Source organism: Schleiferilactobacillus perolens DSM 12744, assembly GCF_001435585.1.
GTDB classification, from domain to species: domain Bacteria; phylum Bacillota; class Bacilli; order Lactobacillales; family Lactobacillaceae; genus Schleiferilactobacillus; species Schleiferilactobacillus perolens.
The window spans coordinates 1-57,671 of record NZ_AZEC01000015.1 but is presented as its reverse complement, the minus strand read 5'-3'; the positions used below and the strand labels follow the sequence as shown (position 1 = coordinate 57,671).

Below are 57,671 nucleotides of genomic sequence, written 5' to 3'. Positions count from 1 at the left end.
TCCAATACCGCCAATAATCCATGGATAAACTGACGACCGTTGACGGAGGAAATAGCCTAAATAATTACTGACGACCCAATCGCTATTTAAATACGTAAATGGGTTATAAATACTAGCTGGCAAAACAAGCCCTATCACAGGCAATACCACCATGATTAAAAGTGCCAGTAATCGAATCTTAACTAGCCGATTAATCAGCAGCGTCAAGGTACTGTTCAAGAAAAGAATAGCGAATCCAAAAAAGCCGAAAAGGCCTAAGTACCGCGCCAAAGGAATGAAAGTAATCTGTAATGGCGCAAAATAATTGGCCTCTTCCGTCGCTGTCGGCCACGAGTATGGTGAAATGACCTTCTTGCCTAATGCCCAGGCTTGAACAGGATAACGCAAATCACCCAATCCATTACGCAGCCAAGCATAAACTAAAAAGATACCCAGTGCCGTGAAAAGCATAAGACATGATAAAACAAAATGCACGCCCAACTTGGTTAACACCATCTTCGCTTGACCATAATTGTGCAGCCGTAACCAAGCCGTATGATCACTTTGAGAGTCATATTCATTGGCCAAAATATCCCCCAAAAACATATTGATTACCGCCAGTGCAACTAATAGGCCGCCAACCGTGCTCCACAACCAGATCTGTTCCCACCCCCTCACATAAAAACGTTGCGTAAGTTCTTGAAACACATTTCTCTGATCCACAGAAACAGTGTTGGTTAGGGCTGTCTGGGGATTTGTCCGGATGGTGAGCGGCAACATGGTCGCCAGATTATGTCGCTGTAAATACAATAACTCTTTTCGTGTGGCTTCCACTTCTCCAGAGTGCAGATTGGAATCCACAATTACGTTGCCTGAATAAGATATCATGGGACTAATTTGAGTGAACTGTTCGACAGCATCTTTACGCAAAGCCATGCCATCACGACGCTTAAGATCGACTAATTGTTTTTCTAGTAGTTGCATCGCAGACTTATCCTTAGGTAACCATTGTTTGGGATCTTTTGGCTGGATTGTCTTTTTTAATAATTTAATCCATTGTTCACTAGTCTCCTCAGCAGTATTAAGCCGTTGACCTTGCATGAATGTTGAGGCCTCTAGGGAACCGACCATGAGAATGAGCAAAAGCACGATGCAGGGTATGAGTTTGTTTTGCCGCCACAGTTTTGTTAGCTCTAAGCGAACCATACAAGGCTCCCTTCCCTCAAAAAGATCTCTATAGTCCCTTGCTCATTGGAAAGATAGAGAGCGTGACCTTGAATGTACCTGCGGACCTGCTCACATGCTCAGTATGTTACATAGTGCCGTGGGAATCAACAGATGTGCCTCTTGAAATCAAATTGGCCGTTGACAGCCGCAATCCCGTCCGCTATGCTATGGGTAATCAATTTGAAAGGGAGTGGCGATCATGGCAAAAACAACGAAGAAGAGCATTGTTATGGACGCTGCTTATCCCGCCGCTGATTAATCTCATTTTTTGATGTTAACACCTGTGGAATAATGCAGCCCAACTATTAGGCACAACGTGATAGTGGACAGTTATTCTGACAGGTGTATTTTTGTGCCCTTTTTTAGGACAATTGCCTGCTATTTGACTCAACAGATAAAGATAGTGAGGTTTTTTATTGATCAATTATTTAGAAATGTACGGTCTCACAGATCGCATTCGCAACACCGCCCTGCTCTCGGCCAACACTCAATTGGCCCGGGTCATTGGCGAACAAAAAGAGTTGTATCGGGTGGTCACTGAGGACGGATTGCATTCGGCTGAAGTCACTGGGAAGTTACGGTTCAATGCCGTCTCTCGGGCAGATTTCCCGGCTGTGGGCGACTGGATCGTCTGTCGCGCAGTGGCCAATGGGCCGGTTCTCATCGAAAGCATTCTTCCTCGGTTTTCCCAATTCACCCGGAAGATGGCCGGAGTGACCACGGATGCCCAGGTGGTGGCAGCCAACATGGACACAGTCTTCATCGTCATGGCGCTGAACCACGATTTTAACCTGCGCCGCCTAGAACGGTATGTGACTTTGGCCTATGACAGTAATGCGGCCCCCGTGGTCGTGTTAACCAAAGCAGACTTAACCGATCATGTCTCGGAACAAATTGCCGCTGTACAAGAAACGGCCCCTGGGATGCCAGTACAGGCGGTCAGTGCCGTTGCGGGCCAAGGCAAAGACGCGCTTTTGCCGTATTTCCAGACCGGCCAAACCGTGGTGCTGTTAGGCTCTTCTGGTGCTGGCAAATCCACCTTGGCCAATTGGCTGCTGGGCGCTCAAGTCCAGGCCACGAAGGATGTCCGGTCTGGTGATGACCACGGGAAACACACCACCACAAGCAAGGAAATTTTCCGGTTGCCCACTGGCGGCTTATTGATGGACACACCGGGAATGCGGGAACTGCAACTTTGGGATACAGACGAGACCTCTTTTGCCCAATCTTTCCAGGATATTGAAGCATTGGCACAAAATTGCCGTTTCCGCGATTGTACCCACGAACACGAACCCGGGTGTGCTGTGCAAGCGGCCATCCAGGCTGGCACGTTAGATCCGCACCGACTGGCGAGTTATCGCAAGTTGCAGCGAGAGAGTGCTTTTATTGCTCGGCAAACGGCGCAGCGCAGTAAGGTGCTGGAACATCGGGCAAACAAACGACGATACGCCAATTAACTCATTAAAATAATCGTGCCCCACAATGGCAACTAGTCGCCATTGTGGGGCACGATTTGATTTTAGACGGATTTTAGCAAGTTCTTCTCGTACCATTTCTTCCCCCGGAATCGAAGAAGGAAAATGGTGCCGCGCACGCCCCACTCTAGGGACATCACCAGGTAGATACCCACCAAGCCATACCCCCAAACAATCCCGACTAGGTAACCAATACCGAGCCGAAATAGCCACATCGACAGCAATGATACGGTGGTGGTGAATTTGCCGTCCCCGGCGGCCCGCAAAGCATTGGGCAGTACGAAACTGATCGGCCAGGTTAAGCAGTGCATCACTAAACAGATAAGGTACATGCGGAAAATGACCGGTACAATGGCAGCTGGCGGATTAAAGATTTGGATCCCCACTGGAAAGATCGGCAGCAAGATTAAGTCCACGGTGAGGAAAAGAATCATGCCCAAAATGACAAAGGACTTGGTGAGTTTGCGGGCATCGTGGGTGTTGCGCCGGCCCATGGATTGCCCAACAATGGGAACCAGCGCCGTCCCCAGCGCACTGGGAATGATTTCGGACAACTGAATCCAGGAACCGCCGATGGCATTGGCCGCAATCATGTCGGTACCCAAGCTGACAATCATAATTTGCATGATGATTTTGCCACCATTAAAGAAGATCGACTCGGCGGCAAACGGAATCGCCACGAGGATCACTTGGCGCACGGTCGCAAAATTGATGCGCTTCAGAATTTGCAGCCGCATGTTGAAGATGGCCCGATTGCGGTACAACATCCAGATGGCTAAACCAGCCGCCAAGACCCGCGAAATGTTCAGCGAAATGGCGAGACCGATCACACCCATTTTCAACCAGCTGACGAATACAATATTGAAGCCTAAATAAATGGCATTCATGGTCAGCGATAATTGCAGCGAGGTCTTTGTTCGACCGACTCCGCGCAGACTACCGTTAGTGCCTTCCACCACAGCTTGGAATGGGTAACTGATCAAGATTCCCATTAAATACGTGGCGGCATCGTCTAAGACACCCGGATCGGCGCGCCCAAATAAAGCCGTTAGGATCTGCTCGTGCAATACCATGAACACAATCGCCAACAAAGTGGCTACCAGAATCGCGCCATACACGGTACCGTTCACCAACTTACCGAGGATGGCGTAGTCTTTGTGCCCATAATGCTGAGCAATCAACACGGTCCCGCCTAAGCCAATGGCGACGAAGAACTGCACCAAGAAGATGTTCAAACTCCCGACCATGTTGACCGCACTGATGGCGGCAGTCCCGGAGGAAGAAATCATGCTCGTATTAATAAAGTTGAAACTGACCAGGAAGAACTGGTCAATCACAACGGGGATTAACAGGGCAAAGACAAACCGATAGCTGATGTCGCGCCCCGAGAAGAAGCGTGTCAGAAACTGGTTGCCGCGTTCGCGGATAGTGGCCATAACGATATTCCTTTCGTGGATTGGGTTTAACTCCATTGTATCGAATTATCCCAGGGAATGGGCAACCGGTTTCTAAATGTTCAGTGGCCGAGTTTACTCGAAGCATGGCGCCATTCAATTGGCGTGAGAAACGAATAATTTAGGCCGTTCGCGTATTTTGATAATCAATGCCACAGCAATCCAGACAAGAACGATCCAAGCCGCGAAAATGGCAATCCATTTGCTGGGCGGTAATGTATCGAACAAGTCGAGCCGGTAAAACATGTCTGAAAAGGCATCATAGTTCGCTGGCAAAAAGGGCTGCACTTCTTTTGGAAACAAAGCTAACAAATTCAACGGTTTGGCAAAAGCAATCACGCCGAGACAAAAGATGTTGGTGACGGAACCTTTAATCCAAAAACTGAATAGCAGCGACAAACCGGCCAAGAAAAAGGCCCAGAGATTGATCAACAAAAACCATAACCCATAGAATTGCCACAAAACCACAAAGATGGTGTCACCTTTGTTCATAAAAACAATGGGATACAGCAGACTACCGAGATCGTGGTCAGGTGTCAGAGTAAAGATCACGATATTCAGAATCACGACACTGAGCACCACCAAGTCAAAAACAAGAATGGTGAGGAAAGCACGGGCCGCCTGATACCGGAACATGGAAATGGGTAGCGTTCGCGTGAAATCATCTGATTGATGTGAGTACTCTCTCGTAAAAACCAGACCGAACAGAATACACATGAGTGCGAGAAAGACCCGTACCAACAAAGTGTTATTACTTTGCAGCCAATCATTCCAGCGGTGAATACCAAGTACGTTAGCGACTACATTGAGTGCATCGCTTCTGTCACTGACCAAGGGTGTCACATTCAACCGCTGTGTCACAAGATATTCATATGGAATGTTTAAATCAACATGTTCCTTTTCTTGGACGGTCGTACTTGATTCCCAGGTATTGATCCACATATCGTTAAAGCCCGCAGACAAGATTATTCCGGGATAATAATCCCGAGGTGCTTTTTGCAGTTGATACAAAATAAGCAAGTTAACCAGTCGATATTTCTTTTGGTGTAGTGCATTCTTGATTTTCCGATAGTTCATTTCAGAAAAGTCCCGCTGGTCTTTTGGAACATTCGATGACTCCGTTTTGTCAGTATTGGGAGAATACTCTCTGATAGGCAGGTCAAGTTGTTTGTCCATATATCGGATGGACCGGGAAATCGAAGTGGGTTGATTTGGGAAAGTAGTAATGTCGAACCGACCCGAGAAGTATATCAAGACAAAAAGCAGGCCAAAAGCAAGAGCAATTAGCCGCCAAGGCAGTCGTTTGAGTTGAAAGCGCAAAAAACTTCTCATTTTTGACCCTCCTCATACGTTTTCGGCAAGTAGTGGTTACCGATTTTGACTTGCTAAACTGGCTCGACGTGAAGATAGCGGCCGTTCCTGAATTTTGATTATCACCGCTAATGCCGCCCAAACCAATATATCCCAGACGATAAAAATCAATATCCATTTGGCGGGTGGCAACATATCAAACTCTCCCATCAGGTAAACCATGTCAGACATTGCCGTGTAGCTTAACGGTAGAAACAGCTGAATCTTTTGAGGCAGCATTGCTAATAAACTCAACGGTTTGGCAAAGGCAATAACGGCAAGACAAAATATGTTAGCAATTGGATTCCTAATCCAGTGACTAATGAGCAAAGATATGCCGCATAGTAGGAATGCCCACAGGTTTAGTAACAGTAGCCAAATTGCATAAAACTGCCATAATATAACCAGGGCGGTGTCTCCATTGTGGACGTAAACGAGCGGATAAAGAAAACTGCCAAAATTATGATCAGGGGTCAACGCAATGATGATGATGTTCAACCCGATTGCAATTACCAATGCGCAGTCGAATGCGACTATCGTTAAAAAGGAGCGAGTGCTCTGATAACGAAGAACGGATACAGGCAAAGTATGGACGAAGTTATCAGTTTTGTTTTGGAAATTCTTCGTGGAAACAAAACCAAATAGCACGCACATGAGTCCAAGAAGGATGTACAGAATCAAACCACTGTCCCCATTTTCCAGGTCAATTGGCTGATAAGTACCAAGTACTCTACTGATAGCGTTGACGGCATCACTCCGATCACTGACCATCGGAGTGACGTTCAACCGGTGAGAAACAAGGTAACTATAAGGCAATGCAAGATTAATCCTTCCTCTTGTGTTCCCAGTAAACCAATATCCTGCGGTTAATATATATTGAAAGCCGTCTTGGGGGACGTCACGTGACTGTGCCAGAATAAGTTTATTGACTTGGCGATAGTCCCTCTGGCTCAACGCACTGCGGATTCCTTTATAATTTGATTCAGAAATAAGTCTCTGTTCTTCCGACAAATGCGGTATGGATTTATCGGCAGGCGGTTGAGAATATTCCTTAATCGGCGGATCAAGCCACCCAATCATATTGCGAATTGATTGGGATGTGGAGGTCGACTGGTCTCTGTAAGTTGTAATGTCGTGCTGAACTGGCACACAAATCAAAATAAACAGCACACTGGCAGTGATGACCAATAGCGACAACGGCAACTGCTTGAACTGAAATCGAAAAACATCCTTCATCTTCCACCCCTCCTTACAATAATTGCCGGTGATGCACCACCCCAAAGGTGCCGATCAGAAGAAAAATAGCCCAGCTTAGCAGGACAGCAATACCACCAAAATATCCCAGTGTGGGCCAGCTTGTTTGATGCAGAATCAATGCCGCGTAATTAAAATACGCAGAAGGTAGAAACTTTGCGATTGAACCAACAGCTGATTGCGCAATCACTGCGGGCAAACCAGTTAATAATACAGCACCCGCAATGATGAAGTTCGTTCCGATTGTCGGCCAAAAAAGACTGGTAGCCGTATTTAAGACAATAAAAAATAGCAGAATCGTGAAAATCAGGCCAATGAATCGGAGCATAAATTGGGCAAGCGTCATAATCAGTGCGTGCTTCCCATCAAGAGAATAGACTAATGGATAATCCCAAGCGCCCCAGCCGTTGTGCAGCCCGGTCACTACAAAGACACTGAGGACTGCAGCCAGGAATATTGGGATATAAAGCGTCAAGGATACCAGTACACGGGTCAACAGTACTTTGAATTTACTGATGGGTAAGATATTGGTGAAATTAATGTTCTCCTCGCGTTTATCCAAAGTAAAAAGTTCAGCCATTGCCACTAAGAAGACAGCGATAATCAGAAATGGCGATATATGATACAAAAAGGCATATGTGAGGTAGTTCGTTGCTGGTGCGTGGATCGCGCCGACGGGGATCTCACGAATATGATGTTTCAGCAAGTAGTTGTAAAAAGTCACTTCTTTGGTACGTCCCAGCAATGAACGGTCTAGCGATTCCCCCGTATACTTAATTAATTGCAGGCGAATATGGGGATCTGCAGCAGTGACACGCTGGGTGTATTTTGCGTAGTTAAGCAGTACCGTATTGAGCTGATCGACATCCGTGGCCGGACCGGCACTCGCAGTCATGATGATTTGGTCGAAGTAAGAACGCTCCTTCACTTTTTGGGCAAGCCGCTCATTTTCACTAGCGGTCCGGTATTTCTGCTTGCGCAACGCAATGATTTCATTGGATAAGGCATCACCAGAAGCCGCATAGTCACTATACAATCCGGCTTGAGTCGTATTGGGCTTCCCTGTTTGCGCAAAGAAAGTGCCCAGCATAAGAATGACTAATGCGGCATAAACGACAATATTGGTGGCCGACAAAAAATGGCGTTTGAGATCGATTTGATATTGGGCCAGCATCTCAATCGCCTGCCTTCAAGAATGTTTGATTGTAAATAGTCAGCATGTCTTGGCCGGTATTTTTAACGTCAATAATCTGTTGATCTTTCAGGAAAAAAACACGATCGCTGACACGACCAACGCTGTCCATTTGATGAGAGGAAATGACCATGCTTTTACCGGCGTTCTTCAACTGCAGAAAAATATGTTCAAATTGTTGAATGCTGGTGGGGTCCAGACCGTTTAACGGTTCATCGATAAACAGGGTTTGCGCGTCACTAATAATGTACATGGCTAATAAGACATGCTGCTTCATGCCGAGTGATAGTGTCTTGATCTTCTTCTTGTAATAGTCGCGCATTTCCAGTTCGTCAATGACACTAGCAATGTCGATCTGGGAACGCCACATTGCTTTGACGTAGGTTAAGTGGTCCGCAACGGTGAGTTCAGAATAAAGTTGATTGGAGTTTTCCAGGAAGAACAACTGTTTCAGGTACTTGGTGCGGTGCTGGTATAATTTAATATCGTTTAACACCAAGGTGTCTGCCGCAGTAAGCAAGAGGCCGCACAGCAGCCGTAGCAAAGTAGTTTTTCCTGTCCCATTAGGTGCAACCAGACCCACTAATTCGCCATCATGAATTGAAAAATTCAGGTGGTCAAAAATTGGGTGGTGTTTAAATGAGAAAGACAGATCTGTGACTGTGAGCATGTGAATCACCTCGCTGGATTGGACAATCGAACATAAATTGACGGTTATCGTGTATGCAGAAATACCTCACACCACGTTAATCAAAATGTAATGCTTAGTTTCTTATCTGTCAATAATTTAATGGGCCAACTTTAACTACGTGCTTATTTGGCGGTGGCGCTGATGATCAAAATGCGCGGGCTGTCTCAATCAGAATGCTAAAAAAAATAAATGAAGTAACCGTCATATTAAAAAGAGACCCAGGCAAAAGTCCAAGTCTCATCCGTATTGAATCCTGCAATTAATGATACATATACGATAAATCACTGGCCACGCTGGGATAAACCGGAATCCATTGCTGCAAGACACTGGCCGGGGCCTGCTGGTGAATCAGGATGCTGAGATAGTTCAGCAGCTCTTCCCCCGCCACGGCCAGCACCACTGCGCCCACCAGCCGCTTTGTCGTCTTATCCGTCACCGTCGTCACGCGGGCTGTTTTGTCCTGAATCCGATTATACGTGTACCAGTGACTAAGATCCTGTTCCTCAACCGTATACCGATCGGGAGCCTGTTTAGCTGCTGCCACGGTGACCCCGACCTGGCCCAGTTCCGGGCTGGCAAACACCACATGGGGGACAACGGGATACTGAATCGGCGCAGTGGTCGTCTGCAGGATGTTTCCAGCGACGTAACGCCCTTCGAAGCTGGCCACGGGTGTCAATTTCGGCTGCTTTTTAGCCACTGCATCACCGATTGCCCAGATGTGAGATTGCGCGGTTTGCAAGTGGTCGTTCACCACGATACCGCCCTTAGTCGTCTCGACCCCAATTTCTGCCAGATTCATGTCGGTTGTATTAGCCGGCCGACCCATGGCACTGAAGGCTTTGGTCACTGTGAGCGACTGGCCGTCGGTAAAGTGCAATGTGATGCCCGCCGGTGCGGTACTCACTTGGGCCACGCTAGTATCCCAATGGAAGATAATCCCGCGATCGGCCATAATTTGCGCCAAACGCTGGGTGTACGCTTCTGGGAACGCCCGTAATAAGTGCTGGTTGTGCTGGATAAGATGCACTGTGGCACCCGCATTGGCGGCAATGTTGGCTAATTCCACGGCCACATAGCCGCCGCCAATGAAGGCCATGGTCTGCGGGAGCGTGTCCATATCCAGGAAGTCGGTACTGGTGCCCAGTAATTCGGCCCCCGGAATATCAGGCTTGGCGGCATGGGCGCCCGTAGCCAAAATGATATTAGCGGCTGTATAATGCACCGCACCCACAGTGATCGTGTGGGCATCCTGGAATTGGGCCGCGCCGTGGACCGTGGTCACCCCGCTACTCTGCAAACCTTTCTCAGTACCGGCGGGCACGCTATCTGTGTAGCGCCGTTTAAATGCCATGAGGGCTGGCCAATCAATCTGGGCGGCGCCTTGCAGGCCGTGTTTGGCGTATCGTTGGTCTTGGACACGGCTCTCCACGACACCGTAGAGCATCTTCTTCGGGTCACAGCCGCGGTTAGGACAGGTCCCGCCCCAGAGATCTTTTTCCACGACCAATACCCGTTGGTGGGCAGCCAATGAACTCGTAGCGGCTAAACCTCCCGGACCACCGCCAATGATGATCGTATCAAATTGCTTATCTGCCATAACTAATGCACTCCTTCCGAATCACTTGATGTATGCACCGCCACAATATATTTCAACAGACCCGCCGCATCTAACTGATAGGTATGACCGTCCAACGAATTTTTCACCGCCAGTGTTTCTCCATTGCCCAGGCGGGGGGAAATGGCGGCCACGGAGGTATGGGCAGTGATTTGGGTGGTGGGTGCCTGGGTCGTCTGCGGCAAAACACCACTGGCCAGCACCTGAGTCAGCGTATCCGCCCAAACCACATGGCCCACTTCAGCGCCGGCAAAGAAGTCGGCAATGAAACTGGTGGCCGGGTGCTGCTGAATGTCGGCCGGCGTGCCCACCTGGTGAATCACCCCATTGTGCATCACGGCAATGCGGTCCCCCACTTTCAATGCCTCGTGCATATCGTGAGTCACAAACACGATCGTCTTATGTAACTTGGCCTGTAACCGCAGGATCAATTCCTGCAACTGTTTACGAGATAACGGGTCCAGCGCGCTGAATGGTTCATCCATCAGAATCATTCCGGGATCGGCCGCCAATGCCCGGACAATACCGACCCGCTGAGCCTCCCCGCCGGAGAGTTCATGGGGATAGCGCTGGGCATACTCGGCAGCGGGCAAGTCGACAGCCGCCAGCAGTTCCGTCGTCCGGGATTGGATCTTAGTCTTCGTCATCTTCTTCATCTCTGGAATGACCGCAATATTTTCGGCCACTGTCATATTCGGAAAAAGGGCAATATGCTGAAGCACGTAGCCAATGGACCAGCGCAGCTCTTGCAGCGGATAATCCGCCACCGGTCGGCCAAAATAGGTAATTTCTCCGGCGGAAGGATCTTCCAAGCGGTTGATCATCTTTAAAGTGGTGGTTTTACCCGAACCGGAAGGCCCAACCAAGACGAAGATTTCATCGGCAGGAATGGTGAGATTCAGATCCGTGAGCACCATTTGGTCGGCAAACTCTTTTTGCACATGATTGAACTGAACTGCAATTCTTTCGTTCTCCACCATGTCAGTCCGCCTCCTTCAATAAATCATGGGTCTGCAAATACTGGCGGGCCACCTTGGCGGGCGACTGTTTGCGTACATTCACTGCATAATTCATTTGCTGCATTTGTGCATCCGTAATTTTCCCCGCCAGTTTGTTTAAGCTGCGCACAATGTCTGGATGATCCTTGGCAAAAGCCGTCCGCATCAACGGCGCCCCTTGATAAGGCGGGAATAAATGTTTGTCGTCGCGCAAGACCTGCAATTTATTTTGAACAATTTCACTGTCCGTGGAATAGACATCCACAATATTTACTTTGTTGTTCCGAATCGCGGTATATCGCAGCGACGGCTCAAAGGAATGGGTCGGAAAATTCAGCCCATACAACTTCTTGATCCCCCGGAAACCATCATCTCGATCAATGAACTCCAGCGTAAAGCCGCCGGATAATTGATCTTGAACACTGCTGAGATCACTGATCGTGGTCAGCTGATGCTGTTTGGCAAACGTACGTTTAACCGCTAATCCGTATGTATTCTGATACTGCATGGGGGCCAGGTAGGTCATTTGATCTTGTTTGGCCAGAGCCCGACGCGCCGCTTCGTATGTCTGACGAGCAGACAATTTATCCGCCGACTCATCTTTTTTGACCAGAGTCTCCAGTACGGTGCCGGTAAATTCTGGATAGATATCGATATCGCGGCTCTTCAAAGCGTTAAAGAGAAAAGACGTTTTCCCAAAATTCGACTTGAGCTGGACGCGGATATGGGGATCATCTTGTTCGATCAATTGTTTATACATATTGATCAGGATGTCCGGTTCGCTGCCCAATTTACCGGCAATGGTCACGGTCTCGGGCTGGTTCACCTGAGCCAACACTTGGTTGCCGCCCACTCCAATGATAAGCAGTGCCAGCAAGCCAGCGGTCCACTGCCAGCGCTGCTTGGCTAACCAGGAGATGAGCGCAGACAGGATGATCGCCAATAACGCCGAGAAGACCGCACCAATGACAATTAAGTTCATATCATTGCGGTCGATCCCCAGCAAAATGAATGACCCCAACCCGCCTGCGCCAATCAACGCAGCCAGGGTCGCGGTGCCAATGATCAGCACGAGGGCCGTGCGGATACCGCCGATGATCGTGGGTGCAGCAATGGGCAGCTCCACTTTCCACAGCTTTCGCCAGCGGCCCATGCCAAACGCATCCGCCGCCTCTTCCAGCGCCGGGTCAATGCCCGTGATGCCGATATACGTATTTTGAAAAATTGGCAACAGCGCGTAAATCACTAAAGCGATGACTGCCGGGGTAGTACCGATTCCCACCAGGGGGATCAATAGGCCCAGTAGCGCGAGTGAAGGGATGGTTTGGAGAATACCGGCGATTTGGAGCATGACGGCCGCCACCCGTTTGCGCCGCACCGCCCAGAAGGCCAATGGCATGGCGATGAGCATCGCAATGAGTAAGGCCACGACAGAGATGCCGAGGTGTTGGCCGATGGCGCTGAGGAGCTGGCTTTTGCGGTTCATTAGGGTCGAGATGATGTCCATATTGTAATCCTCCTAATTCCCATTTTAGCGAACCGGTCAAACGTTGCGCTAGATATACGGCCGTGCCAAAGTTCCGCAATCTCCGGCTGAAATGGGTGGCGACGCGCAGCTAGTGCGTAGCCGCAGGCGAAGCTAGCTGTGACGGCGGTTTGAGCCCGCAAAGACCGCGGTCTCAAACACGCCTAACCACATCCGCGCGCAAAAACCGCGCGCGGTGTGGTTTCCACAGCTGAGCCCATTTCAGCCTACGATTGCTCCACATTGGCACTACATCCATCACTTTGTCCCAGCCCCTATTAGTCTTGGTTAGCCAATAGTAAAGCCGTCAAGTCATTGATCTCTGCCAACTGATAAGTCGGCTTGATGTGGCTGCGGTTGGGAGTGAAGTGGGGGTTGTACCAGACGGTGTCGATTTTGGCGTTGATGCCGCCTTGGATGTCTGAAGTCAGTGAATCGCCGATGATCATGGCTTGGTGACGATCAAAGTGGGGAATGTGCTGGGCCACATAGGTGAAGAAGGCCTTGGTGGGTTTGGGCGTACCGACAGTATCGGAGACGAAAATATCCCGGAAATATTGGAACAACCCGCTCTTGCGCAGCCGGCTTAATTGGGCAGCTTCGACACCGTTGGAGACGATGTACAGTTCATAATCCTGCAATGCCGCCAATGTTTCGGTGACCCGGGGAATCACCACGGCCTGCTGGTCTAATTTTTGGTGATAAACCCGTTCTGCCAACAAACCATCTGCATCAATGTCCATGCGCTTAAAGGTTTTAACAAACCGGCGGTGAAAAATGTCCTCGCGACTGATCTCGCCTTTTTCATATTGCTGCCACAGGGATTGATTGATGCGCAGATAGGTTTCCTCTAATACTGGCGAAGTGGGAATGTGCAGTTCGGTGAACATTTCCCCAAGACTCTTCATTTCACCCGCCTTGAAGTCCAGCAACGTATCGTCGATGTCGAATAGTAAAAAGCGATATGTCAAATTTGTTCCTACTTTCTATTAGCTCATTGTGATGTGGAGGCTGCCAAGACCGGTAATGGCACTGACAATTTTATCCCCGGCTTGGAGGAAAATCTGGGGATCATGGCCGACACCGGTGCCGCTGGGCGTGCCAGTGAAAATCAGGTCACCTGGATATAATGCCACAATACTGGATAAATATGCCACTAATGCCGCCGGCGAGAAAATCAAATGGCCTAACGTTGATTCCTGCATTAACTGACCATTTACCATGGTAGTGACTGTCTGCTTGTCTAAATTAGGCATTTCATCAGCCGTGGTCAGCCACGGACCGATAGGACCATATCCCGCAAAGGATTTAGCCAAGGAGAATTGAGCGGGATCATTGAGAAATTGGACCGTACGATCAGACAAGTCTTGCCCCACCATGTAACCAGCAATGTGATTAGCCGCATCGCTCTCGGTGATGTCCCGACCGCCCTGACCGATCACGACGACCAATTCGGATTCCCAGTCTGTCTTTTCCCCATGGTGGGCCACCGTCACGTTCGGCCCCGTGAGTGAGGATGGAAACTTGGTGAAGACACTGGGTGCTTTAGGCGCTGTCACATGCAGTTCCTTGGTGTGATCCGCATAATTCATGCCAATCGCAAAAACCTGCCGGGCTTCCGGGATGGGACACACTAATTCTTGCGGTACCAACGGCCGCGGATTACCAAAATCGAGGCGCTGTTCGCCGGCGGCCCAAGCCTGCATCACCGTGTCAGCCCCTTCAATGGGGACGACTTGAAACTGCCCATCCTTTTCTGTGACCGCCACAGGCCCGTTTTCAATCATACCGATTTTCATTCTATTGAAACTTCCTTTCTGCATTCCGCGCCAATTGCGCCGTACCGTACATACCGGTAGTATCGCCCAGCGCAACGGTGACGACCTGGCACTGAGCACTGCCCCAATCAACACCAATTCGATATGGCATGTGCTACCTCCATTGACCAATCATGTCAATTGTAATACATTCCAGGTAGGAAATTCAGAGGAGGAGTTTTGGGGATGGTGTACTACGAGCAGATGACCCAGCATGGTTTTGATGCGCTGGGTGATGAGATTGAAGCCTTGAAGAAAAAACGGCCGGGATTGATCAAAGCTTTGCAGGAAGCCCGGGCACTGGGGGATCTGTCCGAAAATGCGGAGTACTCCGCCGCCAAACGGGACTTGCGCCATTTGGAATCCCGTCTGCGTTATCTGGGTAAACAGCGGCGTTACGCCGATATTGTGACCCCCAGTGATACGCCGGTGGTGGAAATCGGTAAGACCGTGGAGATTCGATTTACAGATGACGATGATGTGGATACCTACCATATTGTCGGTAAACCGGAAGCGGATTTAGACGCGCAAAAGATTTCTCAAGCATCCCCGCTAGGTGCCGCCTTGCTCGATCACAAACCTGGTGACACAGTGACTGTGGATGCACCAAACGGTCCTTATGCCGTCACCATTTTACACGTCGCCCTCACTTATTCTGGTAACCAGCGGGCAGATTAACGGAAATTTAGAGCGTTCCCAGAGTGCAAAAGTGTATACTTTAATTAGCAGCTTTGTATTGGCATCACCTGTATTCAATGGATCGTGATTTTTGAGTTGCTTTCGGCAAAAATTATCGAGACCAGCTCGCTCATTATTATTTAGGAGGTTTATTCCATGGAAGTTGAAAACCTGTTCCGTTTGCAGAATAATCGGTTGGCCGCTGTGTCTGAGGGCCATCCTGAACCATTTAGTGATGATGATTTCAAGACCATCATCAGTAATTCGATCGGTTCGATTGCGCGTATCTTTAATTTGAACCCGACCAACCACCATGTGCAAATTCCAGATAGTCCGCAAGTCATTGATTTCATCATGCAGGACGAAGAAGATCCCAGCATTTACTACCCCACCGTAATCGTGCATAACACGGATTTGCTGCCGACCATTATCTATCGGTTAAATGCTGTGGCCAAACAGATTCCGGATGAAATCCTCAACCCCAGCGGTGTGAACGGCACGACGCAGCAAGCTGCTCCGGCCCCTGATGACGACGATCAGTTGGACAGCGATGATGTGCAATATCAAGACGACCCAGAAGCTGCAGCCCAATCGGCTTCTGCTGCTCCGGCCATCAGTGATGTCATTCCGTTGCTGGTCATTGACCACATGGATGAAACGACGATGGCATTCTTGAAGGCGACTGAGGGCTTAGTCGCTCACTTCATTTTAGTGAAGCGGATTGACGAAGATCTTGTCGACATCCGTCCGCTGCCTAGCATCGACAACCGCAGCGGGATCGAACAGGATGATGAACCGAAGCAGAAGCGGAGCTGGCTGGATACTTTCCGTAACTAACCTTCACTATGTATGGTAATTGGGACTGGAACAAAATTCGTCTTTTACGAGCCGTGCCAAAGCTGCGCAATCTACGGGAAAATGGGGCTGGAACGCTGTGGCGGCGCTTTGAGCCCGCAAAGTACGCGGTCTCAAAGTTGCCTAACCGCATATAAACTTGCCCAGAACCGGGGCAAGTTTATTGCGGTTTCCACAGCTGAGCCCCATTTTCCCTCCGATTGCTCCGCATTGGCACTAACTCCTTCGAAATTCGAATTTTTGTTCTTGTCCTATTATTGTGCCCAAATGTGCCTAAAAAATTGTCGGCACGTTCGAATTAACAAGATTTGACTGAAAGGATTTTTGGCATGCAGAAACAAGCAATCATTCATTTTCTATACGCAGGTGCTCTTGGTGATGCGTTGGGGGTGCCTGTTGAGTTTCGCCGGCGGGATACTTATCATGTGGATACCATGACCGGCTATGGTACCTGGGAACAACCTGCTGGCACCTGGTCTGACGACACGTCGATGACGTTGGCGCTGGTGGATAACCTCACTGCAGATGCCGACAATGATGCTTTGTTCAAAAAGTTTGTGGCCTATATGCAAGATGGTGCTTACACCCCCTTCGGTCATCTCTTCGACATCGGCAACACTTGTGCCAAAGCCATTCGTACTTATGCCAAGGGCGGCACCGAGCCTACCCAATGCGGTGACCCGTCGGAGTTTGCCAATGGTAATGGCGCAGTGATGCGCTTAGCCCCGCTGGCCATCACTTTATTGAATGAAGATGATCCGGCGGTGCGGTTTGCCCAGTATCGGGACTATACATCGTTCACCCATCGCCATCCGCGGGCGATTCTCGGTACGGCGCTTTACTTGGAAGCTTTGCGTCACCTATTGCAAGGTGCTAATCTTACCGAAGCTTTGAATCGCGCCCATGCTTTTGCGGCCCAACTGCCAGGACAATATCAAAAAGAACTGAAGGCCTACCACCGAATTTTCGATCCGCAATTTGCGCGGATTCCCCGGGCGGGTATTGAATCCAGCGGGTATGTGGTGGACACGCTGGAAGCCGCCTTTTGGTGCGCTTTGAATGCCCGCAACTGGCGGGATGGGGTGTTGACTGCCGCCAATCTGGGCAGTGACGCTGATACGGTGGCCAGTATCACCGCCACAATCCTGGCTGCCGCCCAACCTGCCGATCAGTTCCCCGACGACTGGCAGAGTGCACTGAAGAATTCAGCCATGCTGGCCCGTTATTTTGCACCCTTTGCAGAAAAGTACCAAGCCACTGCCTAGGACCAAATAAAAAGCACACCAGCTGGTGTGTTTTTTATTTGGTCCTCACGTTATTCGAGAATATCGTGGATGGTGACAATTCCGACCGCTTGCTGGTCATCATCTTCCACAATTAAGTTAGAAATACCATACGCGGCCATCTTTTTCCAGGCCAGCTGGTTGCGCTCGTTCTGATTTATACTGATAAACCCGCGGGTCATGTAGTCCGTTGCGCAGGACTTTTTCACCTGGGGCACTGACAGAAACTTCTTACGAATATCGCCATCAGTGACAATCCCCGTGATTGCCTGGGTTTGTGGGTGACGGACCAAGGTCAAGCCGAGGCCGAAATCACTAATCCGATAAATCACATCGTTGATGGCGGTGTCCTCGTCGACATATGGAATGTGGGAATGCATCACGTGCTTCACCCGTTGCAGCAACAGGCGACCAATATTGCCGCCGGGATGATACTGGGCAAATTTTTCCTTATCAAATTGGTGTACCTGTTCCAATACCACCAGCAAAGCGTCACCAAATACCAATGTGGCGGTGGTCGAAGAAGTTGGTGCCAAACCCGTGACATCCGCCTCTTGATTGACACCAATATTGATACACAACGCCGTGTTCTTGGCTAATGTCGATTGCGGTGCCCCGGTTAACGCCACCGTGGCCAGGTCCTCACCGTGAATGGCCTGAAGCGCCAGCAGCGTCTTGATCACTTCCTGGGTCTCGCCACTATTGGACACGAAAAACACTAAATCGTTACTGGCCACGCGGCCTAAATCACCATGGTAGGCATTGGCCGCGTCAATCGTGAAACTCGGCTGGCCAATAGATGACAGCGAGGCGGCAATCTTTTGGGCGACCAATTTCGATTTACCAATGCCAATAAAAATTAACCGGCCAGTGACTTGCTGAATTTGTGCAATCAATTGATCAAATGTGTCATCCAACTGAGCCGCGACTTGCGCGAGGGATTCATTTTCGGCCGCGAATACTTTTTGTGCCATCTCATAATAAGCCATCTTGCACCCGCTCCTTTTGGGCTGCTCGATATTGATGGAACAGCGTGCTGGCTTCACGGAAGATCGGTGCCGCCTTGTCTAAGTACAGTTGGTTATCCGCATCGGAGATGGCACTGGGCGGATCGGGATGCACTTCTGCGAAGATGCCATCAACCCCCATTGCCAGAGCGGCGCGCATCAGCGGGAAGGCGAAGTCCCGTTGACCGCCGGAATGATCACCATACCCGCCAGGTAGTTGAACGGAATGGGTGGCGTCAAAGATCACGGGATAGTGCCACTGGCGCATGGTGATCAAGCCTGGCATGTCCACAACGAGACGATGGTAGCCAAACGATGTGCCGCGTTCTGTTAAAAGAATTTTTTCTGTATAAGGAGTTAGCTTGGTCACCACCGAACCCATGTCTTCGGGTGCCATGAACTGGCCCTTTTTGACGTTGACCACCCGATCTGTCTTCGCCGCCGCCACTAGTAAATCGGTTTGGCGGCTCAAGAAGGCAGGAATCTGTAAGACGTCGGCCACTTCGGCCACCGGTGCACATTGGTACGATTCATGAACGTCGGTCACCACCGGGACATGATAGGTCTCTTTAATCTTTTGCAACACAGTCAACCCGCGTTCCAGGCCGGCTCCGCGATCCGCCTCGCCGGAACTGCGATTGGCTTTATCAAAGGACGATTTGAAAACATAATTCAGATGCAGCTCTTCGGCCAACGCACTAAGACTTTCTGCTACCTGCGCACAGGTATCGTAAGACTCTATCGCACATGGCCCAGCCAGTAATGTTAACCGATCATCTTGAAATCCGTAATCCGCAAATACCGAAGCAATTGTCGCCATGGTCAAAACCCCCTTGGTTTTTCCACCACGCTCCCCTGAACATCATCTGTTCACATGGTATTCGGTCGAATCGCCAGAGCGGTTGTGCTCTTACAGAATATTTTACTTACTAAACGTTAGCACACGAAATAATAACTCATGTTCTTAAAATTTCCTTAATTAAATATCGCTAATGATCATTAAAAAAGCACAGATATTTCATCTGTGCCTCATGGTCGTTTGTGCAATTAGTGCTCTTGTAAGAACTGGCTCAAATCTGCCACACTGCGATCACCATCGTATTTGGCCTGCATCTGGCCGTTGGCAAACGCCAAGAAGGTCGGTACATATTGAATGTCATGGTCGTCACGGAAGGCTTTCAATGCTTTATCTGCCGGTGTATTGATCGTATTCACGTAATACACTTCACGGCCAGTTGCCTTTTGTGCCAAGATCAGACTCGGCAGCATGATTTGGCACCAGGGGCAATTTTTGCGACTAAATAAGACCACAAACTTTTCTTGACGGTCAATTTTAGCCTGCACATCAGCGACGGTGATGCCACTCAATTCTGTGACTTCATCCTCATAAGCGACTTCCCGAGCATTGCTGAGTTCCTCTTCGGGGGTTAACGCTTTTTGGGGAATCTCACAGGCGCCGTCTGCACATTGGGCTGTTTGTACTGTCGTTGCTGTTTTTTCTTCAGCCATTGAATCCATCCTCTCGTGACCCAGATTAAGACTGAGTATAGAAGGCTTGGGTGGGAAATGCAACAGGCTTATTGGTCCGTGATTACGATGTAAGACATGTCAATGGGGCCGTGAACGCCGACAACGAGGACCATTTCAATATCGCCGGAGTTGGAGGGGCCGGTGATGAAGTTGATATTTGAAGTGTGCAGACGGCCGGCTTTGATTTCTTCGTCGTACCAGTCCATGGCTTGGCGGGAACGGGGCACAATGCGGCTCTTGGGTACGAGGGCGATGTAGTGGGTCGGCAAGAAGTGGAAGCTGCGGCCTTGGCCGGGGGTGGTGGCGACGGTGATCGTGCCAGATTCGGCACAGAGAAAATCGACACACCCCACTGCCACGTCGGCATTCTGAGCACGTTGAATGTTTTCTTCGCGACCACCCGTCGGTTCCCAGTATGTGGGCGACGGGGTGACACCAGCCATCCAGTTGGTTAAGCCATACTCAGCCAAGCGGTCATCGGTGGGCAGCAACAGTGACTTAGCCTCTTTTTCTTGGATATCTTGATTGAGTAAATCGGCCAATCCTGCTGTATCAGCAGTTTGGAACGTCACATGAATCGACTGACTGTTTTGTTTGGCCAGATCGAATAGCGCCGCCGGGGTTTTATCCGCCAATGTGGTCTCTGGCAGGTCATTCAATGGGATAAACGGATGCTCAGCTAGCTGGTGGCGCGGTCGGCCTGCTTTTTCAGCAATGTTGTTGAGAAATTCTTCGCGGTTATCACTTGCCATGGCGCACGGCCTCCTTGCTTTCCTCAAAGTTCTGGAACCAGCGGCGGAAATTCTCCGTATGTTTTGGCGGTCGCGGTGCGTCCCGCACATCTGTCCACCCCTTGGCAATGGATGGTGCCCAGGTAATGTGACCTTCATGATTATAGAGATTTTGCACCGTGGTGGGTTTCTTCGAGACAAACATGCGGGTCGCCATGTGGTCAAATTCTAACGCCATCTGGAATAAATTCGGCGTGCCGGTTCCCAGCCCCACCGTCTTCATGATTTCTCGGGTCGTGGGCTTATCCATCTTCAGTTTGTCCATCATGACTTCCCGATGCTTGATAAGCAGCCGGTGCAATGGAATGCGGACTGGACATGTTTCCGTGCAAGCCCCGCAAAGACTAGAGGCAAAGGGTAAATCGCCAAACTGGTCGTATCCGCCTAAAATCGGGGATAACACGGCTCCCAGCGGGCCTGGATAGATGGAGCCGTAACCATGTCCGCCAATATGCCGGTAAACCGGGCAAACATTCAGACACGCACCACAGCGGATACACTGCAGAATAGATTCGAATGGTGTCCCCAGGGCCTTAGAGCGCCCATTATCTAAAATAATGACGTGAAGATCTTCAGGGCCATCGCTTTCACCCGTCACCTGCTCTCCGCTGAAAGAACAATAACTGGTCAGTTTCTGACCAACCGCACTGCGGGCTAACATATTATCCAACACTTCAGCCTCTTTCAAGCTCGGTACCAACCGCTCCATCCCCATGACCACCACTTGGGTCTTGGGAATGGCCATGGTCAAATCGGCATTCCCTTCATTGGTGACCAAATTGATCAAGCCCGAGTCGGCAATGGCGAAGTTGCAGCCGGTGATGCCCATGTCTGCCTGTAAGAAATAACGGCGCAGATATTCCCGGGCAAACCGGGCCATGTGAGTGGGATCATTGTCACCGTCATAACCCAGCTTTTCAAAGACCTTTTGAATCTGATCCCGGTTCTTGTGCAATGTGGGGAAAACGATGTGGGTGGGTTCGTCCCAATTATCGGATTGCAAAATGAACTCGGCCAAGTCGGTTTCCATCAGTTTCATGCCTGGAATCTTCAATAGTTCTTTATCCAGATTGATTTCAGTCGTCACCATGGACTTGGATTTGACCACCCGCTGGACCTGCTTCTCTTTTGCTAACTTGGTAATGTACTCCACGGCATCCGTATCTTTTTGGGCGAAGAATACATGGCCGCCCCGTTTTTCGACATTATCCGCGAATTCTTCCAAATAATCTGGTAAATAATGAATGACATGCTGGCGAATTTGTTCCCCCAATTTCCGCCAGTCTTGCCAGTGACCTAATTCCTTGCGGGACGCCTCGCGTTTATCCCACTGGGCATCCTGCGCCTTGGCCACCGCCTGTTGCATAAATTTATCCTTTTCTGACTCTTTTACTCGGGTCAAAAAGGGTGTGGTTGTTGTTGAAATTCCCATTTTGTCCGCCCCCCTTAGACCGCTGCCGGCGTATCCGCGTACCGGACCCGGCTCATATCCACATTGCTGTTCAACACTTCAGCCACATGCATGATCTTGATGGGCAGCTGCCGGCGGGAGAAACGACCACCAATGTTCATCAAGCAAGCCTGATCGGCACCGATTAAAATATCAGCCCCGGTACTGACCACATCATCCACTTTTTCATTCACCATCAATTTTGAAATTTCCGGTTCCTTAACGGAAAACATTCCGCCAAAGCCGCAGCAGTTCTCGATATGCGGCAGTGGCATCATTTGCAGTCCCTTCACGTGATCTAAGAGCACAAACGGCGCTGTCCGCTCGCCCAACAGCCGCGTCATATGACAGGATCGGTGGAATGTCGCTTTTGCATCCAACTCCGCCCCAGCATCAATAATGTGTAAAACGCGGTACAAAAATTGGGTAAACTCGTAACTCTTGTTGGCGAGAATCTCGGCCTTTTTACTATATTCTGGATCGTCGGCCAAATGCATCCGGAATTCATGCAGCATATTCACGCAAGATCCAGACGGGCCAACAATGTAATCACAATCAATGCTCAACAACGAATCGACTTCGTTGCGCATCGTCTTTTGACTGGCCACCACGTACCCACTATTAAAGGTCGGCTGACCACAGCAAATTTGCTTCTTCGGCATTACTGTATCACAGCCAAAACGCTCCAAAACCTCCACCATTGCCGCGCCGACATTGGGAAAGAACAGATCCACGATACACGTGGAAAATACGACAACTTTCATATTGGCACCCCACTCCCTAAAACATACCTTGGTTTCTTTTAGTGTACTGCTGGGATGTAAAAAAGTACAGCGGTTTCGCTTACAAAACAGAGAGGGCAGAGCGCCCCGGGTAGGCCCCGACCGCTAAGAACGGCCTGGGCATAAATCCCCCGGTCTTGGGGATTTTGAGCAGGACGGGCTTAGCGCGAGGGGCCTGGGGCGCGCAGCCCGTTTACAGTCAGAGGGCGGAGCCGACCGGTTACACAAAAAAGTCGGTTCTACCCTACGCGTTTTCTCCAGAACACAAAAAAACCAACCCCAGGCTACCTCAGCCCAACGCCGGTCCACTCCTTACTCTTTCGCTTTCACCACAGATTTCCACAAATACAACCAAACAAAAACCACAAAAAGCGCAAAAGCCGCGCCCAACAAAGCAATGGTATGTGGCCGCCGGTTAATCAGGAACGCGCCGGCAAAAATGACGATCAAAAATAACCGGTCCAGCTGCTTATTACTGATCCGGCAGCGTCGCATCAGCCAAAAGAAGAAACTCCACCAAGCTCCAAACAGAATCACGTCTGCCCAAACAGATTGCCACCAATACACCAATAGGAACACGAGCACGAGAGACCCAATCAATGTGAGCACCTGTGTATACTTTTTCATATCGTTCACCACCAATGTTGTTAACGGTATGTTACCTGTTGTGACGGTCATCCGTCAATTTTTTAGCAAAAAAGCGACGAACCGAAATGAGATCGGCTCGCCGCTTCTGAAACACATGTGTTGACAATCGGGATCAGCAAATCTTCCCGCCAAGTGTCTCCATTTCCTTCTTCGTCACTTGACTCGGATCGGCCTTCACGACACCTAAGGAACCGTCCAGCAGACCGCCATCGCCGCCAAGCCCTAACGCCGCATTGTGGAATTGCAAATACATGCCATTATCCAGGTAGCCCAGTTCTTCTTTGGAAGTGAACAACTTGTAACCCGCGTTGTTTTCCACCGGAATGTTGTAGTCCGCATCTGGTGCATCACTAATCACCAGTTGGAACTTACCGCCCACGGCGCAAGACCCGCCCAGTTTAGAGAACTTGCTGGCACCGTCATCCAGTCCGAGAAATATATATTGATCCGGTGAGACCTTTTCTGCCAAATACTTCTGTGCTGAATCCTTAATGTTGATTTTCACTATGTCCACCGATCCTTTCGCTACCAATTAAGTTGTGCACAATCTTTATTGCTTCTTTAGTATACCGCTTTTCGATGACACAGACAAGGGACGGGAAATACAACTGCTCAGCACCCGACGGAGCACAAAAAGGACGGCCGTTTCCATTACCTGGAACCCGCCGTCCTATTGTGTCTATCGCTTACAGCACTGCCCCATTACTATGAATGACCTCTTTCAGCCAGTCATAACTCTTCTTCGGCACCCGCTTCAAATCTTTCAAATCATGATTACCACGGTTCACATAAACCACGCCATACCGCTTGTCCATGTTGCCTTGGGAACTCGGAATATCGATTAAGCCCCAGCCCAAGTAGCCGAGCACGTCGACACCTTCATCAATGGCGTCTTCCATGGCTTGAATGTGTTCTCGCATATACTGAATCCGCACATCGTCCGCAATCATATGCTCACCATCCCATTCTTCCCGGAGGCCAATGCCATTTTCAATCGGGAACACCGGCACATGACCGCGGTTATAGAGGTCGTGGAGCACCGTATTGAAACCTTGGGGATCAACCTGCCAGCCCCATTCATTGGTGGGCAGATAGGGATTGTGGCCGACACCGGTTTGGGGATAAAAGTTAGGCACTGTCCCCAGCGGAATCTTGGTACTGTCCAGCACGGTGCTGGAATAGTAGCTGAAACTCAAGAAGTCACTGCGGGTATCCGCTAAAATGGCCAGTTCATCCGACTTCAGAATATCGTCCAGATGTTCCCGCTGCATGAAGTTAAGCACTTCAGGGGAGTAATGCCCCGTCGTAAAGATATCCACCAAATTATCCATCACATATTCTTTAAATCGGCGTACTGCCGCAATGTCTTGGGGATTAGCCGTGGCTGGATACACCTGCTGATAGGCGACCATCCCGCCAATTTGCAGATCTGGATAGTCTTCATGCACTGTATTCGCCACTAACGCATGGGCCAAGGCCACGTTGTGCTGAATTTGATACAGATCATGCAGCGACCGAGGGCCTTCCAGATAGCCGGCAATCACAAAAGCGTCCTGCAAACTGTACAGGTTTTGTTCATTGAAGGTAATCCAATACCGTACCCGATCGCCGAATCTTTTCAGCATTTCTTGCGCATATACGTAAAAGGCATCCACCACATGGCGGTCCAAGAAGCCATTGTACTTTTGGGCCAGCGCCAAGGGCATGTCAAAGTGATACAGGCAGATCATCGGCTGAATGCCTGCGGCTAACAAGTTGTTGATGAGCTGATCGTAAAAAGCAATGCCTTCTTCATTAAAGGCCCCCTCTCCCGTGGGTTGCACCCGGCTCCACGAGATCTGGAAGCGATAGAAGTTCATTCCCAAATCCTTCATCAGGGCGATGTCCTCTGGATAACGATGATATTCATCGATGGCCACCGACCAATCGCTGGCTTGCTCCGTTGCTGGGCGCACATCATACACCGACGGCCCCTTACCGCCTGTGGTGGATGCCCCCTCCGTTTGCATACTGGATGTTGAGTTACCCCAGAAAAAATCGTCACGTAACTTTGTCATTGCCAAAAAGCCCTCCATTCATGTTTTCTTCCTCAGTATAAAGGAATCAATCATGACTTGGAAGGGCTTCACAGCATGGTAAAAGTGTCTACCTGGCGGGAATGATAATGGGCCCAGAGAAGCAGTGCAGCGGTTAAGAATGCCCCCACTAAAAACCCCAGTAAATGAGAAGTGTCGTCAATTAAGGCAGTGGCCGAGAAGAAACCAGTCCGACGTAATCGCTCCGCCATCAATACCACCAAGCGCAGAGCGGCTAAATAGAATAAAAATTTCATTGCAAAGGATATCTTGGGCGAAAAAACGACGGTCCCCAACCCCGCCCCTATTAAGGCATAAATTGCTGCGGAAGCGCCGACGCCAATGGCCACTGCACTGAATAGACCAGCAGGAGCCAACAAGACGTACACGATTTTAATATAGGCTGCTACCATCCCACCGAGTAAATAAATGATTAAAGTCCGCCAATGGCCCAACGTGCGTTCCACCGCGATCCCCAATATCAGTAGCATGAACACATTGTTGACCAAATGATTCAGGCTTTGGTGCAGCCAAATGCTCAATAATGGCGACGACCAGGTGACTGCATTCCAGCCGTAAGACCCAATTTGCAGGCTGCCTGAACCCATTACTGCGCCCAGGTAACGGCCGTGGTTCAGCCCCACTTCCACGCCAAAAATCACAACCAGAATCAAGGTCAAAGAAAGCGTCGTGTATGGAAATTGAGCCCAGTCAATGGCGAATGGCCGCTCTGTGCTGGTCAACGGAATCGCTGCCAACAGACCAATGGCTAAAGCGACCAACCCCAGGGGCACGCTCAATGCAATGGCCGTCGTGGTAATTCCGCTCAGCCATCGGGCAGTGCTTAAAAAAGCCGCAATGACAATCAGCACTTGGTGCCATTTTGGAGCGGTGATCCCCCGGGCCGCACCGATTAATACGTTTCCCACTAAGCCCATGAGCATCGCTACTTGGGTAATTGCTGGCGTCGTCGTACTGACAAAGCCTGACAGCCACAGAAATTGGACCAACCCGCCAATGACAAATACTTCAGCGAGGAAGAACCAGTGTCCCAGTACCTTCTCTGCATATGTCCCCAAAATAAACAAAAATACGAGGGACTGCACTGCCATCGCCACATTGCCTAAAGCGGGTAAAGCGAGCGCCCCCACAATGGGTGTCTCTAATAATGTGAGCGGTCCGCGTAATAATACTCGGGACAAAACCAAGGCCAGGTAAAAGGTCGTTAACGCGGTAATAATATATGGAAACCGGTGCTTTTTTTCTCTTATGGGGATATACTCCATCGCCTGCAGCCCTCCTTGATAACCGAAAAATAAAATTAATTAAAGCGTAGGCCTTACAGAAACATTTGTCAACGATGAGAATGTAAAAATTTAGTCTCATTTTTATGGAAATAAAAAAATTCCCTAGCCACCAGTTGCAATACTGGTAACTAAGGAATGTCTCAAGGATTAATCGTTGGCTTGTCTGGAAATTATTTCCAAGCCCACGGGTCTTCCCGCCAGGTGAGTAATGATTCTTTTTCTTCGCCAGTCAAGATCTTGGCTTTTTCCGCTTGGCGAATCAGCGTCGAATAGTTTGTCAGGGTCACTAAGGGCAATTTTGCCGCCGCAAAGTTCTCTCGGGCAGCGGGTAATTCATAGGTGAAAATTGCGGCCACACCGAGGACGGTAATGCCTTCTGCTTCCACCGCTTCGGCAGCCTTCAAAACACTGCCGCCAGTGGAAATCAGATCATCGATCAACACGACTTTGGCTTCTTTATCCACATGGCCTTCCACTTGCTTGCCCGCACCGTGATCTTTCGGCTTAGAACGAACGTACATCAATGGCAGGCCCAACCGATCGGCCGTACTGGTGGCATGGGGAATACCCGCCGTGACCACGCCGCCGATGTCCGTCACATCAGGATATTCGTGTATGATTAAGCGCGCTAACCCGGCACTGATCCGGCTGCGGATTTCTGGATAGCCAATGGTCAGCCGGTTATCTGTATAAATTGGGGCCTTGATACCACTGGCCCAAACAAAAGGCTTTTGCGGAGACAGGGTAACGGCTTGGATGTCTAAAAGGTCTTGGGCAATCTGTTCGTTCGTTTGCATTAGTAGACGGTGCTCCCTTCAAATTGTTGACTGATAGCGTGATAAGCGGCAACTGGATCCTTGGCTTGGGTGATGGAGCGGCCCACAACGATACCGTCGCTGCCCAACTCAGCCGCCCGACGCGGAGTCACGACCCGGGATTGGTCATCGCGAGCATCCTCAGCCAGCCGAATCCCCGGGGTGATGGTCAAAAAACCCGCCGGAGTGGCGTCATGGATCTTACCGACTTCCAATGCCGAGCTGATGACGCCATCTGCCCCAGAAGTCGCCGCCAGCTGGGCCAAGTGAACGACGGAATTTAATAAAGAGAAGTCGTCATTTTGCATGGTCACATGCATCGCCTGCTCGTCCATGGATGTCAATTGCGTGATGGCCAACAATTTGGGTGCTGTGGTTCCGGCCTCCGCTGCACCTTCCAGCAGACCTTCCTTAGCCGCCGAGATCATGTCGGCACCGCCTAACCCAGTGACGGTGGTGAGTTCGGCACCCAGCCGACCGATTTGTTGCATGGCTTGGTGCACCGTGTGGGGAATGTCATACAGCTTCAAGTCCAAGAAGACATGGTAGCCCCTGCTGCGCAGTGCCGTAATGAACTGCGGCCCTTCACGGTAGAATAATTCCATGCCCACTTTGATCCACAGATCGTCTTCACCTGAAAACTGTGTGAGCAATGCCTGAGCCGCTGCCCCATCTGCGTAATCCAATGCAATAATTACTGGTTTTGCCATCGTCTGCCATCCTTTACGAAAATTTGACACCCTGTGATACAAAAAAAGCCTTGACCCATCCTGTGTGTCAAAGCTCACCAAGTCCGCTTGCCGGGACTTGTTCCGTGCACTTCGAAGCCTCACAGGACTCGATTAAAGTGTCTTGTTTGATTTGTTCAATACCTTACGCCTTTTTCAAGCGCGGGTCAAGGTGAGAAGCGAACGTTAAATTAAAAAGCCGCCACACTGAGAATGCGCGGCAGCCACTAAAGAATGACGATACCTATTCAGTTTGCTCAGCCCGGCGACCAACCCGCTGCTCGCGGTAATAGAATAGCGCCAAGCCGGCGATGGTGCAGCCCGCCACACCCAGTGCAGAAGTGTCCGTGGCGAAAAGCTTAGACAACAACGCAGTGACAACACCAAAAATTAAAATCAAAGTGAAGCCTTCTTTTTGGCACAGTGCCGTGAGTCTTTCCATGATGATCACCCCACATTATTATCCAACGCACCTTAATTATGCGGGAAAACAATGTAAGCGTCAACAAACCCCCTACTGATTAGCCAATTGGTGCACTGCTCCGGAAATATCATTGGGCTTGGCGACAATCACACTGGCCCCCGCTTGGGTCAGCTCCGTGCGGCTGCCGAAACCGTATAACACACCAATGGTGGCGACATGATTGTTCTTGCCGCCGATCATGTCGGTGTTGCGGTCACCAATCATGATACTGGTGGCGGGGTTGGCACCCAGTTTTTCTAATCCATACGCTAAAATGTCCGTTTTCGAACTGCGAATCCGCTCGTCTTCAGTGGCGCCAAAAAGGCCAGTGAAATAGTGGTCGAGCTGAAGATGAGCCGCCAAGCGCTGAATCAAGGCCGTCGGTTTGGTGGAGGCGACATTCAGGGAAAAACCGGCCGCCTGCAACCGGGCCAAGACATCCGTGATGCCTGGGTACATTTGCAACTCATACAGACCCTTTTGATCGTAGAATTCTTTATACGCGCGAATGGCCTGGACCACGGCGCTGTCGTTTAATTCTGGATAAAATTGGTGCAAGCTGTCTGTCAGCGGGGGTCCAATGAACAAACGATATTGGTCTGCCGTGAGGGGCGTCAATGCCAGTTTCTCCACCATGTATTTGAGCCCGTGTACAATTCCTTTTTGTGAATCCACAATGGTGCCGTCAAAATCGAAGAAAATTGTTGTCATATCCACGCTGCTTTCTATTTTTTCTTTGGTTGGCGCAAAACGCCAGTACAAAACATACCCAGAGTGATATCTAAGGGGAGCTGCCGCTGCACAAACGAAGGGGTCTCATTCATGGCTGGCCGCAAGTAAGCGGCTAGTGTCATCAAGAAATACAAGGTAATGTCCCGGACTGGATAATTGGGGTGCAGTTGGTCCTGGAATGCCGTGAAAAAGTTATCCAATGGGATTAGAAATCCCTTTTGCCACGCCTCAAATACCGCCTGTTGAATCGTCGCATCCAAGTGGGACACGTCATGCATCACCAACTGTAAGTTCATCGGGTTATCATCGGTGAGGGTGTGCCCCAAGCGTTTCAACTTGGCGGTAAAATCGCCCGCGCCCTCTTGGGCCTGAGCGATGATGGCCGCCATCGTCTCGCTGACGTGCATCACGACCGCCATGTATAACTTTTCTTTGGTCCCGAAATAGTGGTACAGCAATGGCTGCTGTACCCCGGCCGCTTCCGCAATAGTGCGCGTGGTGACGGCCATATACCCGCGATTCATGAACAATGATTGCGCCGCCGCCAGAATATGCTGAATGGTGGCGTCTTTTTGTTTTTCTCGTTGATTCATTTTTCTCAAGCCTTTTTCGTTTATCGGTTGATAAATGGATGATATAATAATCCCACCAAGTGGAGGTGAGCCAAATGTTTCTCGCAAGCAAAGAAATCTTGCATAATAAAGCCCGCTACTTGCTGGTGGTGGTGACATTCGTTCTGATTTCGTACCTGGTGTTTTTCCTTACCGGGTTAGCCACGGGCCTCGCCCGTAATAATCGAACAGCGATTGATGCCTTACCCGGCAATTACGTGCTGATGTCCAAGTATGCCAACAAGAACCTGCTGAGTTCTGTCGTCACAGAAGATCAATATGACCAAGTCGCTTCCAAGGATACCGCGCTGCTTGGCCAAATGACCATCGTGGCGGAGAATCCCAAAACCAACAAGAAACTGAATAGCAACATCTTCGGGATTAACCTGCAAGGCAAGTTAAAACCCACCGTGACCAGCGGCCGCCTGCCCACGAAGAACAGTGAGGTGCTGGCGGATGATAGTGTCACGTATTACGGTCTAAAACGCGGGGATCGCATCACGCTGAACGGGAGTAATCAGAAGTACCATATCGTTGGATTGACCCACGATCGGCGGTTTGCCACTGTACCTGTATTCTACACGACTTTAGCCACTTTTAGACAAGTAAAATACGGTCAAAGCCGGGTGCATAATGTTTCCGCCGTGGTGAGTACCCGCAAGATGACCGACTTGCCCAAACACACGGAGCAAATCACGCGGGCCACGCTAATTAACAATATTCCGGGATACACGGCCCAGACGTCCACCTTTATGTTAATGATCGGAGCAATGATCGGCATTACGCTGCTGATTATCGGGATCTTTATGTATATTTTGACCATTCAAAAAGTCGCGATGTACGGCGTCATGCGGGCCCAAGGAATCCGCACCAGTGCCATCATCGCCGCCCTCTTCTGGCAGATTCTGATCCTGGCCGTAGTGGGCGTCGGGATTGGCATCGGCTTACTAGCCTTGACTGAAGTGGGATTACCCAAGACGATCCCGTTCTATTCCGACACCATGCTGCTCAGTATGATTGCGGGCGCCCTAATCGTCATGTCGCTGGTGGGCGGATTGTTCTCCCTGCGCCGGATTCTGCATATCGATCCCTTGGAAGCCATTGGAGGTGAATAAGATGACCACATCATTAGTCGCACTGCACCAAGTCACCAAGACCTATGGCAGCGGCCATACTGCGGTCACTGCCCTGCACCCCACAGATTTTGCGTTACAGGCGGGTGAATTTGCCACCGTCATTGGGCCGTCGGGTTCTGGGAAAACGACCTTGCTCACGATCGTCGGCAGTCTGCAACAACCCAGCAGCGGGCAGGTCCTGATCAACGGTCAAGATACCACCGACTTCAGCGAGCGGCGGCGGACAGATCTGCGCTTCAACACGTTCGGGTTCATGCTGCAGGCCAGCAACTTGATTCCCTTCCTCACCGTGAAGGATCAATTGGCTCTGGTGGACCGGTTCAATCACCACAAGCAGCACGAAATGTCGATGACTGATCTGTTTACCATGTTGGGGATCACTGACCTGGCCAATGCCTACCCAGCAGCCTTGTCTGGTGGTGAACGGCAGCGGGTGTCCATTGCCCGCGCACTGTACAACGATCCGCCGATCATTTTGGCCGATGAACCTACCGCCAGTCTGGATACCAGTCGGGCAATGAAGGTGGTTGATCTGTTGGGAGATATTGCCCACAAGATGAACCGCGGTGTGGTGATGATCACCCATGATACGCGGCTGCTTGATCCAGTGGATACGGTTTATGAAATGCGAGACGGACACTTAACCACACTGGATAGTGCGGGGTTAGCGAAGATTCGGGCCGCGGCACTATAAAAAAGAGCAATTGATTCGCTGTTATTCCCAGCCGGTCAATTGCTTTTTGTGTAGTCAGACAACCCGAAAATGACGCTGCATCACTTTCACCATTTCGTCTGGATTATCATCAATACTCGCCTGCATATATTCTACGTACGCGGTACTGTCTGGCTCAATATCAAAGGTGTAACGTTTGGCGTGGGCCAACACTTGGGCAAATACACGCTGCGTCCGCCCGTTGCCCTCCCGAAAAGGATGCCACCAATTAATTTCGCTAATTAGCTCGCCAGCGGCCTGGGTGACTGCCTGTTTATCTCCCGCATTGGTCGCTTGAAACCGATCAATCTTCTCTTGAATATCGGATTCAGCCGTGGCAAATCGTTCAAACGGAAAGAACATGTCCGTTCCGCCTTTGCCCATGTTCACGTCCCGATAATGCCCCGCCCAGTCATAAATATCAGCAAACAAATAGTGATGAATCTGGCGCACTTCGGCCACATTCTTACCCTGCAGTCGCGCCCCATCCGGTAAAACAAACGCATGCCGCTGCAAATAGGCTTGCCGCTGAATCGTTAAGACGTACTCCGTATCATGCAGGGTTTGTTGATCCGTGATATTCAACAAGTTCTTCAAAACGCCGTTGGGTTGAAGGTACGCCTGCCAGCGTTCTTGGTTATTCATCGGCTGTCCCTCGATGTGCTTTGACCCACGCTAACGTTTCTTGGGCGGTGGCTGGTTGGTCAATATGGGCCGCAAAGAATTCAATATCTGACCGAGCGGGTTGATAACCTTCATACATATTATTCGCCACGGCGTTGAGGACAGCGCGATAATCCTGTTCATTTTTAAAATGGACGCCCATGATCGTCAATTTCTCTGGGTCTCGTTCCAATGGCGCAAATTCTTGATCATTTTTATATTTTTCCAACATGGCTTTCATCTCCTGGTTAGCTCCGAGTAGTTGCAACAACTTGGCGTTACCGCCATTAGGTGCATATCGATTGCCTTCCCAGGCCTGGACTGTTTTAACAGATACACTCAATAATGACGCCAACTGGGATTGGCTAATGTGCAACCGGCGCCGGATCAATGCGACTTTGTTCAAAAATATTATCACCTAGAGTAATTATATCATACTCTTTAAGAGTATGCTGAAAGATGGTTGGTTGCTTTTTTTTTGCATGCTATGATAAACATACCCAAGAAAAGAGGCTCTGCCATGTCGCCCATCCTGACCGTTTCCCACATTGCTCACCAATTCAATAAACGCCCATTGCTGCAGGATGTCTCCTTCGTCGTTCACCCCGGCGAATCCGTGATTCTCACTGGCACTAACGGCTCCGGTAAATCAACGCTGGTGCGGATCATTGCCGGCCTGTTACGCCCCCGCCGCGGTACGGTCACCTTTGCGCCCGCATTATCGTGGGGCTGGTGTCCGGACAGCCTGTCCCCGGAAGTCATCACTGCGCAAGCGTGGCTCACGGAATGCGGCATGATGAGCGGCTTGGCTCCCGCTATCACGCAACCGCAAATTGCCGCCCTCGCAGACACATTCTTGCTCACCCCATATCTACATACGCCAATTCGGCATTTATCTAAAGGTAACCGGCAAAAAACGGCTCTGATCCAATCTTTGCTCGGTCATCCGCAATTATTGCTGCTGGATGAACCGTTGTCGGGCATCGACAAGGATGCCCGCCCGGTGATCATTCAGTATTTGCAACATTTTCGCGACACTGGCGGTGCACTAGTCACTATCGCCCACGAACCGGGCGTGATTCAGCAATTAGGAACCACGGTGTATCGGTTAAACGAGGGCACTCTATCGGTGGAAACAGCGCCGCCCCGGGCTGACATCTACATCATCCGGTACGCGCCGACAACAGCCGCGCAGCCGCTGCCAGCGGATTGGCCCGCCGCCGAACTCACGGTACCGGCTGGCGAACACGATAATGTTTTAACCACATTGATTCACCGCGGCTATACCATCCAGGAGGTGCGGCATGCGCATTAAAGGAATCCTGCTTTTCTATGCTCACCGCTACCTGCAGAGCATTTACTTAGTTTTACCGCTGCTTTTGTGGTTCATTTTTCTCACCACAAACTTTGCCATCGGTCCCCAATATTTCGCCTCGGCCATTGGCGCGAATGCGATGGTCTTGGTTTTGCTCATGGCCTGGGTGGCTTACGCAGTCAACAGTATCGTCAGCGACACCGCGTTGAGTATTGCAGTGGTGCACACGCGCTCCTGGTGGTCGGTATATTGGGTTAAATGGCTCTTCTTCATTTTGGTAGCGGGACTCTTCAGCCTCATCGGTCTCCTTTTTCCAATCGGTCGGTGGGTGCTAGAATCGACATTCTTTTTTGAGAAACTGTCAGGCTATCACTTCTTGCTGGCATTTTTCCTAATGTGGGGCGCCGCCTTGCCCGGAATGGCCATTGCCAACTTGTTCAACCGGCACCTTATCGCCAATCGGTATTTGAGCGTTTTGCTGGTCATCTTCGTGCTGGTGTGCGGTTATGTGACGCCGACCATCGCCGCGGACTATTCCTGGTGGCGCTGGGTCAGTTGGTTGTTGCCGCCCATTGGGGATACATTGAACAGCCTGACGGAATTTCGGTCACTGACAAATGGACGAGCGCTCACCTTTTTTTTGATCCAGCTCGGATATGCGGCCGTCGTAGCTGGGATAGCCTTGCTCAATCAACAACGGCGGAAAATGGATTGAATTTCTGAAAATTGGCCTTGCGCCAGCTCCCAATCTGTGACACAATCAATGTCAAGCAATCTGCGTAAGCAGTGCGCCAATAAATAACGCATGTCAGTGAGCATGCATTTGGAGGCCAATACCGTGGAATCATACAACACTAAGAGTACAAGTTTAACCCGCAATCAGAAACGGACCATCGTTTCGACAAGTGCGGGTTTTGCTTTGGAAAATATGGATGTCATGTTCTTATCTTTTGCCCTGGCACCAATCATCGCGTCGTTGCATATCAGTGGCGCTGAAGCAGGGCTCATTTCTTCGATCACCAACATTGGTATGTTAGTGGGCGGAGTGCTTTTCGGGTTATTAGGGGATCGTATCGGCCGGGTGAAGACCTTCTCGCATACGATCCTTATTTTTGCCTTTGCCACGGCGGCCATGTTCTTTGCTAAAAGTATTTGGGCGATTTACATTCTGCGTTTCATTGCCGGGATCGGTGCCGGTGGTGAATACGGTGTGGGAATTACCTTGATCGCAGAGAACTTTAAGAAACAACACGTCGGTCGAATGACCAGTATTGCCGCGATCGGCGGCCAAATCGGGGCAATCTTTGCGGCAGTGATGGCGTCATTGATCATCCCCAACTTCGGTTGGAACGCCCTCTTCTTGGTCGGCTTAATCCCAGTTGCCCTGGCGTTCATCGTCCGGGAACACCTGCAGGAAAGCCCAGTCTTCCTCGAAAGTCAGCACACTGCTGAAGGCAAGAAGAAGATCAGCTTGGGCCAACTGTTCACCAGCAAGAAGCAGTCATACCAAACCATCGCTTTAATGTTTATGGTCGTCGTACAGATTGCTGGTTACTTCGGTTTAATGAACTGGTTACCAACAATCATGCAGAAACAACTGGGAATTACCGTCTCTGGTTCTTCCATCTGGATGATCGCCACCATCGTCGGTATGTCCATTGGCATGATGACTTTCGGCAGCATCTTGGACTACTTGGGACCGCGGGTGGCGTACACCATCTTCCTGTTGGGTTCTGCCGCATCGGTTTTCTTAATCACATTTGCCATGAACGAAATCACTTTGATCCTTGCTGGTGCGGTACTGGGCTTCTTCTCTAACGGTATGTTTGGTGGTTACGGTGCGATCATCTCGCGCCTCTACCCCACCCACATTCGGGCCACGGCCAACAATCTGATTGTCAATGTCGGTCGGGCCATCGGTGGCTTCTCCTCCGTCGTGATCGGTTTCCTAATGGATCATTACAACCTGATCACCACGATGGGCTTCCTGGCTGTCCTGTATCTGTTAAGCTTCGCGGTCATGTTATCCATCCCGGCACTGCGGACGCTGAAGATGCGCCGTGCAGATGAAGACGAAGTCGCTTAACCGCAACGATTAATTAATTTCTGAATACTGAAAAATGGCGTTCTCAATTTAGCGAGAACGCCATTTTTGTGTCGTTTATCTCAAAACGGCGCCAACAGTGCCGCCTCCAACAAGTAATGCGTGGTCACATCGGTCATCTGCCGTTTACCGTTCAACACTTGATATTTATATATCCGGGGGATATCGCCGCGGTCTAAAACCACGGTCACATGCCGGCCAATGTATGGATTAAACAACTGCCAAGTGTATGTACTGCGGCTCTTCCGGACTAACCAATCTGCAGTGTGCAAACCGGCTGCCGTCAATAATCCCGCAATCACCTTCGCCCGTTTGCCGCGACCGGCCCGTGCTTTAACGGCTTCCGCCAACGGCGTAAAATCTAGAGTTTGTTCCACCGGAATAAATCCCACTCGCGGCGCCACGGCACTTAATGTATTAATATAGCGCGCACCAGTCGCATCAGAGATCTCCAGCGTCATGAGCTGATTTAAGGTTAACAAGTGCACCAGTGCCTCGGGAAAGATCGGAGCATCCGTACTGATCGCGGGTACCACCGCAGCATCTGTCCCCAGGGGCGACAACATGATGGCTTCTAATAAGTCACCCGCCAGTGCCCGCCGTGGTAAATCATCAGCGCCCTGCACGGGAAAATAAAAATGATCGATCGTGACCGCGTTGGCGCGGATGTGAAATTCTGTACCAAAAGAGAGGGCCAAATAAGGATTGGCCATGAGCCAGCGGGTATCTGTTTCCACCTTGGCAATCACCCAATGCCGCGGATTCAACCCGAGTGCCTGGACTGCCGCCTGGACTTGGATAAACTGTTTTTGTTCCGTGCCCACCTGGCCATGGGCATGGGAGACCGGAACCGTTTGGTAGTCCAACCAGGTCAATCCGGCATATCGGTCGCGGACTGCTGTTTCATTTTGGGTAGCCAGTTTCTCACTGCGGTGATTGATCAAACTCACCGCCCATTGTTTGGCAATCTGTGCATCGTGTCGTTGTCCCAGTGATTCCAATCGCATAAAGAAATTGCTCCATTCATCGACTATTCTAATATGTTAATCATACGCTTACTAAACCGTATTGACACCAATTTGCACCAAGTTGCTAACAGGTCTGGTATTATTTTAAGTGAGGAATATGGAGGGGTTTGGGTATGGTACATGATAAAAGACAATTTTGGGCGATCATCGATGGCCGCGATCCGCTGGCCGTGATTAACGCCCAGCGGACATACGGTATCAGCAATGAGGCCATGGGCTACGCGTTGGACGCAGATGAGCAGCCCCACGTGGAGTATGACAATTCCACGGAAACATTTCTACTGATTTATAACGTCTTACGGTCCGAACCGAAAGACGATCAACCCGATGCGCCATTAACCTTCTTGATCAAAAATGGCCATCTGCTGGTGATCACCACGAAAGCCACTGCGCATTTGACCAAACGCCTGCGCACCATCTTAACCAGTCTGGCGGATGCGACGCCCTTCAAGGCACTATTTGCATGCCTAGTGCCGCTCACCGATCGGTTCAGTCCGATGTTGCGCCAACTGGACGCTGACCGGCGCAGAATCGCTGCGCGCCTGCATGAACGCACGAATAAGAAGGCACTGCTCCATCTTTCCGACCTGACCTTGCGGGCCAATTACCTGGCCCGAGCCGCGAAACAAAACACCATCGTCCTACAACAAGCGTACGCCCACCGCCAAGAATTCTCCACATCTGAACAGGAACAATTAGCCGATGTGATCATCGAGGCCGACCAGGTGCTCGGCATGGCGCAGGTCAGTGCTGAAACTCTGGAACACCTCACCGATACGTATAACAATATCTTGAACAACAACCTAAACGACACCATGAAGTTCATGACGGTCTGGTCCCTCCTGCTCACAGTTCCCACCATCGTCACCGGCTTCTACGGCATGAACGTCGCCCTTCCCGCCCAGCACAGCCCCATGGGGTGGGTAATCACTCTGGGGATTACAGGTATTTTGTGGTTGATTATGGGGATCATTTTGCACCAGTGGATCAAATGACTATTTTTGATGGACGCCGATACATTTGTGTATCCACTAAACTAGTGCCACTGCGGAGCAATCGGAGGCTGAAATGGGCTCAGCTGTGGAAACGTCACAGTGGCCCGATTTTGGCCACTGATGACGTTAGGCGTGTTTGAGACCGCGTTCCTCAGCGGGCTCAAACCGCCGTCACAGCGTTCCAGCCCATTTCAGCCGGAGATTGTGCAGCAGTGGCACGGCTGAAGGGGACTCTTTACCGTAAGTCTCCGTAAACGGGCTGCGCCGACCAGAAGCTATGTCAGAAGGGAGGGCAGGCAAAAAACCTAAAACCGAGTTTTCTGCCTGCCCTCCCTTCTGACGCCGCTTCTAACCGGTCGGCTCCGCCCTCTCCCTCTTGACACGCCCTTTTTTTCGCTCTATAGTCAATACCAATAAAACAAATACGAAAAACTGCTGTGAAAAGATGAGTAGTGGCACGCGGTATTCTCAGAGAGCCGGTGGGGGGTGCAAACCGGTAATACTAACGCTGCGAACATGGTCTTTGAGCTTTACCGGCACTGAGCCCATATGCTAAGTGCCGGTGGGTGCGCCCATTATCGCGTCGGAGTATCATCCCGGTTGTACTAAGGTTACAATTTGGATCGCACTCGGTGAGGCATGACGTGTGAGCGTCATGCGAATTTAGGTGGTACCGCGTTTGCCCACAGCAAGACGTCCTTGAAAATATTTTTTCAGGGACGTCTTTTTTTATACCTGCATACATGAAGGAGCGATTTTTGATGCCAAGTACATTAACCAAAACTGTTTTCCCTTACCGTTACGATTTAGTCGGCAGTCTGTTGCGGCCGGCCCGGCTGCACCAAGCCCGTGCAGATTTTGCCGCCCACAAGATTGATCGGGCCGCCTTGACTCAAGTGGCAGACGAAGAAATCAAAAAAATCGTTGACCAGCAAGTGGCACTAGGCTTCAAGGATGTGACCGATGGTGAATTTCGCCGGTCGTGGTGGCACCTGGATTTCTACGCCGGTCTAAAGGGTACTGAATTCTTCACCCCCACAGACGGCTGGGCCTTCTCCGGCGGTGAATCCCGTGCCGGCGGCGTACGGGTCAATGCCCCCTTGGCTTACAATCCAGATCATCCTTTCTTCGCCGGGTTCAAGTACCTGCAAAGTATCGTTCCCGAGGGCATCACCGCCAAGCAAACCATTCCCAGTCCGTCAGTGTTCTTTCCCAGTGAACCGGCTCACATTATTAATGACTATTATGATGACGTACAGGACTTTTACGATGCATTGATTCCCACATATCAACACACGCTTCAACATTTCTACGACCTTGGCTGTCGCTACTTACAATTGGATGATACCGCCTGGGGAATGTGGGCTTCTTTTGCCCATAACGCCCATGAAAAGGTGTTGCAGCCGGAATGGGCAGTGCAAGCCAAAGAAGCAGTCCGAGTAATCAATGCCATTGTGGCGGACAAGCCCAAGGACTTAACCATCACGATGCACATTTGCCGCGGCAACTATAAGTCCCAGTGGGCCGGTGCCGGCGCTTACGATCCCGTGGCCGATTATCTAGCCCAGTTGAACATTGACGGTTTCTTCCTGGAATATGACGACGAACGCTCCGGCGGCTTTGAACCATTGGCCAAGATCAGTGCTAATGGCCGTCATCAGCGGATCGTGCTAGGCCTAGTCACCAGCAAACGGCCGGCTCTGGAAGACGAATCTGGTTTGCGGGCACGGATTAAGAAAGCCAACGAGTTTGTCCCACTAGCTGACCTTTGCCTCTCCACCCAATGCGGTTTTGCCTCCACCGAGGAAGGTAATGCGCTGAGCGCAGCCGATCAATGGGCCAAGCTTGCCTTGGTCGCCAAAACCGCCCAGGATACTTGGTCCGACGCAGAATAATCGATTTGAGAAAGGGATGAGTTCTCTTGGCAAACACATTGACGACGGAAAATAAGGCATTCATCAAGTCCCATCTGGTGGATCGCCATCACACGAACACGTTGAAATGGGACGCTTTACAGGAACGGTTTGGCAATCCCGATCTACTGCCGTTGTGGGTGGCGGATATGGAGTTCAAAACCGCCCAGCCGGTGCGGGATGCTCTAATCGCCCGGGTACAGGAGGGAGTCTTTGGTTATTCCTTCATTCCCGACAGCTACAAGGAAGCCTTCATCCATTGGCAACAGGACCGGCATGGGATCACCGTCAAGCCGGAATGGCTGCGGTTTGATAACGGGGTCGTGAATTCCTTGTACGCCATGGTGAACTGGCTGACGAAGCCGGGGGATCCGGTCCTGATTTTCCAACCTGTGTATTATTCCTTCGCCAATGCCGTGACCGACACTCACCGCGAACTCATTTCTTGCAACTTGCTGAATACGCCTCAAGGATGGCAGGTTGATCACGAAGCACTGCATACGATTATCCGAGACAGGAAGCCGAAGTTAGCGATTTGGTGCTCACCCCATAATCCTGTCGGTCGGGTATGGCAGCCAGAGGAACTGGAAGCCGTCTTGACCCCATTAGTGGACGCCGGCATTCCAGTCGTTTCGGACGAAATCCACGAAGACTTTGAAATTGGGGATACGCCCTTCACCTCGGTATTGTCCGTCGCCAACGGCCGCTTCCAAGACCACGTGATCGTTCTCAACGCCCCGTCGAAGACTTTCAACCTCGCCACGTTATTGCACTCCCATGTCATCATCCCCAATTCCGCATGGCGTAAGGACTACGATGATTTTATCAAGACAATCCACCAGACCGAGCCTAGTCTGTTGGGCGTGGTCGCTGGTGAAGCGGCTTACCGGCAGGGGACACCGTGGCTGGATCAGATCATCGCCATTATTCGTTACAACGATAGTCAGGTGCGTCATATTTTACACCATGGTGCACCGCAGATTCACTTGCAGCCGCTGGAGGGCACATATTTATTGTATGTGGATTTAGGCAGTTATATCCCCGCAGACAAAATCAAAGATTTCGTTCAAAATCATTGCCATCTGGCCGTGGATTATGGAGCTTGGTTCTCGCCTCAGACGCCCACCTTCATTCGTTTGAACCTGGCCACTGATCCGCAGTTGGTCGCCCGAGCGGCCCACCAGATTGTGACCGCGCTGCAAGAAACTGTCCCGCAAGCATTGTAGTTAGAAAGGAACTCCAAGATGAGCGAACAACATGAACAACCCCTTGATCCCCAATTTCCATTACATGATGATTCTTTAGTCGTCCAAGGCGCTCCCGCCCGCCACAATGAATACGGTGCAATTATGGCACCCATTTTTCTCAGTACCACCTACCGCCTGGAAGACATCAATACGGCGGGGCCTTATGAATACATTCGGACAGAGAATCCGACGCGGCAAAAGGCTGAACAGGTCGTTGCCCGGATTGATCATGCCCGCTATGCTCTGGGTTTTTCATCTGGAATGGCCGCCATTGCCACGACCTTTGAGCATTTCCACCCCGGCGATCACATTATCAGCTCTGCGAATATTTACGGTGGTACCTACCGCTTTTTCTTAGATATTCTTGGTCCGCGACAGGTCGACTATGATTTCGTCACAGATCTTAGCACCCTGTCTGACGCCGATTTCAAATCGAATACCAAGGCGGTTTATTTAGAAACACCGGCCAATCCCACGTTGCGGGTCTACGACATTGCCAAGATCGCTAAGTTAGCCCACAAGCACGGCGCACTATTGATCGTCGACAACACATTTTTGACTGGCTACTTGCAAAAGCCGCTCTCATTGGGGGCCGACGTCGTAGTTTATTCGGCCACCAAGTTCTACGGTGGTCATGCCGATCTGTGTGCCGGTTTCATTACATTGAATGATAAGGCATTGCACGATGAACTTTTCTTCTATCAAAATACGCTAGGAGCAACCATCAGTCCCTTCGACAGTTACACCTTGCTGCGCGGTGTACGAACATTGAGCGTGCGGCTGGACCGGCAGATTGAAAATGTTAAAGCGGTCATTCCCGCTCTGGAAAAACACCCTGCTGTGCAGCAAGTGCTCTATCCAGGCTGGTACTCTCCAGAGGAAGCCGCGATTCAAAAGAAGCAGGCCAAAGGACCAGGCGCGGTCATTTCCTTCTCTGTTAAGCCCGGAGTGGATCTCGGTGTCTTCTTTGAAAAGCTGCAAATGGTCGACTTGGCGGTCAGCTTAGGCGGCGTGGAATCCCTAGTCTGTCGACCCACAACGATGACCCATGCACCCTACCCGAAGGACAAACTGGAAGAAATCGGCGTCCATGACAACCTGGTTCGGTTTGCCGTGGGGATCGAAAACAAAGACGATATTATCCATGACATCAGCCAGGCCCTGACGTTGGCGCAAAACAGCGATGTGGTGCTGGATAAGAAAGTCGATATTCAGTAATGACCGCCATCTTTGGTTTTTTGCACAATCTTTAAGATTTCTCCTCCGATTCGTGTGCTGGGCCAACCACTGGTATAATAGGAACGCAGTAAGGTACCGTTTTTCGTAGACGGTTTAAGGAGGAAGATTCTATGCGTAGAAGTAAAAAAGTCTTGTTTTCGTTGGTGAGTTTCGCCCTGCTCCTTACTTTAGGGGCTTGTGGTTCCGGCAACAAAAATGCCAGTAAATCATCCAGCAGCAAGGTGAAAACCGAAAAAGTGACTAAGAAAAAGGCGAGTAAGAAGAGCAGCTCTAGCAGTTCAAGTGTGAGCAGTGCCGACTCGTCTAGTAGTGAAAGCAGTGATTCTTCCGCTTCATCGTCACAAACATCTTCGTCTTCATCCAGCAGCAGTGCGGCTTCATCAAGCAGTGCCACTTCTGTGACGACTTCTGATCAGGCGACTGCGGTGTTGAAGAACGCGGTGGCGGCGAAGTACCAGAAGGATGCGCCGTTGGTTTATGCGTTTATTAAGACTGTGCAGGTAAATGGTCAGACGGCTTACCAGATTGAAGTGGGTAAGAATAACGGCCGGAGTACGATCGCCACTTATAATGTGTTGGCTGACGGTTCTGTACAGCTGGTTAAGCAGTACGAACAATAATTTTAGGTCCACACGCCGTGCCAGTGCTACACAAGCTGCGGTGGTGTGGGGCTGCGAAGCGCAGCAAGTGCGTAGCCGCAGGCGTAGCAAGCTGTGACGGCGCTTGAAGCCCGCAAAATACGCGGTCTTCAAGACGCCTAACCACATCAGCGCGCAAAAACCGCGCGCTGTGTGGTTTCCACAGCTGAGCCCCACACCACCTCCGCTTGCTCCGCATTGGCACTAATTACATCGCAATGTCGGACAGAGCACACATCTTAAAAAAACACACAAAAACAGGCTTTTCGCCACGGTGTAATACCAGTAGCAGAAAGCCTGTTTTGTTATGTCGTTAAGAAGGAATTGTCAGGCGATTAGGCGTTGACAGTGTTCTCTTCTTCAACCTTGTTGGTCCAAGGAGTGGCAGTGTCAGCCAATACCTTGTTCAAACGTTCGATATTGTCACGACCTTGGTTCTCCAACCACTTTTGGCCAGCTTCTTCACCTTGGGCAGCGAATGGTTCAATACCCGGCTTCCAAGTGGCACGGCCGCAAAGAACACCGTTAAATGTAGAACCTGCTTGCTTAGCAAACTTCAATTCTTCCAAGAATAATTCGTTGGTCACACCAGCGGACAGGAAGATGAATGGTAAGGAAGTCGCTTCACTTTGTTCCTTGTAGTACTTAGCAGCTTCGTCCTTGCTGTAAACAGGAGATACGCCGTCATCAGTGTAGCCTTCAACAAACTTCTGATTAACAGGTACTTCCAGCTTCAATACAGAAACGTTGTAACGAGGCTTGCTGAATTCCTTGGTCATTTCGATAACCTTGTGCGGCTTAACCTTGGCAAAAGCAGCGTCAGAAGCGCTGTCCATGTTGCCATCGTAGGAAACCAGTTCCAAGAATAACGGTAAACCATTTTCCTTGGCTTCGGCACCAACACGTTCAACGAAAGCCTTCTTACGATCATTGATCGCATCGGGTTCGTCTGTATCGTAGTAAAGCAGGAACTTAACAGCGTCCCCGCCCTCTTCCTTGATCCGCAGAGCAGATTGGTTCTCAATCAAATCTGGGAAACGGCCGGCTTCAGTCACATCGTAGCCAGTCTTTTCGTAAGAAAGAAGTAAACCAGATTGGGGAGCACGAACCTTGCTAGCTGGCAGACCGTATTCAGGGTCCAACAGAATTGCACTGGCATACTTAGTCAGTTCAGCAGATACAGCCTTCTTGAAGTCCACGATTGTGGTTTCGTCAGCGGGCTTGTTGGCAGCAGCTGCCAACATCTTCTTTAAAGAACCCCGTTGGTCGATGGCCAAAGCGGAGATGACATTATTGTCGTCGGAAAGCTTGTGCAAGTGATCCAACTGTGCAGCAGTCAATTTAACACTCATTAAGACATTGCCTCCATTAATAGTTGAGAGTTTCAGAAAACCAATTACATTATATCCTAAAATGAAAGTTTTCGCACCCCCACTTACAGGATATGTCCCACTGGGTCAAAATGTGACCCAATATACGAATTTATTGTACACCAAAAAGAGTTAGGACAAAAGCTTCCGACCGCCGTGCCAATGCTGCGCAATCTACGGAAAAATGAGGGGCTGGAACGCTGTGACGGCGCTTTGAGCCCCTCATTTTTCCTCCGATTGCTCCGCATTGGCACTAGCTATTACAACATTCGGAAGCTTATCTCAACTCTAAAATAAACATTTAAATTATTTGCCGGCGCGGATTTCTGCTAGTTTGGCTTTGTATTCTTTGGCCATGGCAGTGACGCCAGCGAAGTCGTCGTGGTTGGCGGGGGCGGTAAGGTTGCTGCCGGCACCGACGAGGGTCACACCGGCGGCAAACCAATCGGCCATGTTGTCAGCGTTGACGCCACCGGTGGGCATGACGCTGAGGTTCGGGAATGGGGCCAAGACGGCTTTAACCATCGTGGGTTGTAATACGGCCCCTGGGAATAACTTAACCAGATCCACGCCCGCAGTCAGTGCGGCCTGAATTTCTGTCGGGGTCATGCAGCCGGGGGTGTAAGGGGTGGTATAGAGATTACAAATCTTGGCTGTTTCTGGATTGAAGCTGGGGCTGACGATGAACTCAGCACCGGCAATCATGGCAATCCGGGCCGTGGCGGGTTCTAAGACGGTGCCTGCGCCGATGACGACATTCTTATCATCAGCATATTTATTGCTGAGATTGGCAATCACTTGGTCTGCATGGGGCACAGTGAAGGTCAATTCAATGGCGGTCACGCCGCCAGCAATCACGGCATCGGCGATTTTTTCAGCTTTCTCCGGTGTTTCTGCCCGGACAACTGCGACGACTCCTGCTTTTTGTAACCGTAATAAACGATCCACTTTTTGCATTAATAATATCTCCATTTCTTGGTTGGTAACTGCTTACATGCACATTTTAACCCAGAACACGGGGCAAGAAAATATTAGACCTTTTGCTGAGCCATTTGGGCAGTGAAGAAATCGGTCAATTGCGCTGGTGTGGGATAGCCAGTATTATCGCCAGCTGATTGGACGGCCATGGCCCCCACAGCATTACCCCGCTGGGCGGCAGCGGCTAAGGATTGGTTATCCAATAACGCCGCAATCACGCCCACAGCAAAGCCGTCACCGGCACCGACAGTATCGACCACATGATCAACGGTAAACCCAGCCACAGTCCCGTGGTCGCCAGTGCGGGTTTGGTAATAGGCACCCGCTGGTCCCAGCTTCACGATCACGGCCTGGGTGCGGTCGCTTTGATGCAGGTAAAAGTCAGCAATCGCCGCCGGGTCTCGGCTGCCCATCAGCTGTTGGCCCTCACTGATCCCGGGCAAAATAATATCCGCCTGGGCGGCCAACTGATTAATCGTGGTTACCATCTCGCGCTTATCCGGCCATAGCGCTGGGCGCAAATTCGGGTCGAAAGTGATGGGCACCTGGTGTTGTTGAAGGAGCGCTATCAATTGTCGGGTGACTTGTAGGGCCTGTTCAGAGATGGCAGGGAAAATACCGGTCAAATGTGCCCGCCGGACATCCGCAAAATCAATCCACGTCAAAATGTGCGGATCGAAATGAGCCGCGGCCGAATCCCGCCGAAAATAGAAAGTGTCGGGATCACCGTTGGTCACCCGATCCTTTAACTGTAACCCGGTGAAATGATCCGGTGTCACTCCAATATAATCGGTCCCCACCTGATTGGCGGCTAATTGCTGCTTGATGAAGGTGCCAAACGGATCCATCCCCAATTGGGTAATGTATTGAGTGGTATGACCAAGGCGCGCCACCCCCACTGCCACATTCACTTCCGCACCCGCCATATATTTATCAAAATGCACGGCACTGGCCAATGGCACATTGGCTTGGGTCGACGCAAATAATGCCATCGGTTCGCCGATCGTCAACAACTTTGCCACAAGAAAGTCCTCCAATCTCGGTTTTTATAGGAAACCGGTTTCCCATCTGTCACTTCTTAATCATATACGCCCGGCGATTCGCCGTCAAGGACATTGCGGTTCGCATATGGAAACTTCTGCTTTTCAACTGCAAAATGGTTGCTGATACCGGACGGAACCGTTACGGTAGAAGTGATTACATGATTATTTTGAATGCTTGAAAGGGGCTTAAGTATGGCAAATACGTCCTTACCGCCAGTCATGGGCTGGTCTTCCTGGAATCATTTCCGCCAAAACATTAACGAAGATGTGATTTACCAAGTGGCCCAGGCCATGAAAGATTCTGGACTCGCTGCAGCGGGCTACCAGTATGTCAATTTGGATGACTGCTGGCAGTCTTCTGCGCGGGACGACAACGGTCATTTACAATTTGACCTGAGCAGTTTCCCCTCCGGCAAGGAATTGATTGACCGGATTCATCGACTGGGACTACGTGTGGGTTTATATAGTTCCTGCGGCCCGCTGACCTGCGAAGATATGCCCGCCAGTTACGATACAGAATATCGAGATGCCCGCACTTTTGTTGATTTGGGTGCCGACTTTTTGAAATATGATTATTGTCATGTGGTGGATTTAACCACGGACGAAAAACTCTTGAGTACGGCACCGGCGGTTGTCGGCCTGGAAATTCGCAGTCGGGAAACGAACACTTTTTTGGAATTACCAGCAGCCAATGCGCAACTGAGCGGTGCGGCCCAGTTAACCCATTTTACTGATGAGAGTCCGGCAATTACTGGTTTAAGTGCCCGCGGCGGTGAGGCCCAGTTCACGGGGCTGAATTTGCCCGCCGGAGAGTATGTGGTCACTGTGATCTACCACAAATTCAAGAGTGAAAATCGACAATTGCTGGTTGTCCATGCTGCCGGTCAGGAACATACGATGTTGTTCCCCACCACCAGCGGCTGGAGTGCCACTGGCCGCGTTCAAATCAAGATCAATGCGGCCCAGCCGATCACAGCTTTCACCCTATTGAACCCCATCACAGATCGCAAGAGCGACGCCATTTTACGCTATCGCACCATGGCTTCTGCTTTGCAGACTGCCACCAAGAGCAGTGACCGTACGACGCCGTTTATTTACTCGGTCTGCGAACATGGCCGTAATGCACCCTGGACATGGGCACCCAAATTTGCGGACGCCTACCGCATTAGCGGCGACATCCGCAACAACTGGGCCTCGGTGGTGGATTGCTATGACAAATTGAAAGCTATGCTGCCCTATGCTGTGCCCGGCAGTTACGCCGACCCAGACATGCTGGAAGTGGGCAATGGCGCGTTAACGCAGAATGAAAACATCGCCCATTTTTCACTGTGGGCTTTCTTAGCCGCACCGTTGATCCTAGGTAATGATATCCGCCATTATCAGGATTTACCGAAGGAACAGGACTGGTTGCGCATTGTGACGAATAAAGCCGTCATCGCCATCGACCAGGAAGCGCCGCATCTGCCGGCTGAACCGTTACCTGGCACGAGCAATATTGACGTACTGGCCAAGTACATGGCAGACGGCCAGGCCGTGCTCTGTATTTTTAATCGCAGTGATAACGAACAATCCTTCAGTTTGGATCTGGCACAACTACCGGCCGCGATTCATGGTGTGCCTTATCAGTACCATGGACAACCGGTCACGGAATTGTGGCAACAGACGAATTACCGGCAAGAACAGTCCCAGATTCACACGACATTGCCGGCCCATGCTGTGAATGTCTTTGCGTTAGCGAAATAGTGTCGGCGGACTCTTTTATTCCTTATGATTCAATATCGAGGCTGCTAGAAGACCAAATGTGGCCACCACGATCTAGCAAAAAACACTCTGCACATTATTTTGCTGTGCAGAGTGTTTTTCGTTTAGGCGTTGGCGACCTTTTTCACCGGTACCCGGACGCCGATCGTATTTTTATGCAGCATGTTGCTGCGCAATTGACCACAAGCCGCATCAATATCGCCGCCGTGTTCCTTCCGAATCACACAGTTGATGCCGCCTTTGAAGACGATATCGTGGAACTTCGCAATGTTCTCCGGCGTACTGCGGCTGTATTGAGGATGTTCCACCACGGTGTTGTACGGAATCAAATTGACGAAGGCCAGCTTCTTATAAGGTGAGAGCAGCTCGACCAGCTCATGCGCCTCTTTAGGATGATCATTCACGTCGTTCAGCATAATGTATTCAAACGTGATCCGCCGATTGGTCGTTTGCGTATAATAATCAATCGCCGCAAAGAGCTTCTCCAGCGGCCAGCTGCGGTTGATCCGCATGATACTGCTGCGCAATTCATTGTTCGGAGCATGGAGAGAAATGGCCAGGTTAACCTGCATGTGCAAATCGGCGAATTCCCGGATCTTATTGGCCAAACCAGATGTGGACACGGTAATGTGGCGGGCGCCAATATCCAAACCGTGCTGGTCGTTGATGATATGGATGAAGTTCATGACATTGTTAAAGTTGTCGAAGGGTTCGCCAATACCCATGACCACCACATGGCTCACCCGCTCGTCGTCGCCATTTTCATCCAAATAATGTTGCACCTGCATGATTTGGGCCACAATTTCTCCCGCAGTCAGATCCCGCTGCTTATGAATCAACCCGCTGGCACAAAATGTACAGCCGATGTTACAGCCGGACTGGGTCGTCACACATACAGACAATCCATATTCCATGTACATCAGTACCGTTTCAATCAACAGGCCGTCTTCCATGCGGAATAACCATTTCGTGGTCTTATCCGTGGCCGTTTGCTTCTGCACCACCGTCAACGGGCTGAACGTAAAGGCCTCTGCGAGTTGGGCAATCAACTCGCCGGGCAAGTTCTTCATCTCGGCAAACGCCTGGACACGGGAACTGTACAGCCAATCCCATACCTGAGCCGCCCGATACTTCTTCTGCCCATTCGCCAACATCCAGTCCTGCAATTGTTCTTGGGTCAAACCATAAATTGAATCTTTCATCCTTTTAATCCTCCGTAATCCCGGGAAACGTACTTGAGTATGTTGACAGCATACGGGAAACGCCGGCACATTGCAAGAAGCAACACACCGGCGTTAATTTCATCCTTATTTATCCTCTGGGAACCAGATCCCAATCTCCCGTTCCGCGCTCTCTTCGTTACCCGATGTATGAATCACGTTCCGAATCGGCAATGTATCCCAACTCCGGGCAAAGTCCCCGCGGATCGTCCCCGGTTCAGCATCCCCCGGATCAGTGGCCCCCGCCATGTGGTGCAGCACTTCCACTACCCGAGTTCCAGACACAATCATCGCCACGATCGGGCCCGATAACATATACTTCTCAATCCCGGGATAAAACGGTTCATTCACCAATTTGGCATAATGCGTCCGAATCATTTCTGGGGTTGCGCGGACGACTTTCAGCGCGTCAATTTCATACCGGCGCTTTTCAATCCGGCTAATAATATCACCAATATGCCCATTGGCGACTCCATCCGGTTTAACCAATACTAAGCTTCGTTCCTTTGCCATGTAGATGCCTCCTTGATTGTCGCCTTCATTGTATCAAATCGAGCAATGCCCGAAAATAGGGAACAGTGAATTAGCCGCTTTCTGAAAAAAACGCTCGACCACCAATGAACGGCAGTCGAGCGTTTAACAGAGTGACTAAATATTTTGCACTAAAACCATGATGATCGGTACAACGACCGCAAACAGGACGGTGGAGGTAGTCACGACATTCGTCGCATATTCCACATCACCATGCCCATTATCGGCCAAGATCGGCAACACGGCCAACCCGGGCGCAGAAGCTTGCACAATTAGCGTTTGAGCTTCCAGACTGGGAATACTGAAGCCCATCTTCATCCCGCCGACGATCAGCAGAGTGATCAAGGCTGGCGCTACGGCGAAGCGCCCAATCAGCGCCACGACGGTATCCCGATCGAAGCGGATGGAGGACAAACCAGCGTCGGCCAAAATGATCCCAATATATACCAGGGACAACGGGGTGACTAGGCTGCCCACATAATCCAAAGCGTTGATGGCGAAGCTCAGCCAGCTGACTTTCATCACGTCAAAGGGCAGGAACATGAAGACCAAGGCCACCAAGAAGCCGAGCAGCGGCGGCGGTAAGAGTTTCTTCCAATTGAAGCTGCTCTTTTCGCCAGTCCCTTGAGTCTTGGTCGGATCATCCCAGGACATCAGGAAGGCGCCCAAAGTCCAGGTGGATACCGTATTGACCACGTAGTACATCAGGAAGTAGGCCATGGCTTTATCGCCAAACAGAGCCATGTTCAACGGCAACCCGATGAAGATCGTATTGGCGTTGACGAACATGTTAATGAATGTCCCCCGCCGTCCCGGCCGCACTTTGAGCACTGCCACCAGGATGAAGGCCACGATATAACCGAGAATGACGCCGCCAAACCCATACACTAGGCCAGAAGACAGGCTAACCAGCTTATCCAGCGTCAACCGCTTCAATACACTGGTAAAGATGGAAGCCGGTAAAGCGACTTGCATCAATAGCTTAGAAATAGTGCCGGCGAAATTGTCGTCAAACCATTTCTTTTGACGCAGAATATACCCCAAAGCGATGATGACCACAATGGTCAGGATGCTTTGGACAGAAGTAAACAGGGCCGTCATAAGGTTTACTCACCCGCCTTTACAATTTTGACATCAGCAGGCAGCTTGGTATAAGCCGGTGTCCACTTCATGTCCGCCACCGCTTTAGCCACATCGGGAATGGCTTCCTGGTTCAGTTTTTCTGCTACGGCTTCCCTCGCTGTGGCGATGGCGACGGTTTGGCTGAAGGCACTCAGTTTAGACACTGGCGGCAGTACTGCTGCCCCCGGTTGACTGCCGTCGACGATACCGCCTAAGCTGTGCGCAGCCGCAGAAATCATACCATCTGTTAACAATTTCGCCGTAGAGGCAATGGTGCCCAAGCCCAAGCCTGGATAAACCAGCGCGTTATTGGCTTGGCCAATATCGTAAGTCACTCCGTTAAAGTCTACGGGGGCCGCCGGAATACCAGTGGCCACGAGTGCCTTGCCGTCTGTCCAGTTGATCAAATCCGCCGCCTTGGCTTCTGCCAATTTGGTCGGGTTGGATAACGGGAAGATGATCGGCCGCGGTGTGTGGGCCGCCATTTCTTTCACAATATCTTCAGTGAAACTGCCCGGAATGGTAGAAGTACCCACCAACACCGTGGGATGAACAGCCTTCACAGCAGCGGCCAAATTGGTCAATTCATCCGCGTTGGCAAATTCACTGCGCTTGCGGGCAAACGGCTTTTGTTGCGGTGTTAAATCAGTCATATCATCGAACAACAGCCCTTGTTTATCGACCAAGTAGAAGTGCTTCTTGGCTTCCTCTGGGTCCATGCCTTGCTGGATATATTCTTCGTAAATCCGGCTGGCGATCCCGGCACCGGCAGTCCCGGCGCCAAAGCTCATATAGACTTGGTCCGTCATCTTTTCATGGGAAATGTTCAATGCGCCTAAAATACCGGCCAACACAATGATCCCAGTCCCTTGAATATCATCGTTGAAGACGGTGATGGTGTCCTTATACTGATCCAAGATGTCAGCGGCATTGCTGCGGCCGAAGTCTTCAAAGTGCAGGTACAATTTAGGGAAAAGCTTCTCCGCAGTCGCGACAAACTTGTCGACGAAGGCATGGTAAGCTTCACCATAGACCCGCTTCTGACGCAGGCCTAAGTATAAATCATCATTCAACAAGTCGGCATTGTTAGTCCCGGCATCCAAGACCACCGGCAGCACCTGGCTGGGATCGATCCCAGCGGCGGCCGTGTAAACCATCAATTTACCGACGGCGATATCGACGCCCTGGGTGCCCCAGTCGCCAATACCCAGAATACCTTCGCCATCGGTCACCACGATCAGGCGAATATCGCGGCCATCCGCACTGGCCCGCAAGGCGGATTCAATATGGTCTTGATCGTTAATATTCAAGTAGGTGGCGTTTTGCGGGTTAGTGGACAACGCACTGTAATTTTCAATGGTGTCTGCGATCGTCGGATCATACACGATTGGCATGAATTCATAGACATGTTCGCTGAAGAGTTTGTAGAAAAGAACATGGTTTTCGTTGAAAATGGTCATCAAGAAAATCCGCTTCTCCAGGTCACTCTGTTTGCTTTGGTATTGTGCGTATGTCTGCTTGACCTGCTGATCCAAAGTTTGGACTGCTGGCGGTAAAATGCCGTTTAAGCCTAACGTATTCCGTTCTTCTGAGGTAAATGCGGTGCCTTTATTCAAAAATGGGTTGTGAATTAATTGCTCTGCTGTGTATTGCATATTTATAAACCCTCCCGATCTGTGTGCTGTTGCTTTCAACAGTGAGTACCGTACACCCGGTAAAATGTTATTGTCACACCCTGGGGCTGTGATAAAATTTATTTATATGAGGAGGACGAAATTTTGAATACACGGGATTTGGCGTATTTTGCCCAACTAGTGGAATTACGCAACTTTACCCAGGTCGCAGCCCACTTCGGGGTGACCCAGCCAACCATCACCCTGGCGCTGAAGCGCTTGGAAGATGAGTTTGACGCCCGCTTGATTCACCGGGATACCAGTCATACGCGCCTCACTGTCACCACCGCCGGCCGCCAGCTTTATCAGCATGCCCAGGCCATCACCAGGGAACTGGCCCTCGCCCACACAGAAATAGACCACTTGCGGGAAGAAAAAATTCGGTTCGGCCTGCCGCCGATCATCGGCAACTACTATTTTCCAAAAATCGCCGCCAAGCTGGTCACCGTGGGTCTCACCGAACAACTCATGACCCAGGGCGGCGGTTCGGGTACCCTGCTGACGATGGTCCAAAACGGCAGTCTCGATATTGCACTGTTGGGCCACAGCGGACCGTTGAGCGCCCCGGGCCTAACCGTCACCCAATTGGCCCAGGCCCCATTTCGCATCGTCGTGCCCGCGGGACATCCGTTGGCCCAACAAAAATCCCTGGCCTTCACCGCTTTGGCCGATCAACCCTTTGTCGTGCTGGATGAAGGGTACGTCCACGCCCGGGCCTTCCGTTGGTTCACCCAAACCGCTGGCGTGCGGCCGAATATCGTCTATCGCAGCAATGATGTGGGGGTGGTCAAGCAAATGATTAAGCAGGGCGTGGGCATTGGTTTTCTCACTCAAATCGCCATCACAGCGGCGGACGGGTTGGTCGCCATTCCCATCGCTCAAACCGATCAACCCCGCTTCACCATTTCAGTCGTTCACCGCACGGAGCAAGTGATGACGCCGTTGCTGACGACCTTTGCGGACTTATTGACCCATAGCCAAAAGTAATGGAGGTTTTTGCCAATGTTCGATACACTCATTTTTGACGTGGACGGGACACTGATCGATACCGAATACGTCTATGTGCACTCCCTGCAGCAAACTTTACACGACGAAAAAAAGCTGACGGTGCCCGCCAGCGATTTACTGTTTATTCTTGGTATTCCTGGGATGACCGCCCTGCAACGTTTCACCAGTGATCCGGCCGAGCAAAAACGGCTATTTGATATCTGGGTGGGCCACGCCGCAGAATTGAAGCACCATGCCCAGGTGTATCCAGGGGTCCGGGAAACGCTGACAGCACTTAAAAATCGTGGTGTTCATCTTGCTTTAGCCACGGCTAAAATTAAATTGGAAATGGATCAAGAACTGGATCGGTTTGCCTTACACGGCCTGTTTGATGCGATTATCACGGCGGATATGACCACCACGCACAAACCTGACCCAGCGCCATTGCAGGCTGCCTTGGCCCATTTCCCCAAAGGCGCCCAGGCCCTTTATATCGGCGATGCCGCTCCAGATTTGGCAGCGGCCCACGCGGCTGGTCTGCCTTTTGCATTAGCTGAATGGGGTGCCCATGATGACGGCCAATTTACAGCAGCAGATTACCGATTAGCTTCCCCGGATGCTTTACTCACCATGGTCCGTTCATAATTTCGGATTGCACTCCCCCGCCAAAACCGGCGCCACACTTTTTTGATTGCCATCATTATCCCCCGTATCCGTTCCCATTATTATATCAAAAGAACTCTCGACGGCAGGTGGTCTTATCAACTAGAATAGAGGGAGATGGTTTCTACATTCAAGATTACGAATTTTCCGAAAGAAGGATTTTCATGATTCATATTGTCACTGATTCCACTGCCCAACTGACCCCTGAAGAGATTAAGGACAACCGGATTACCGTGGTTCCTTTGCAAGTCACGCTAGACGGTAAAACCTACCGGGATAACGTTGATGTGACTCGGGCCGAATTTTCCCGGCACTTAGCCGAAGACGACGAATTTCCAAAGACCAGTCAGCCATCAGTGGGGACTTTCGTCCATACCTACGAATCCATCGCCCAACCAGGCGACAGTATCGTATCGATCCATATTGGCTCTGTACTTAGCGGTACGGCGCAAGCAGCACAAATGGCAGCGGATCAAGTAGACGTGCCGGTGACCGTATTGGACAGCGGTCTAACTGACCGAGGCTTGGCCTTTGTCGTGTTGCAGGCGGCTAAATTATCCCACTCCATGCGGGATGCCAAAGCCATCGTCGGCCAATTGACGGACTACATGAAGCAAATCACCCTCACCTGTTTCGTGAACAGTCTCGATTATTTTGCCAAAGGCGGCCGCGCCAAGCGGGCCATCGGGTTCATTTCTTCCGTGATTAAACTGAAGCTGGAATTGACCATGCCCGAGGGCAAACTAGACGTCGCCCATAAAGCCCGGGGTGAAAAAGGGATGCAGAAGATGATCAAAGGCGTCGTGGACACCATTATCGCCGACACCCACGTGAAGCATGTGGGCCTATCCTATGTGGATAGTCATACGGATACGGATCAAATCGAAAAGATTCTCCGGGAAAAACGCCCCGACCTACATATTCTCAATCGTCTCACTAGCCCAGTGATCATGACCCATGTCGGCCCCAACGGATTCGCGATCATTTACGTCTAATTCCCTTTACTTACATTTAGTAAGCTTCCGTGCTATACTATTCTTCACTGATTCAGATTCTATCCAAAGAAATCAGGTGAATAGATATGGCAGAAAAAATCGATATGGCCAGCGCCCACCGGCAACTGCACAGCCCCAATGAGAAAACAGCTGCCCGCGCCTTGAAAAACATCAAGGCTGCGAAGCGCGCGCAACAAAACTTACGCTACGCTAACCAAAACGAGTCACAAGCAAACTAACGAATCAATTTCAGGACATCCTACCATGGGATGTCTTTTTTTGTGGCACGGTAGTTGCTTATATCAGGGTGAGTGTTGACGCTCACCAACGATTAAACAAATCGGCGCACTGCCGCTAAACTGAAGGCGTCAACCCGGGTGTTTAATCCAGTTAGACAGTGTGCAATCCCACCCGGACCACAGTGTTTAACGGAGCAAACACTTGGTTACTGAATCTTACTGTAAAGGAGTCTATCAGCATGTCATTTTCAATGGTCACACGTTTTGCCCACGCCCCAGAAGATATTCAACATTATGACACCAGCAAGTTACGGGAAGAGTTCTTGATGGATAAGATTTTCAATCCAGGGGACATCTTACTCACCTATACTTACAACGATCGCATGATCTTTGGCGGGGTCACGCCCACCACAGAACCCTTGGAGATTAAGTTATCCAAGGAACTCGGTGTGAATTTCTTCCTGCAGCGCCGGGAACTGGGTGTCATCAACATCGGCGGTAAAGGCAGCATCACAATCAACGGCCAAACCGAAGAGATGGTGAAGCAGGATGGTTACTACATCGGTATGGGGACGGAGCACGTCGTTTTCGCCTCCGCCGATGCCAGCGATCCTGCCAAGTTCTATGTGGTCTCCACCCCGGCCCACAAGACCTATCCCAACAAGAAACTGCCATTTGCAAATGCCTTGGCGAAACCCATGGGCGACCAAGCGCACATGAACAAGCGGACGATCTACAAATACATCGATGCCTCGCAGATGGATACTTGTCAGTTGCAGATGGGTTATACCGTGCTGGCACCCGGTTCTTCCTGGAACACCATGCCAGCCCATACCCATGCCCGGCGGATGGAAACGTATATGTACTTTGATTTCACCGACCCGAATGCCCGAGTATTTCATATCTTGGGCAAGCCCAATGAGACTCGTCACATTGTCTTGAATCCCGAACAAGCCGTCGTGAACCCCAGTTGGTCCATCCACTGTGGTGTCGGGACCAGCAGCTATTCCTTCATCTGGGCGATGTGCGGCGAAAACCAAACCTATGATGATATGGATCAAATTCCAATGAATGAATTACGCTAATCCTGCTTCAACACTTGAAAGGAAGTTTTTATTATGGCACTAGATCAATCTCCTGAAGAAATTGCCCAACACGAAAAAGAACTGGATCAGTTCAAGATGGCCCAATACAGCCTGACTGGCAAAGTCGCCGTGATCACTGGTGGCAATACTGGTTTAGGTCAAGGCTACGCGGTCGCCATGGCGGAAGCCGGCGCGGACATTTTTATCCCTACTTACGGCAAGGATGAATGGGACAATACCCGCCGCCTGATCGAGAAGCGCGGTCGCAAAGTCGAATTCATGGACGTGAACCTGACCGAACCTGGCATCACGGATAAAGTCGTTGCCGAAGCCATCGAAAAAATGGGGCACATCGACATTTTGGTCAACAACGCCGGTATGATCCGGCGCAATCCGTTGCTGGAATCGAAGGATAAAGACTGGGATCAAGTCATCGCCATTAACTTGACCGCCGTTTATCACATGTCCTTGTCGGCTTCCAAGGCCTTTGCCAAGCAAAAGCACGGCAAAATCATCAACATCGGCTCCATGCTGTCCTTCCAAGGTGGTAAATTCATTCCATCTTACACCGCCAGTAAACATGGTGTGGCTGGCTTGACTAAGGCCTTTGCCAGTGAAATGGGCGCCTACAATGTCCAAGTTAACGCCATTGCCCCGGGCTACATCAAGACGGCTAACA

General features: G+C 50.5%; 58 protein-coding genes and 1 other annotated feature (1 of these 59 running past the window's edge). Of the genes, 21 read left to right on the top strand and 37 right to left on the bottom strand.

All coding sequences use genetic code 11. The features are described 5' to 3' along the window. On the bottom strand, positions 1-1,185 hold the 5' portion of the coding sequence (locus tag FD09_RS13125; protein WP_157053819.1) for a hypothetical protein. The gene continues 93 nt to the left of window position 1, outside the view; only the first 1,185 of its 1,278 coding nucleotides appear in the window; it begins with the start codon at positions 1,183-1,185; its stop codon lies beyond the left edge, outside the window. 437 nt (positions 1,186-1,622) lie between these two features. Between FD09_RS13125 and rsgA the strand changes: the two genes are divergently transcribed. After that, positions 1,623-2,663, top strand: a complete 1,041-nt coding sequence (rsgA, locus tag FD09_RS13120) for a ribosome small subunit-dependent GTPase A (RefSeq protein ID WP_157053818.1) — start codon at positions 1,623-1,625, stop codon at positions 2,661-2,663. Between the two features lie 62 nt (positions 2,664-2,725). Here rsgA and FD09_RS13115 read toward each other — a convergent pair whose 3' ends face one another. The 11 genes from FD09_RS13115 to FD09_RS16955 form a co-directional block, all read right to left on the bottom strand. Beyond that, the gene (locus tag FD09_RS13115; protein ID WP_057822143.1) at positions 2,726-4,117 is read right to left on the bottom strand and encodes an MATE family efflux transporter; all 1,392 of its coding nucleotides are present in this window, start codon (positions 4,115-4,117) and stop codon (positions 2,726-2,728) included. A 114-nt stretch (positions 4,118-4,231) separates the two neighbouring features. Continuing rightward, a complete protein-coding gene (locus FD09_RS13110; RefSeq protein WP_057822142.1) occupies positions 4,232-5,467 on the bottom strand; it encodes an ABC transporter permease in 1,236 nt (411 codons plus the stop codon). A 36-nt stretch (positions 5,468-5,503) separates the two neighbouring features. Then, positions 5,504-6,721 (bottom strand): hypothetical protein, encoded by a 1,218-nt coding sequence (locus FD09_RS13105; protein WP_057822141.1) that lies wholly within the window; start codon positions 6,719-6,721, stop codon positions 5,504-5,506. Positions 6,722-6,734: 13 nt separating this feature from the next. Beyond that, positions 6,735-7,913 (bottom strand): ABC transporter permease, encoded by a 1,179-nt coding sequence (locus tag FD09_RS13100; protein ID WP_057822139.1) that lies wholly within the window; start codon positions 7,911-7,913, stop codon positions 6,735-6,737. Between the two features lies 1 nt (position 7,914). Then, positions 7,915-8,601 carry an ATP-binding cassette domain-containing protein gene (locus FD09_RS13095; protein WP_057822138.1) on the bottom strand — a complete coding sequence of 229 codons (687 nt, stop codon included), beginning with the start codon at positions 8,599-8,601 and terminating at the stop codon, positions 7,915-7,917. 280 nt (positions 8,602-8,881) lie between these two features. Next, positions 8,882-10,222 (bottom strand): dihydrolipoyl dehydrogenase family protein, encoded by a 1,341-nt coding sequence (locus tag FD09_RS13090; RefSeq protein ID WP_057822137.1) that lies wholly within the window; start codon positions 10,220-10,222, stop codon positions 8,882-8,884. A 2-nt stretch (positions 10,223-10,224) separates the two neighbouring features. Then, the gene (locus FD09_RS13085; RefSeq protein WP_057822135.1) at positions 10,225-11,220 is read right to left on the bottom strand and encodes an ABC transporter ATP-binding protein; all 996 of its coding nucleotides are present in this window, start codon (positions 11,218-11,220) and stop codon (positions 10,225-10,227) included. A 1-nt stretch (position 11,221) separates the two neighbouring features. Further along, a complete protein-coding gene (locus FD09_RS13080; RefSeq protein WP_057822133.1) occupies positions 11,222-12,745 on the bottom strand; it encodes an ABC transporter permease/substrate-binding protein in 1,524 nt (507 codons plus the stop codon). Between the two features lie 296 nt (positions 12,746-13,041). After that, positions 13,042-13,734, bottom strand: coding sequence for a YjjG family noncanonical pyrimidine nucleotidase (locus FD09_RS13075; protein WP_083487930.1), 693 nt, complete (start codon positions 13,732-13,734; stop codon positions 13,042-13,044). 18 nt (positions 13,735-13,752) lie between these two features. After that, entirely contained in the window at positions 13,753-14,562 is an 810-nt protein-coding gene (locus FD09_RS13070; RefSeq protein ID WP_057822131.1) for a fumarylacetoacetate hydrolase family protein, read from the bottom strand. 1 nt (position 14,563) lies between these two features. Then, positions 14,564-14,692, bottom strand: a complete 129-nt coding sequence (locus tag FD09_RS16955; protein ID WP_268873297.1) for a hypothetical protein — start codon at positions 14,690-14,692, stop codon at positions 14,564-14,566. Between the two features lie 74 nt (positions 14,693-14,766). Here FD09_RS16955 and greA point away from each other — a divergent pair, with 74 nt between their 5' ends. From greA to FD09_RS13055, 3 genes are all read left to right on the top strand, one after another. Beyond that, positions 14,767-15,258: a transcription elongation factor GreA gene (greA, locus tag FD09_RS13065; protein WP_057822129.1), complete on the top strand. Its 492-nt coding sequence runs from the start codon at positions 14,767-14,769 to the stop codon at positions 15,256-15,258. A gap of 156 nt (positions 15,259-15,414) precedes the next feature. Continuing rightward, entirely contained in the window at positions 15,415-16,095 is a 681-nt protein-coding gene (locus FD09_RS13060) for a hypothetical protein (protein ID WP_057822127.1), read from the top strand. Positions 16,096-16,442: 347 nt separating this feature from the next. Continuing rightward, on the top strand, positions 16,443-17,378 hold the full coding sequence (locus FD09_RS13055) for an ADP-ribosylglycohydrolase family protein (RefSeq protein WP_057822124.1): 936 nt from the start codon (positions 16,443-16,445) through the stop codon (positions 17,376-17,378). A gap of 50 nt (positions 17,379-17,428) precedes the next feature. On the opposite strand, the gene FD09_RS13050 is transcribed toward FD09_RS13055, so the two are convergent. The 15 genes from FD09_RS13050 to FD09_RS12985 form a co-directional block, all read right to left on the bottom strand. Beyond that, on the bottom strand, positions 17,429-18,385 hold the full coding sequence (locus FD09_RS13050; RefSeq protein WP_057822122.1) for a KpsF/GutQ family sugar-phosphate isomerase: 957 nt from the start codon (positions 18,383-18,385) through the stop codon (positions 17,429-17,431). Further along, the gene (gene kdsA, locus FD09_RS13045) at positions 18,372-19,223 is read right to left on the bottom strand and encodes a 3-deoxy-8-phosphooctulonate synthase (protein WP_057822119.1); all 852 of its coding nucleotides are present in this window, start codon (positions 19,221-19,223) and stop codon (positions 18,372-18,374) included. The genes FD09_RS13050 and kdsA overlap by 14 nt, the downstream gene beginning before the upstream one ends. A 227-nt stretch (positions 19,224-19,450) precedes the next feature. Next, complete coding sequence (locus FD09_RS13040) at positions 19,451-19,912, bottom strand: thioredoxin family protein (RefSeq protein ID WP_057822117.1); 462 nt, start codon at positions 19,910-19,912, stop codon at positions 19,451-19,453. Positions 19,913-19,980: 68 nt separating this feature from the next. Further along, on the bottom strand, positions 19,981-20,685 hold the full coding sequence (locus FD09_RS13035) for a LutC/YkgG family protein (RefSeq protein WP_057822114.1): 705 nt from the start codon (positions 20,683-20,685) through the stop codon (positions 19,981-19,983). Beyond that, positions 20,675-22,156 (bottom strand): LutB/LldF family L-lactate oxidation iron-sulfur protein, encoded by a 1,482-nt coding sequence (locus tag FD09_RS13030; RefSeq protein ID WP_057822112.1) that lies wholly within the window; start codon positions 22,154-22,156, stop codon positions 20,675-20,677. Before FD09_RS13030 ends, FD09_RS13035 begins: the two co-directional genes overlap by 11 nt. A 14-nt stretch (positions 22,157-22,170) precedes the next feature. Next, positions 22,171-22,938 carry a (Fe-S)-binding protein gene (locus FD09_RS13025; protein ID WP_057822110.1) on the bottom strand — a complete coding sequence of 256 codons (768 nt, stop codon included), beginning with the start codon at positions 22,936-22,938 and terminating at the stop codon, positions 22,171-22,173. A gap of 330 nt (positions 22,939-23,268) precedes the next feature. After that, the gene (locus tag FD09_RS13020; RefSeq protein ID WP_157053817.1) at positions 23,269-23,634 is read right to left on the bottom strand and encodes a hypothetical protein; all 366 of its coding nucleotides are present in this window, start codon (positions 23,632-23,634) and stop codon (positions 23,269-23,271) included. An 82-nt stretch (positions 23,635-23,716) separates the two neighbouring features. Next, positions 23,717-24,109 carry an iron-sulfur cluster biosynthesis family protein gene (locus FD09_RS13015; protein WP_057822107.1) on the bottom strand — a complete coding sequence of 131 codons (393 nt, stop codon included), beginning with the start codon at positions 24,107-24,109 and terminating at the stop codon, positions 23,717-23,719. Between the two features lie 181 nt (positions 24,110-24,290). Continuing rightward, positions 24,291-25,661, bottom strand: coding sequence for a glycoside hydrolase family 1 protein (locus FD09_RS13010; protein ID WP_083487934.1), 1,371 nt, complete (start codon positions 25,659-25,661; stop codon positions 24,291-24,293). A 68-nt stretch (positions 25,662-25,729) separates the two neighbouring features. Continuing rightward, positions 25,730-26,965, bottom strand: coding sequence for a rhomboid family intramembrane serine protease (locus FD09_RS13005; RefSeq protein WP_057822105.1), 1,236 nt, complete (start codon positions 26,963-26,965; stop codon positions 25,730-25,732). A gap of 191 nt (positions 26,966-27,156) precedes the next feature. After that, positions 27,157-27,783, bottom strand: coding sequence for an orotate phosphoribosyltransferase (gene pyrE / locus FD09_RS13000; protein WP_057822103.1), 627 nt, complete (start codon positions 27,781-27,783; stop codon positions 27,157-27,159). After that, a complete protein-coding gene (gene pyrF, locus FD09_RS12995) occupies positions 27,783-28,511 on the bottom strand; it encodes an orotidine-5'-phosphate decarboxylase (protein ID WP_057822100.1) in 729 nt (242 codons plus the stop codon). Before pyrF ends, pyrE begins: the two co-directional genes overlap by 1 nt. A 262-nt stretch (positions 28,512-28,773) precedes the next feature. Beyond that, entirely contained in the window at positions 28,774-28,971 is a 198-nt protein-coding gene (locus FD09_RS16380) for a hypothetical protein (protein ID WP_157053816.1), read from the bottom strand. Between the two features lie 72 nt (positions 28,972-29,043). Next, positions 29,044-29,703 (bottom strand): HAD hydrolase-like protein, encoded by a 660-nt coding sequence (locus FD09_RS12990; protein ID WP_057822097.1) that lies wholly within the window; start codon positions 29,701-29,703, stop codon positions 29,044-29,046. Between the two features lie 14 nt (positions 29,704-29,717). Further along, complete coding sequence (locus tag FD09_RS12985; RefSeq protein ID WP_057822095.1) at positions 29,718-30,317, bottom strand: TetR/AcrR family transcriptional regulator; 600 nt, start codon at positions 30,315-30,317, stop codon at positions 29,718-29,720. 74 nt (positions 30,318-30,391) lie between these two features. On the opposite strand from FD09_RS12985, the gene FD09_RS12980 reads away from it, so the two are divergent. Both FD09_RS12980 and FD09_RS12975 read left to right on the top strand, forming a co-directional pair. Then, positions 30,392-31,450 carry an ABC transporter permease gene (locus tag FD09_RS12980; RefSeq protein WP_057822093.1) on the top strand — a complete coding sequence of 353 codons (1,059 nt, stop codon included), beginning with the start codon at positions 30,392-30,394 and terminating at the stop codon, positions 31,448-31,450. Position 31,451: 1 nt separating this feature from the next. After that, on the top strand, positions 31,452-32,165 hold the full coding sequence (locus FD09_RS12975) for an ABC transporter ATP-binding protein (protein ID WP_057822091.1): 714 nt from the start codon (positions 31,452-31,454) through the stop codon (positions 32,163-32,165). A 54-nt stretch (positions 32,166-32,219) separates the two neighbouring features. Here FD09_RS12975 and FD09_RS12970 read toward each other — a convergent pair whose 3' ends face one another. Beyond that, positions 32,220-32,828, bottom strand: coding sequence for a Fic/DOC family protein (locus tag FD09_RS12970; protein WP_057822089.1), 609 nt, complete (start codon positions 32,826-32,828; stop codon positions 32,220-32,222). Further along, on the bottom strand, positions 32,821-33,252 hold the full coding sequence (locus tag FD09_RS12965) for a helix-turn-helix domain-containing protein (RefSeq protein ID WP_057822087.1): 432 nt from the start codon (positions 33,250-33,252) through the stop codon (positions 32,821-32,823). Before FD09_RS12965 ends, FD09_RS12970 begins: the two co-directional genes overlap by 8 nt. Positions 33,253-33,366: 114 nt before the next feature. Here FD09_RS12965 and FD09_RS12960 point away from each other — a divergent pair, with 114 nt between their 5' ends. The 3 genes from FD09_RS12960 (at position 33,367) to FD09_RS12950 (ending at position 36,247) form a co-directional block, all read left to right on the top strand. After that, positions 33,367-34,161 (top strand): ABC transporter ATP-binding protein, encoded by a 795-nt coding sequence (locus FD09_RS12960; RefSeq protein ID WP_057822086.1) that lies wholly within the window; start codon positions 33,367-33,369, stop codon positions 34,159-34,161. Then, positions 34,151-34,876 carry an ABC transporter permease gene (locus FD09_RS12955; RefSeq protein WP_057822084.1) on the top strand — a complete coding sequence of 242 codons (726 nt, stop codon included), beginning with the start codon at positions 34,151-34,153 and terminating at the stop codon, positions 34,874-34,876. Before FD09_RS12960 ends, FD09_RS12955 begins: the two co-directional genes overlap by 11 nt. Before the next feature lie 90 nt (positions 34,877-34,966). Continuing rightward, positions 34,967-36,247: an MFS transporter gene (locus FD09_RS12950; protein WP_083487923.1), complete on the top strand. Its 1,281-nt coding sequence runs from the start codon at positions 34,967-34,969 to the stop codon at positions 36,245-36,247. Between the two features lie 80 nt (positions 36,248-36,327). Here the strand turns inward: FD09_RS12950 and FD09_RS12945 are convergent, their stop codons facing one another. Next, positions 36,328-37,272, bottom strand: a complete 945-nt coding sequence (locus FD09_RS12945) for a hypothetical protein (RefSeq protein WP_057822080.1) — start codon at positions 37,270-37,272, stop codon at positions 36,328-36,330. Positions 37,273-37,406: 134 nt separating this feature from the next. Between FD09_RS12945 and FD09_RS12940 the strand changes: the two genes are divergently transcribed. From FD09_RS12940 to FD09_RS16375, 5 genes are all read left to right on the top strand, one after another. After that, positions 37,407-38,288 (top strand): magnesium transporter CorA family protein, encoded by an 882-nt coding sequence (locus tag FD09_RS12940; protein ID WP_057822077.1) that lies wholly within the window; start codon positions 37,407-37,409, stop codon positions 38,286-38,288. Positions 38,289-38,716: 428 nt separating this feature from the next. Next, positions 38,717-38,992 (top strand) — a binding site (T-box leader). A gap of 57 nt (positions 38,993-39,049) precedes the next feature. Further along, positions 39,050-40,183: a 5-methyltetrahydropteroyltriglutamate--homocysteine S-methyltransferase gene (locus FD09_RS12935; protein WP_057822076.1), complete on the top strand. Its 1,134-nt coding sequence runs from the start codon at positions 39,050-39,052 to the stop codon at positions 40,181-40,183. 26 nt (positions 40,184-40,209) lie between these two features. Beyond that, positions 40,210-41,427 (top strand): MalY/PatB family protein, encoded by a 1,218-nt coding sequence (locus FD09_RS12930; protein WP_235812296.1) that lies wholly within the window; start codon positions 40,210-40,212, stop codon positions 41,425-41,427. A gap of 18 nt (positions 41,428-41,445) precedes the next feature. Beyond that, positions 41,446-42,666: a trans-sulfuration enzyme family protein gene (locus tag FD09_RS12925; RefSeq protein ID WP_057822074.1), complete on the top strand. Its 1,221-nt coding sequence runs from the start codon at positions 41,446-41,448 to the stop codon at positions 42,664-42,666. Positions 42,667-42,797: 131 nt separating this feature from the next. Next, complete coding sequence (locus FD09_RS16375) at positions 42,798-43,307, top strand: hypothetical protein (protein ID WP_157053814.1); 510 nt, start codon at positions 42,798-42,800, stop codon at positions 43,305-43,307. A 353-nt stretch (positions 43,308-43,660) separates the two neighbouring features. On the opposite strand, the gene FD09_RS12910 is transcribed toward FD09_RS16375, so the two are convergent. From FD09_RS12910 to FD09_RS12900, 3 genes are all read right to left on the bottom strand, one after another. Continuing rightward, positions 43,661-44,677: a tagatose 1,6-diphosphate aldolase gene (locus tag FD09_RS12910; RefSeq protein ID WP_057822069.1), complete on the bottom strand. Its 1,017-nt coding sequence runs from the start codon at positions 44,675-44,677 to the stop codon at positions 43,661-43,663. A gap of 324 nt (positions 44,678-45,001) precedes the next feature. After that, on the bottom strand, positions 45,002-45,652 hold the full coding sequence (locus tag FD09_RS12905; RefSeq protein WP_057822067.1) for a bifunctional 2-keto-4-hydroxyglutarate aldolase/2-keto-3-deoxy-6-phosphogluconate aldolase: 651 nt from the start codon (positions 45,650-45,652) through the stop codon (positions 45,002-45,004). Between the two features lie 74 nt (positions 45,653-45,726). Then, positions 45,727-46,695 (bottom strand): sugar kinase, encoded by a 969-nt coding sequence (locus FD09_RS12900; protein ID WP_057822065.1) that lies wholly within the window; start codon positions 46,693-46,695, stop codon positions 45,727-45,729. 213 nt (positions 46,696-46,908) lie between these two features. Here FD09_RS12900 and FD09_RS12890 point away from each other — a divergent pair, with 213 nt between their 5' ends. Next, positions 46,909-48,459 (top strand): alpha-galactosidase, encoded by a 1,551-nt coding sequence (locus tag FD09_RS12890; protein WP_162261519.1) that lies wholly within the window; start codon positions 46,909-46,911, stop codon positions 48,457-48,459. 122 nt (positions 48,460-48,581) lie between these two features. Here the strand turns inward: FD09_RS12890 and rlmN are convergent, their stop codons facing one another. The 4 genes from rlmN to FD09_RS12870 form a co-directional block, all read right to left on the bottom strand. Further along, positions 48,582-49,679, bottom strand: a complete 1,098-nt coding sequence (gene rlmN, locus FD09_RS12885) for a dual-specificity RNA methyltransferase RlmN (RefSeq protein ID WP_057822059.1) — start codon at positions 49,677-49,679, stop codon at positions 48,582-48,584. A 105-nt stretch (positions 49,680-49,784) separates the two neighbouring features. Beyond that, positions 49,785-50,210: a nucleoside-diphosphate kinase gene (ndk, locus tag FD09_RS12880; RefSeq protein ID WP_057822057.1), complete on the bottom strand. Its 426-nt coding sequence runs from the start codon at positions 50,208-50,210 to the stop codon at positions 49,785-49,787. A gap of 135 nt (positions 50,211-50,345) precedes the next feature. Beyond that, positions 50,346-51,329 (bottom strand): AEC family transporter, encoded by a 984-nt coding sequence (locus FD09_RS12875; protein ID WP_057822055.1) that lies wholly within the window; start codon positions 51,327-51,329, stop codon positions 50,346-50,348. 5 nt (positions 51,330-51,334) lie between these two features. After that, entirely contained in the window at positions 51,335-53,005 is a 1,671-nt protein-coding gene (locus FD09_RS12870) for a malolactic enzyme (RefSeq protein WP_057822053.1), read from the bottom strand. Between the two features lie 123 nt (positions 53,006-53,128). Here FD09_RS12870 and FD09_RS12865 point away from each other — a divergent pair, with 123 nt between their 5' ends. From FD09_RS12865 to FD09_RS12845, 6 genes are all read left to right on the top strand, one after another. Beyond that, positions 53,129-54,010 (top strand): LysR family transcriptional regulator, encoded by an 882-nt coding sequence (locus FD09_RS12865; RefSeq protein WP_057822050.1) that lies wholly within the window; start codon positions 53,129-53,131, stop codon positions 54,008-54,010. Positions 54,011-54,025: 15 nt separating this feature from the next. Further along, a complete protein-coding gene (locus tag FD09_RS12860) occupies positions 54,026-54,655 on the top strand; it encodes an HAD family hydrolase (RefSeq protein WP_057822048.1) in 630 nt (209 codons plus the stop codon). 182 nt (positions 54,656-54,837) lie between these two features. Then, positions 54,838-55,668 carry a DegV family protein gene (locus FD09_RS12855; protein WP_057822046.1) on the top strand — a complete coding sequence of 277 codons (831 nt, stop codon included), beginning with the start codon at positions 54,838-54,840 and terminating at the stop codon, positions 55,666-55,668. A gap of 86 nt (positions 55,669-55,754) precedes the next feature. Further along, complete coding sequence (locus FD09_RS16795; protein ID WP_162261518.1) at positions 55,755-55,907, top strand: putative metal homeostasis protein; 153 nt, start codon at positions 55,755-55,757, stop codon at positions 55,905-55,907. 239 nt (positions 55,908-56,146) lie between these two features. Further along, complete coding sequence (kduI, locus tag FD09_RS12850; RefSeq protein ID WP_057822038.1) at positions 56,147-56,992, top strand: 5-dehydro-4-deoxy-D-glucuronate isomerase; 846 nt, start codon at positions 56,147-56,149, stop codon at positions 56,990-56,992. A gap of 33 nt (positions 56,993-57,025) precedes the next feature. After that, the coding region (locus tag FD09_RS12845; RefSeq protein WP_057822036.1) for an SDR family NAD(P)-dependent oxidoreductase at positions 57,026-57,671 on the top strand (646 nt) is incomplete at its 3' end.

Coding starts and splice junctions, on each gene's coding strand:
- FD09_RS13100 (WP_057822139.1), bottom strand. CDS start 7,913: ATGCTGGCCCAATATCAAATCGATCTCAAACGCCATTTTTTGTCGGCC.
- kduI (WP_057822038.1), top strand. CDS start 56,147: ATGTCATTTTCAATGGTCACACGTTTTGCCCACGCCCCAGAAGATATT.
- FD09_RS13050 (WP_057822122.1), bottom strand. CDS start 18,385: ATGGCTTATTATGAGATGGCACAAAAAGTATTCGCGGCCGAAAATGAA.
- FD09_RS13055 (WP_057822124.1), top strand. CDS start 16,443: ATGCAGAAACAAGCAATCATTCATTTTCTATACGCAGGTGCTCTTGGT.
- FD09_RS13025 (WP_057822110.1), bottom strand. CDS start 22,938: ATGAAAGTTGTCGTATTTTCCACGTGTATCGTGGATCTGTTCTTTCCC.
- FD09_RS13010 (WP_083487934.1), bottom strand. CDS start 25,661: ATGACAAAGTTACGTGACGATTTTTTCTGGGGTAACTCAACATCCAGT.
- FD09_RS13020 (WP_157053817.1), bottom strand. CDS start 23,634: ATGACCGTCACAACAGGTAACATACCGTTAACAACATTGGTGGTGAAC.
- FD09_RS13060 (WP_057822127.1), top strand. CDS start 15,415: ATGGAAGTTGAAAACCTGTTCCGTTTGCAGAATAATCGGTTGGCCGCT.
- FD09_RS12910 (WP_057822069.1), bottom strand. CDS start 44,677: ATGAGTGTTAAATTGACTGCTGCACAGTTGGATCACTTGCACAAGCTT.
- FD09_RS13040 (WP_057822117.1), bottom strand. CDS start 19,912: ATGGCTGAAGAAAAAACAGCAACGACAGTACAAACAGCCCAATGTGCA.
- FD09_RS16955 (WP_268873297.1), bottom strand. CDS start 14,692: ATGCCATATCGAATTGGTGTTGATTGGGGCAGTGCTCAGTGCCAGGTC.
- FD09_RS13070 (WP_057822131.1), bottom strand. CDS start 14,562: ATGAAAATCGGTATGATTGAAAACGGGCCTGTGGCGGTCACAGAAAAG.
- greA (WP_057822129.1), top strand. CDS start 14,767: ATGGTGTACTACGAGCAGATGACCCAGCATGGTTTTGATGCGCTGGGT.
- FD09_RS12935 (WP_057822076.1), top strand. CDS start 39,050: ATGCCAAGTACATTAACCAAAACTGTTTTCCCTTACCGTTACGATTTA.
- ndk (WP_057822057.1), bottom strand. CDS start 50,210: ATGGCAAAGGAACGAAGCTTAGTATTGGTTAAACCGGATGGAGTCGCC.
- FD09_RS12975 (WP_057822091.1), top strand. CDS start 31,452: ATGACCACATCATTAGTCGCACTGCACCAAGTCACCAAGACCTATGGC.
- FD09_RS13110 (WP_057822142.1), bottom strand. CDS start 5,467: ATGAGAAGTTTTTTGCGCTTTCAACTCAAACGACTGCCTTGGCGGCTA.
- FD09_RS12875 (WP_057822055.1), bottom strand. CDS start 51,329: ATGACGGCCCTGTTTACTTCTGTCCAAAGCATCCTGACCATTGTGGTC.
- FD09_RS12860 (WP_057822048.1), top strand. CDS start 54,026: ATGTTCGATACACTCATTTTTGACGTGGACGGGACACTGATCGATACC.
- rlmN (WP_057822059.1), bottom strand. CDS start 49,679: ATGAAAGATTCAATTTATGGTTTGACCCAAGAACAATTGCAGGACTGG.
- FD09_RS12980 (WP_057822093.1), top strand. CDS start 30,392: ATGTTTCTCGCAAGCAAAGAAATCTTGCATAATAAAGCCCGCTACTTG.
- kdsA (WP_057822119.1), bottom strand. CDS start 19,223: ATGGCGACAATTGCTTCGGTATTTGCGGATTACGGATTTCAAGATGAT.
- pyrE (WP_057822103.1), bottom strand. CDS start 27,783: ATGCAAACGAACGAACAGATTGCCCAAGACCTTTTAGACATCCAAGCC.
- FD09_RS13115 (WP_057822143.1), bottom strand. CDS start 4,117: ATGGCCACTATCCGCGAACGCGGCAACCAGTTTCTGACACGCTTCTTC.
- FD09_RS12940 (WP_057822077.1), top strand. CDS start 37,407: ATGGTACATGATAAAAGACAATTTTGGGCGATCATCGATGGCCGCGAT.
- FD09_RS13035 (WP_057822114.1), bottom strand. CDS start 20,685: ATGGCAAGTGATAACCGCGAAGAATTTCTCAACAACATTGCTGAAAAA.
- FD09_RS12945 (WP_057822080.1), bottom strand. CDS start 37,272: ATGCGATTGGAATCACTGGGACAACGACACGATGCACAGATTGCCAAA.
- FD09_RS13090 (WP_057822137.1), bottom strand. CDS start 10,222: ATGGCAGATAAGCAATTTGATACGATCATCATTGGCGGTGGTCCGGGA.
- FD09_RS16795 (WP_162261518.1), top strand. CDS start 55,755: ATGGCAGAAAAAATCGATATGGCCAGCGCCCACCGGCAACTGCACAGC.
- FD09_RS12960 (WP_057822086.1), top strand. CDS start 33,367: ATGTCGCCCATCCTGACCGTTTCCCACATTGCTCACCAATTCAATAAA.
- FD09_RS16375 (WP_157053814.1), top strand. CDS start 42,798: ATGCGTAGAAGTAAAAAAGTCTTGTTTTCGTTGGTGAGTTTCGCCCTG.
- FD09_RS12905 (WP_057822067.1), bottom strand. CDS start 45,652: ATGCAAAAAGTGGATCGTTTATTACGGTTACAAAAAGCAGGAGTCGTC.
- FD09_RS13030 (WP_057822112.1), bottom strand. CDS start 22,156: ATGGGAATTTCAACAACAACCACACCCTTTTTGACCCGAGTAAAAGAG.
- FD09_RS12890 (WP_162261519.1), top strand. CDS start 46,909: ATGGCAAATACGTCCTTACCGCCAGTCATGGGCTGGTCTTCCTGGAAT.
- FD09_RS12925 (WP_057822074.1), top strand. CDS start 41,446: ATGAGCGAACAACATGAACAACCCCTTGATCCCCAATTTCCATTACAT.
- FD09_RS12990 (WP_057822097.1), bottom strand. CDS start 29,703: ATGACAACAATTTTCTTCGATTTTGACGGCACCATTGTGGATTCACAA.
- FD09_RS13105 (WP_057822141.1), bottom strand. CDS start 6,721: ATGAAGGATGTTTTTCGATTTCAGTTCAAGCAGTTGCCGTTGTCGCTA.
- FD09_RS13095 (WP_057822138.1), bottom strand. CDS start 8,601: ATGCTCACAGTCACAGATCTGTCTTTCTCATTTAAACACCACCCAATT.
- FD09_RS12870 (WP_057822053.1), bottom strand. CDS start 53,005: ATGCAATACACAGCAGAGCAATTAATTCACAACCCATTTTTGAATAAA.
- FD09_RS13080 (WP_057822133.1), bottom strand. CDS start 12,745: ATGGACATCATCTCGACCCTAATGAACCGCAAAAGCCAGCTCCTCAGC.
- pyrF (WP_057822100.1), bottom strand. CDS start 28,511: ATGGCAAAACCAGTAATTATTGCATTGGATTACGCAGATGGGGCAGCG.
- FD09_RS12985 (WP_057822095.1), bottom strand. CDS start 30,317: ATGAATCAACGAGAAAAACAAAAAGACGCCACCATTCAGCATATTCTG.
- FD09_RS13005 (WP_057822105.1), bottom strand. CDS start 26,965: ATGGAGTATATCCCCATAAGAGAAAAAAAGCACCGGTTTCCATATATT.
- FD09_RS12855 (WP_057822046.1), top strand. CDS start 54,838: ATGATTCATATTGTCACTGATTCCACTGCCCAACTGACCCCTGAAGAG.
- FD09_RS12955 (WP_057822084.1), top strand. CDS start 34,151: ATGCGCATTAAAGGAATCCTGCTTTTCTATGCTCACCGCTACCTGCAG.
- FD09_RS13085 (WP_057822135.1), bottom strand. CDS start 11,220: ATGGTGGAGAACGAAAGAATTGCAGTTCAGTTCAATCATGTGCAAAAA.
- FD09_RS12950 (WP_083487923.1), top strand. CDS start 34,967: ATGTCAGTGAGCATGCATTTGGAGGCCAATACCGTGGAATCATACAAC.
- FD09_RS16380 (WP_157053816.1), bottom strand. CDS start 28,971: ATGGAAAGACTCACGGCACTGTGCCAAAAAGAAGGCTTCACTTTGATT.
- FD09_RS12970 (WP_057822089.1), bottom strand. CDS start 32,828: ATGAATAACCAAGAACGCTGGCAGGCGTACCTTCAACCCAACGGCGTT.